The sequence below is a fragment of the Pseudomonas sp. B7(2017) genome (assembly GCF_002112745.1).
GTDB lineage: Bacteria > Pseudomonadota > Gammaproteobacteria > Pseudomonadales > Pseudomonadaceae > Aquipseudomonas > Aquipseudomonas ekonensis.
The window spans coordinates 1-57,015 of sequence record NZ_NEIP01000019.1 but is presented as its reverse complement, the minus strand read 5'-3'; the positions used below and the strand labels follow the sequence as shown (position 1 = coordinate 57,015).

Annotated in this window: 47 protein-coding genes and 1 rRNA gene (1 of these 48 only partly in view); 14 read left to right on the top strand and 34 right to left on the bottom strand. The window is 65.1% G+C overall.

All coding sequences use genetic code 11. The features are described 5' to 3' along the window. Window positions 1-661, top strand: the 3' portion of a protein-coding gene (locus CAG29_RS24830; RefSeq protein ID WP_085584549.1) for a DEAD/DEAH box helicase. It extends 2,030 nt beyond the left edge of the window; only the last 661 of its 2,691 coding nucleotides appear in the window; its start codon lies beyond the left edge, outside the window; the stop codon is at window positions 659-661. 161 nt (window positions 662-822) lie between these two features. Here the strand turns inward: CAG29_RS24830 and CAG29_RS24825 are convergent, their stop codons facing one another. The 3 genes from CAG29_RS24825 to CAG29_RS24815 form a co-directional block, all read right to left on the bottom strand. Beyond that, a complete protein-coding gene (locus CAG29_RS24825; protein WP_085695288.1) occupies window positions 823-1,560 on the bottom strand; it encodes an S-methyl-5'-thioinosine phosphorylase in 738 nt (245 codons plus the stop codon). 12 nt (window positions 1,561-1,572) lie between these two features. Then, window positions 1,573-2,571: a beta-N-acetylhexosaminidase gene (gene nagZ / locus CAG29_RS24820; RefSeq protein ID WP_170930408.1), complete on the bottom strand. Its 999-nt coding sequence runs from the start codon at window positions 2,569-2,571 to the stop codon at window positions 1,573-1,575. A 168-nt stretch (window positions 2,572-2,739) separates the two neighbouring features. Beyond that, window positions 2,740-3,447 (bottom strand): TetR/AcrR family transcriptional regulator, encoded by a 708-nt coding sequence (locus CAG29_RS24815; protein WP_085584555.1) that lies wholly within the window; start codon window positions 3,445-3,447, stop codon window positions 2,740-2,742. Window positions 3,448-3,676: 229 nt separating this feature from the next. Between CAG29_RS24815 and lexA the strand changes: the two genes are divergently transcribed. Both lexA and sulA read left to right on the top strand, forming a co-directional pair. Further along, window positions 3,677-4,285: a transcriptional repressor LexA gene (gene lexA, locus CAG29_RS24810; RefSeq protein WP_085584557.1), complete on the top strand. Its 609-nt coding sequence runs from the start codon at window positions 3,677-3,679 to the stop codon at window positions 4,283-4,285. A gap of 10 nt (window positions 4,286-4,295) precedes the next feature. Beyond that, the gene (gene sulA, locus CAG29_RS24805) at window positions 4,296-4,769 is read left to right on the top strand and encodes an SOS-induced cell division inhibitor SulA (RefSeq protein ID WP_085584559.1); all 474 of its coding nucleotides are present in this window, start codon (window positions 4,296-4,298) and stop codon (window positions 4,767-4,769) included. A gap of 67 nt (window positions 4,770-4,836) precedes the next feature. Here the strand turns inward: sulA and CAG29_RS24800 are convergent, their stop codons facing one another. From CAG29_RS24800 to CAG29_RS24765, 7 genes are all read right to left on the bottom strand, one after another. After that, the gene (locus tag CAG29_RS24800) at window positions 4,837-5,070 is read right to left on the bottom strand and encodes a hypothetical protein (protein ID WP_003226592.1); all 234 of its coding nucleotides are present in this window, start codon (window positions 5,068-5,070) and stop codon (window positions 4,837-4,839) included. Between the two features lie 106 nt (window positions 5,071-5,176). Continuing rightward, window positions 5,177-5,701: a DUF6586 family protein gene (locus CAG29_RS24795; protein WP_085584561.1), complete on the bottom strand. Its 525-nt coding sequence runs from the start codon at window positions 5,699-5,701 to the stop codon at window positions 5,177-5,179. Window positions 5,702-5,861: 160 nt separating this feature from the next. Beyond that, window positions 5,862-8,492, bottom strand: coding sequence for a type I DNA topoisomerase (gene topA, locus CAG29_RS24790; protein WP_085584563.1), 2,631 nt, complete (start codon window positions 8,490-8,492; stop codon window positions 5,862-5,864). A 114-nt stretch (window positions 8,493-8,606) separates the two neighbouring features. Further along, window positions 8,607-8,843: a DUF1653 domain-containing protein gene (locus tag CAG29_RS24785; RefSeq protein ID WP_085584565.1), complete on the bottom strand. Its 237-nt coding sequence runs from the start codon at window positions 8,841-8,843 to the stop codon at window positions 8,607-8,609. Between the two features lie 96 nt (window positions 8,844-8,939). After that, complete coding sequence (gene fadA, locus CAG29_RS24780; protein WP_085584567.1) at window positions 8,940-10,115, bottom strand: acetyl-CoA C-acyltransferase FadA; 1,176 nt, start codon at window positions 10,113-10,115, stop codon at window positions 8,940-8,942. Window positions 10,116-10,145: 30 nt separating this feature from the next. Next, a complete protein-coding gene (gene fadB / locus CAG29_RS24775; protein ID WP_085584569.1) occupies window positions 10,146-12,293 on the bottom strand; it encodes a fatty acid oxidation complex subunit alpha FadB in 2,148 nt (715 codons plus the stop codon). 537 nt (window positions 12,294-12,830) lie between these two features. After that, the gene (locus CAG29_RS24765) at window positions 12,831-13,268 is read right to left on the bottom strand and encodes a hypothetical protein (RefSeq protein ID WP_085630804.1); all 438 of its coding nucleotides are present in this window, start codon (window positions 13,266-13,268) and stop codon (window positions 12,831-12,833) included. Between the two features lie 102 nt (window positions 13,269-13,370). On the opposite strand from CAG29_RS24765, the gene CAG29_RS24760 reads away from it, so the two are divergent. Beyond that, complete coding sequence (locus tag CAG29_RS24760) at window positions 13,371-13,808, top strand: universal stress protein (protein WP_085584573.1); 438 nt, start codon at window positions 13,371-13,373, stop codon at window positions 13,806-13,808. Window positions 13,809-13,888: 80 nt separating this feature from the next. On the opposite strand, the gene CAG29_RS24755 is transcribed toward CAG29_RS24760, so the two are convergent. After that, window positions 13,889-15,811 (bottom strand): ATP-binding cassette domain-containing protein, encoded by a 1,923-nt coding sequence (locus tag CAG29_RS24755; RefSeq protein ID WP_085584644.1) that lies wholly within the window; start codon window positions 15,809-15,811, stop codon window positions 13,889-13,891. Between the two features lie 215 nt (window positions 15,812-16,026). On the opposite strand from CAG29_RS24755, the gene CAG29_RS24750 reads away from it, so the two are divergent. Continuing rightward, window positions 16,027-17,955: a transglycosylase SLT domain-containing protein gene (locus CAG29_RS24750; RefSeq protein ID WP_085584575.1), complete on the top strand. Its 1,929-nt coding sequence runs from the start codon at window positions 16,027-16,029 to the stop codon at window positions 17,953-17,955. 80 nt (window positions 17,956-18,035) lie between these two features. Here the strand turns inward: CAG29_RS24750 and CAG29_RS24745 are convergent, their stop codons facing one another. Then, window positions 18,036-19,829 carry an ABC transporter transmembrane domain-containing protein gene (locus CAG29_RS24745; protein ID WP_170930407.1) on the bottom strand — a complete coding sequence of 598 codons (1,794 nt, stop codon included), beginning with the start codon at window positions 19,827-19,829 and terminating at the stop codon, window positions 18,036-18,038. A gap of 259 nt (window positions 19,830-20,088) precedes the next feature. Here CAG29_RS24745 and CAG29_RS24740 point away from each other — a divergent pair, with 259 nt between their 5' ends. Continuing rightward, the gene (locus tag CAG29_RS24740) at window positions 20,089-20,268 is read left to right on the top strand and encodes a PA1571 family protein (protein ID WP_085584577.1); all 180 of its coding nucleotides are present in this window, start codon (window positions 20,089-20,091) and stop codon (window positions 20,266-20,268) included. Window positions 20,269-20,441: 173 nt separating this feature from the next. Here the strand turns inward: CAG29_RS24740 and pdxB are convergent, their stop codons facing one another. Further along, window positions 20,442-21,584, bottom strand: a complete 1,143-nt coding sequence (gene pdxB / locus CAG29_RS24735; RefSeq protein WP_085695286.1) for a 4-phosphoerythronate dehydrogenase PdxB — start codon at window positions 21,582-21,584, stop codon at window positions 20,442-20,444. A gap of 188 nt (window positions 21,585-21,772) precedes the next feature. Here pdxB and CAG29_RS24730 point away from each other — a divergent pair, with 188 nt between their 5' ends. Continuing rightward, window positions 21,773-23,182 (top strand): MATE family efflux transporter, encoded by a 1,410-nt coding sequence (locus tag CAG29_RS24730; protein WP_085695285.1) that lies wholly within the window; start codon window positions 21,773-21,775, stop codon window positions 23,180-23,182. A 137-nt stretch (window positions 23,183-23,319) separates the two neighbouring features. Here CAG29_RS24730 and tusA read toward each other — a convergent pair whose 3' ends face one another. Together tusA and rlmM are read right to left on the bottom strand one after the other, a co-directional pair. Further along, window positions 23,320-23,571, bottom strand: coding sequence for a sulfurtransferase TusA (gene tusA, locus CAG29_RS24725; RefSeq protein ID WP_085584583.1), 252 nt, complete (start codon window positions 23,569-23,571; stop codon window positions 23,320-23,322). A 106-nt stretch (window positions 23,572-23,677) separates the two neighbouring features. After that, entirely contained in the window at window positions 23,678-24,754 is a 1,077-nt protein-coding gene (rlmM, locus tag CAG29_RS24720) for a 23S rRNA (cytidine(2498)-2'-O)-methyltransferase RlmM (protein ID WP_085584585.1), read from the bottom strand. A gap of 210 nt (window positions 24,755-24,964) precedes the next feature. Between rlmM and acnA the strand changes: the two genes are divergently transcribed. After that, window positions 24,965-27,706 (top strand): aconitate hydratase AcnA, encoded by a 2,742-nt coding sequence (gene acnA / locus CAG29_RS24715; RefSeq protein WP_085695284.1) that lies wholly within the window; start codon window positions 24,965-24,967, stop codon window positions 27,704-27,706. Window positions 27,707-28,030: 324 nt separating this feature from the next. On the opposite strand, the gene CAG29_RS24710 is transcribed toward acnA, so the two are convergent. Together CAG29_RS24710 and CAG29_RS24705 are read right to left on the bottom strand one after the other, a co-directional pair. Further along, complete coding sequence (locus CAG29_RS24710; protein WP_085695295.1) at window positions 28,031-28,846, bottom strand: aminoglycoside phosphotransferase family protein; 816 nt, start codon at window positions 28,844-28,846, stop codon at window positions 28,031-28,033. Then, window positions 28,839-29,327 (bottom strand): SRPBCC family protein, encoded by a 489-nt coding sequence (locus tag CAG29_RS24705; protein ID WP_085584589.1) that lies wholly within the window; start codon window positions 29,325-29,327, stop codon window positions 28,839-28,841. The genes CAG29_RS24710 and CAG29_RS24705 overlap by 8 nt, the downstream gene beginning before the upstream one ends. A gap of 124 nt (window positions 29,328-29,451) precedes the next feature. On the opposite strand from CAG29_RS24705, the gene CAG29_RS24700 reads away from it, so the two are divergent. Next, a complete protein-coding gene (locus tag CAG29_RS24700) occupies window positions 29,452-29,856 on the top strand; it encodes a lysozyme inhibitor LprI family protein (RefSeq protein WP_085695283.1) in 405 nt (134 codons plus the stop codon). A 170-nt stretch (window positions 29,857-30,026) separates the two neighbouring features. On the opposite strand, the gene peaD is transcribed toward CAG29_RS24700, so the two are convergent. From peaD to peaA, 4 genes are all read right to left on the bottom strand, one after another. Next, window positions 30,027-31,145: a quinohemoprotein amine dehydrogenase subunit beta gene (peaD, locus tag CAG29_RS24695; protein WP_085584593.1), complete on the bottom strand. Its 1,119-nt coding sequence runs from the start codon at window positions 31,143-31,145 to the stop codon at window positions 30,027-30,029. Window positions 31,146-31,168: 23 nt separating this feature from the next. Next, window positions 31,169-31,492, bottom strand: coding sequence for a quinohemoprotein amine dehydrogenase subunit gamma (gene qhpC, locus CAG29_RS24690; RefSeq protein ID WP_033061173.1), 324 nt, complete (start codon window positions 31,490-31,492; stop codon window positions 31,169-31,171). Between the two features lies 1 nt (window position 31,493). Beyond that, window positions 31,494-32,924 carry a quinohemoprotein amine dehydrogenase maturation protein gene (gene peaB / locus CAG29_RS24685; protein ID WP_085630817.1) on the bottom strand — a complete coding sequence of 477 codons (1,431 nt, stop codon included), beginning with the start codon at window positions 32,922-32,924 and terminating at the stop codon, window positions 31,494-31,496. Window positions 32,925-33,006: 82 nt separating this feature from the next. Continuing rightward, window positions 33,007-34,587 carry a quinohemoprotein amine dehydrogenase subunit alpha gene (gene peaA / locus CAG29_RS24680; RefSeq protein ID WP_085695282.1) on the bottom strand — a complete coding sequence of 527 codons (1,581 nt, stop codon included), beginning with the start codon at window positions 34,585-34,587 and terminating at the stop codon, window positions 33,007-33,009. A gap of 369 nt (window positions 34,588-34,956) precedes the next feature. On the opposite strand from peaA, the gene CAG29_RS24675 reads away from it, so the two are divergent. Further along, entirely contained in the window at window positions 34,957-36,903 is a 1,947-nt protein-coding gene (locus CAG29_RS24675; protein ID WP_085695281.1) for an amidohydrolase, read from the top strand. 155 nt (window positions 36,904-37,058) lie between these two features. Then, window positions 37,059-37,415: a hypothetical protein gene (locus tag CAG29_RS24670; protein ID WP_085584601.1), complete on the top strand. Its 357-nt coding sequence runs from the start codon at window positions 37,059-37,061 to the stop codon at window positions 37,413-37,415. A gap of 311 nt (window positions 37,416-37,726) precedes the next feature. Here CAG29_RS24670 and CAG29_RS24660 read toward each other — a convergent pair whose 3' ends face one another. Next, window positions 37,727-37,927, bottom strand: a complete 201-nt coding sequence (locus CAG29_RS24660; protein ID WP_085584605.1) for a hypothetical protein — start codon at window positions 37,925-37,927, stop codon at window positions 37,727-37,729. A gap of 394 nt (window positions 37,928-38,321) precedes the next feature. Here CAG29_RS24660 and CAG29_RS24655 point away from each other — a divergent pair, with 394 nt between their 5' ends. After that, entirely contained in the window at window positions 38,322-39,812 is a 1,491-nt protein-coding gene (locus tag CAG29_RS24655) for an aldehyde dehydrogenase (RefSeq protein ID WP_085584607.1), read from the top strand. 205 nt (window positions 39,813-40,017) lie between these two features. Here CAG29_RS24655 and CAG29_RS24650 read toward each other — a convergent pair whose 3' ends face one another. From CAG29_RS24650 to CAG29_RS24620, 7 genes are all read right to left on the bottom strand, one after another. Continuing rightward, window positions 40,018-41,316, bottom strand: a complete 1,299-nt coding sequence (locus CAG29_RS24650) for an NAD(P)/FAD-dependent oxidoreductase (RefSeq protein ID WP_085695280.1) — start codon at window positions 41,314-41,316, stop codon at window positions 40,018-40,020. After that, the gene (locus tag CAG29_RS24645; RefSeq protein WP_085695279.1) at window positions 41,313-41,990 is read right to left on the bottom strand and encodes a S8 family serine peptidase; all 678 of its coding nucleotides are present in this window, start codon (window positions 41,988-41,990) and stop codon (window positions 41,313-41,315) included. Before CAG29_RS24645 ends, CAG29_RS24650 begins: the two co-directional genes overlap by 4 nt. Continuing rightward, window positions 41,987-43,711 carry an ABC transporter ATP-binding protein gene (locus tag CAG29_RS24640; protein ID WP_085695278.1) on the bottom strand — a complete coding sequence of 575 codons (1,725 nt, stop codon included), beginning with the start codon at window positions 43,709-43,711 and terminating at the stop codon, window positions 41,987-41,989. The genes CAG29_RS24645 and CAG29_RS24640 overlap by 4 nt, the downstream gene beginning before the upstream one ends. After that, a complete protein-coding gene (locus tag CAG29_RS24635; RefSeq protein WP_085695277.1) occupies window positions 43,711-45,615 on the bottom strand; it encodes a sigma-54-dependent Fis family transcriptional regulator in 1,905 nt (634 codons plus the stop codon). The genes CAG29_RS24640 and CAG29_RS24635 overlap by 1 nt, the downstream gene beginning before the upstream one ends. Before the next feature lie 186 nt (window positions 45,616-45,801). Next, window positions 45,802-46,827, bottom strand: a complete 1,026-nt coding sequence (locus tag CAG29_RS24630; RefSeq protein WP_085584617.1) for a histone deacetylase family protein — start codon at window positions 46,825-46,827, stop codon at window positions 45,802-45,804. 202 nt (window positions 46,828-47,029) lie between these two features. Beyond that, window positions 47,030-48,259 (bottom strand): Zn-dependent hydrolase, encoded by a 1,230-nt coding sequence (locus tag CAG29_RS24625; RefSeq protein WP_085640657.1) that lies wholly within the window; start codon window positions 48,257-48,259, stop codon window positions 47,030-47,032. Window positions 48,260-48,279: 20 nt separating this feature from the next. After that, on the bottom strand, window positions 48,280-49,590 hold the full coding sequence (locus tag CAG29_RS24620; protein WP_085584620.1) for an MFS transporter: 1,311 nt from the start codon (window positions 49,588-49,590) through the stop codon (window positions 48,280-48,282). A gap of 161 nt (window positions 49,591-49,751) precedes the next feature. Between CAG29_RS24620 and CAG29_RS24615 the strand changes: the two genes are divergently transcribed. Further along, entirely contained in the window at window positions 49,752-50,687 is a 936-nt protein-coding gene (locus CAG29_RS24615) for a LysR family transcriptional regulator (protein ID WP_085584622.1), read from the top strand. Here CAG29_RS24615 and CAG29_RS24610 read toward each other — a convergent pair. From CAG29_RS24610 to CAG29_RS24600, 3 genes are read right to left on the bottom strand one after another with little or no spacing between them, the layout of a single operon-like run. Next, the gene (locus tag CAG29_RS24610) at window positions 50,681-51,610 is read right to left on the bottom strand and encodes a glyoxylate/hydroxypyruvate reductase A (protein WP_085630837.1); all 930 of its coding nucleotides are present in this window, start codon (window positions 51,608-51,610) and stop codon (window positions 50,681-50,683) included. The genes CAG29_RS24615 and CAG29_RS24610 overlap by 7 nt on opposite strands. 8 nt (window positions 51,611-51,618) lie before the next feature. Beyond that, the gene (locus tag CAG29_RS24605; protein ID WP_085695276.1) at window positions 51,619-52,374 is read right to left on the bottom strand and encodes a class II aldolase/adducin family protein; all 756 of its coding nucleotides are present in this window, start codon (window positions 52,372-52,374) and stop codon (window positions 51,619-51,621) included. An 8-nt stretch (window positions 52,375-52,382) separates the two neighbouring features. Then, window positions 52,383-53,684, bottom strand: coding sequence for an MFS transporter (locus CAG29_RS24600; protein ID WP_085657209.1), 1,302 nt, complete (start codon window positions 53,682-53,684; stop codon window positions 52,383-52,385). A gap of 155 nt (window positions 53,685-53,839) precedes the next feature. Between CAG29_RS24600 and CAG29_RS24595 the strand changes: the two genes are divergently transcribed. After that, the gene (locus tag CAG29_RS24595; protein WP_085584630.1) at window positions 53,840-54,799 is read left to right on the top strand and encodes a LysR family transcriptional regulator; all 960 of its coding nucleotides are present in this window, start codon (window positions 53,840-53,842) and stop codon (window positions 54,797-54,799) included. A 12-nt stretch (window positions 54,800-54,811) separates the two neighbouring features. Here the strand turns inward: CAG29_RS24595 and mrdA are convergent, their stop codons facing one another. Further along, window positions 54,812-56,704 (bottom strand): penicillin-binding protein 2, encoded by a 1,893-nt coding sequence (gene mrdA / locus CAG29_RS24590; RefSeq protein WP_085584632.1) that lies wholly within the window; start codon window positions 56,702-56,704, stop codon window positions 54,812-54,814. Between the two features lie 214 nt (window positions 56,705-56,918). After that, a 5S ribosomal RNA gene (gene rrf / locus CAG29_RS24585) occupies window positions 56,919-57,015 on the bottom strand; the annotation flags it as partial.

The following is a 57,015-nucleotide window of genomic DNA, read 5'->3' as shown; positions in this document are numbered from 1 at the left end:
CGACGAGATCACCCGCAAAGGCGTGGCGCGCAGCCAGATCATTATCCTCGAAGCCCTGCTCAAGCTGCGTCAGGTCTGCTGCGACCTGCGCCTGGTCAGCGACGCCGCCCCGCCCGCCCGCGGCAGCACGTCGGGCAAGCTGGACAGCCTGATGGAGATGCTGGAGGAACTGCTCGACGAGGGCCGGCGGATCCTCCTGTTCTCGCAGTTCACCTCGATGCTGTCGCTGATCGAAGACGAACTGAAGAAACGCAAGGTGGATTACGCGCTGCTGACCGGCCAGACCCGGGACCGGCGCACGCCGGTGAAGGAATTCCAGAGCGGCAAGCGTCAGATCTTTCTGATCAGCCTGAAGGCTGGGGGTGTCGGGTTGAACCTGACCGAAGCGGACACGGTGATTCACTACGACCCGTGGTGGAACCCGGCAACGGAAAACCAGGCCACCGACCGCGCCTACCGGATCGGCCAGGAAAAGCCGGTGTTCGTCTACAAGATGATTGCCCGGGGCACCGTCGAAGAGAAGATTCAGCACCTGCAGAAAGAAAAGTCCGACCTGGCGGCCGGCGTGCTGGATGGGCGCAAGGCCGGAGACTGGAAGCTGCAGAACGATGACATCGAAGCGTTGTTTGCGCCGTTGCCGGACAAGTTCGACAAGCGCTAGGGCCTTGAACGCTTGCGGGCAACCCCTGTGGGCGTTTGCCTGCAAGCGATGAGGCCGGCACCGGCGGTGTCCTCACTGACGCCATCGCCAGCAGGCTGGCTCCCACAGGGATTTCGGCTGCCCACGGGATCCATGAACCGCAACGCGGCGCAGGGCCGGATTCAGCCCTTGAGCACCCGCGCCAGTGTCGATTTCACCTTGCCCATGCCGTCGTGCAGCGCCTGCTCGATCTCGGCCATGGTGATGACCGCCGCGGTCTTGCCCGCCGCCGGGTTCACCACCAGCGACAGACAGGCGTAGTCCAGTTCCAGCTCACGGGCCAGCGCGGCTTCCGGCATGCCGGTCATGCCGACGATGTCGCAGCCGTCACGCTCCAGGCGCACGATTTCCGCCACGGTTTCCAGGCGCGGGCCCTGCGTGCAGGCATAGACGCCTTGGTCGCTGTATTCGCAGCCCTCGGCCGCCAGCGCGGCAATCAACTGCTGGCGCAGCGGCTCGCTGTAGGGAAAGCTGAAGTCGATGTGGGTGACATGCTCCAGGTCATCGGCGAAGAAGGTGTGCTCCCGGCCGCTGGTGTAATCCACGATCTGGTGCGGCACGCAGAAATGCCCGGTGCCCATTGCCGGATGGATCCCGCCCACGGCGTTGACCGCGATGATCGCTTCGGCGCCGGCCTGCTTCAGCGCCCACAGGTTGGCGCGGTAGTTGACCTTGTGCGGCGGGAAACGGTGCGGGTGGCCGTGGCGGGCCAGGAACAGCACTTCCTTGCCGGCGTACTCACCGATCTGCACCTCGGCCGAGGGCGCTCCATAGGGCGTGTCCAGCGCCAGCGAGCGGCGGATGCTCAAGCCTTCCAGCTGGGTCAGCCCGGTGCCGCCGATAATCGCGTAAACCGTCATAGCGAAGAATCCTTAATCAATCAGTTGAGCGTTTTTGAGCGCGCCGAGGGCGGTGAGCCAGCGCGGATCCTGACGGTAGTCGGTGCTGGCGAACGCCTGCCCGCGCATCCTGGCAATGCGTGCGGACGGCTTGACCTTCAGGCGCTGCGCCGCGCTCAGGGCGAGCTCGGCGGCGGCGCGGTCGTTGCAGACCAGGCCCATGTCGCAACCCGCGCTGAGCGCCGCCTCGATGCGGCTGGCGGCATCGCCCACCACATGGGCGCCGGCCATCGACAGGTCGTCGCTGAAGATCACGCCGTCGAACTGCAGCTCGCCGCGCAGGATGTCCTGCAGCCAGCGACGGGAGAACCCGGCCGGCTGCGCGTCGACCTGTGGGTAAATGACGTGGGCCGGCATTACGGCGGCCAACTGTTTGCTCAGCCTGGCGAAAGGCACCAGATCCTTGGCGCGGATCTCGTCGAGGCTGCGCTCATCGTTCGGAATCGCCACGTGGGAGTCCGCCTCAGCCCAGCCATGGCCGGGAAAGTGCTTGCCGGTGGCCGCCATCCCGGCGCTGTTCATGCCGCGGATGAAGGCGCCGGCCAGCAGCGCGGCACGCTCGGGATCCCCTTCGAAGGAACGGGTGCCCACCACGGCGCTACGCTGGTGATCCAGGTCGAGCACCGGCGCGAAGCTCAGGTCGAGCCCCACCGCCAGCACTTCGGTGGCCATGATCCAGCCGCACTGTTCGGCCAGGTATTCGGCGTTCGGGTTGTCGGCGATCGCCCGCATGGCCGGCAGCCGCACGAAGCCCTGACGCAGACGCTGCACCCGGCCGCCCTCCTGGTCCACCGCCAGCAACAGGTCGGGACGCACCGCGCGGATCGCCGCGCTCAGCTCCCGCACCTGACGCGGGTGTTCGATGTTGCGGGCGAAAATGATCAGGCCGCCCACTTCGGGCTGACGCAACAGTTGGCGATCTTCGGCCGTCAGCCAGGTACCGGCGACGTCCACCATCAACGAGCCTTGCAGGCCAGCAGTCATAGGAATTCCTTGATAACGAAAAACCCGCTCCACGGACAACCGCCGCCCGGGGCATTGCCCGGCGGGTCGGCGATTTCATCGGGGAACGGGTTCAGAACGAGAGTCGGCATGGGCGGCTAGCTTAGCGGATGTCCGCCGCCGCGCCCACCCGTTTGGTCAGGCCTTGGCGGCCACCGGGGCGGTTTTGCTGCGGGGGCGCAGTTGCGCGGCGGCCATGGCGTCATCGGTGACGCCGCTTTCGGCGCGCATGCCGGCGGCGAGGAACGGCACCATCAGGCGCATCACCTGCTCGATGGACGTGTTGATGCCGAAATCGGTTTCGGCGATGGCGCGCAACGCCTTGATCCCGGACATGCTGAACGCGGCGGCACCGAGCATGAAATGCACGCGCCAGAACAGCTCGATGGGCGGAATGCGCGGAGCGGCCTCGTTGACCAGCAGCATGTAGCGGCGGAACACCTTGCCGTACATGTCTTCGAGGTAACGGCGCAGGTGCCCCTGGCTCTGGCTGAAGGCCAGGCCCAGCAAGCGCATGAAGATCGACAGGTCGTTGCCGCTGCGGGGCTGGACCACCAAGGCCTGCTCGACCAGGATCTCCAGCAGCTCCTCAAGGGATGCCTTGTGCTCCGGCTTGGCCTGGCGGCGCTCCAGCTCCTTGTCGAGGCTGATGCAGAACGGCCCGAGGAACCGAGAGAAGACCGCCTGGATGAGCGCCTTCTTGGAACCGAAATGGTAATTCACCGCCGCCAGGTTGACCCCGGCCTTGCTGGTGATCAAACGCAACGAGGTTTCGGCGAAACCTTTCTCCGCGAACAATTGCTCGGCAGCATCGAGAATGCGTTCAACGGTTTCCGACTGGGCCATGGCTACTCCGCCTGACAAACACTTGTTTGAAACATACGTTTCAGCCCATGCCTTGTCAAGCCTGCCGGTTCGTTTTGAGAACGGTCGGTCAGGTATTTAACCACACAAGGCCGCGCCTTTGACGGGCGCCGTCGCCGACCGTCCGGCGGGCTGCCGAAAAACGAGCATTGCCAAGCCTCTCACACTGTATATAATCCCAGTCACTGTATAAAAAGACAGAGCGATCAATATGCTTAAGCTGACGCCACGCCAAGCCGAGATTCTGGCCTTTATCAAACGCTGCCTCGAAGACAACGGCTACCCGCCGACCCGCGCGGAAATCGCTCAGGAACTGGGCTTCAAGTCCCCCAACGCCGCCGAGGAACACCTCAAGGCCCTGGCCCGCAAGGGCGCGATCGAGATGACGCCCGGCGCTTCCCGCGGCATCCGCATTCCCGATTTCGAAGCCAAGGTCGACGAATCCACACTGCCGATCATCGGCCGCGTGGCTGCCGGCGCCCCCATCCTGGCCCAGCAACATATCGAAGAGTCCTGCAACATCAATCCTGCCTTCTTCCATCCGCGCGCCGACTATCTGCTGCGCGTGCACGGCATGAGCATGAAGGACATCGGCATTTTCGACGGTGACCTGCTGGCGGTTCACACCACCCGGGAGGCCCGCAACGGCCAGATCGTCGTGGCCCGGATCGGTGACGAAGTGACCGTCAAGCGTTTCAAGCGCGACGGCAGCAAGGTCTGGCTGATCGCCGAAAACCCTGAGTTCGCCCCTATCGAAGTCAACCTCCAGGACCAGGAACTGGTCATCGAAGGTTTGAGTGTCGGCGTGATCCGCCGCTAAAGGAGGCTGTATGCAGTTCCCTCACACACCTCAGCAAACCCAACTGCCATTGTTCGAAGCTTTTTTGGCGCAACCGATGGCGCCAGTCCTGAAGGACATCGTCGAGCGTCCCTGGAATGCCGCCCCCGAAGTCTTCAGCGAACTGTCACTGCGAGGCGCTGCCGGGAACTGCCTGAACCTGCTGGCCCCCATTCTTCGTGACCTGAGCGAAGAGCAGGACGCCCGCTGGCTGACCTTGATCGCGCCACCCGCAAGCCTGACCCAGGCCTGGCTGCGGGATGCCGGCCTGAACCGCGAACGGATCCTGCTGCTGCAACCACGCGGCGCCCAAAGCGCTCAGCAACTGGCCTGTGAGGCATTGCGCCTGGGGCGCAGCCACACCGTGGTCACCTGGCTCAACCCTCTCAGCCCTGGCTCACGACAACAGCTTATCGGCGCCGCCCGTGCCGGGGACGCTCAAAGCCTGAACATTCGATTGGGTTGACTGAGCGAGGAACGCTCTGTTTCAAGCTCCGGGCCTCTCCAGGGACAGAGAAGCCCGACCGACGGGATCAATGCAGAACCCGTGGCCCTTCCTCTTTGTCGAACTCGCCTTCGACCATGCGACCTGCCATCTGGACACCGACGCTGAGCATCGCCTTGGCGATTTCCACGTGCTGACCCTGAAGGAACGCCTTGGCATCCTCGGAGAAATCCAGAGTCACCAGGGAGCCTTCATCTTCGGCCCTGCGCAGTTCGATTCGGCCGTCTGGTAACTCGACAATCTCTAGAAAGGACGTTGGCATATGGGTCTGTTCTCCACGAAAGGCAGCGATTATATAGAGATCGTCAAGGCTTCGCTCGGGATCTTGACCAGCAGCATGTTGGCTGCCACCCGTGCCCCGCAGCCCGTCAGCACTCGTTCAGTCCTTCGCGGAAGCGAATCGCCAATTCCTTGAGATTCTGCCGCCAGGCTTCCAACTCTTCCCGGCCCAGCTCTGCAGGCGCCTCTTCCTCATCCAGGTTAACCGCCTGAATCAACGGCTGCGTCACATCCCCCTTGGGCTTGTGCGGCACCCGAGGCGGCTGGAACATGGCCGAATGCGCAGCCAGCAGCTTCGCCAGCCAGGTCTCCGGATTGCCCGCCAGCTCGATCATCTCGGCCAGTTCCGGAATCGCGATCGACTCCAGCACATCGCGGTTCAGCAACGCTTCCGCCCGTGACGCACCTGCCTGCGGCAGCCGGTAGAAACCGGCGATCTCATGGCAGAGCCCCAGCAACGCACCGTACAGGTGAAACAGCGCCGACTCGCGCCCGGCCTGGATCAACGCCAACGCGTTCATGGCCCGCCCTTCTTCGGCCCTGGCCAAGGCCTCCAGCGACAAACCGGCAAAATAGATTTTCTGGTTGGTACGGGTATAGAGCTCATGTGCCATGCCGGCAGTCCCCACATCGAAATGATTGCGTCACACAGGTCGGACAGTGTCATGGATCATCCGATGCGTCCGCAAGCACAAAACAGAAAGGCCGGATGAAACCTTGGGTTCCATCCGGCCTTTGCGTTCAGATCGCCGACAATGCCGGGCTATTGCCCGATCAAGCCTTGGCTTTCGCCGGGCGCTTGTCTTCGACCGTCCACTTGCCGCCGTCGTAGTACGCCTTCCAGCCGGTCGGCTTGCTGTCCACTTCGGACTGCACGTACTGCTCCTTGGTCTTGCGGCTGTAACGGATCACCGTCGGCAGGCCGTCAGGGTCTTTCTGCGGCGCTTCGCACAGGAAGTGGTACTTCGGATCGATCTCGTCCTTGTGCGGCAGGATCTCAAGCACCAGCGGCGCGCGCGTCTCGCGGTTCTTCGGGAACTGGCTGGCGGCCAGGAACAGACCGGAAGCACCGTCGCGCAGGATGTAGGTATCATCGACCTTTTCGCACTTGAGCTCAGGCATCTTCACCGGGTCCATCTTCGGCGGCGCCGCGTCACCGCTCTTGAGCAGCTTGCGGGTGTTCTTGCAGGTCGCATTGGTGCAACCGAAGAACTTGCCGAAACGACCGGTCTTGAGCTGCATCTCGCTGCCGCACTTGTCGCATTCCAGGCTCGGGCCTTCATAACCCTTGATACGATAGCTGCCCTCTTCGATCTCGTAGCCGGCGCAATCCGGGTTGTTGCCGCAGATGTGCAGCTTGCGCTTCTCGTCGAGCAGGTAGGCGTCCATCGCCGTGCTGCAGATCGGGCAGCGATGCTTGCCGCGCAGCACCAGGGACTCCGATTCGCCCTCGTCGTCCGCCGCGATTTCGTCGCCCGGCACCAGGTTGACGGTGGCCTTGCAGCGTTCCTTCGGCGGCAGGCTGTAGCCCGAGCAGCCGAGGAACACACCCGTGGACGCAGTACGGATCTGCATCGGACGGCCGCAGGTCTGGCACGGAATGTCGGTCATCACGGGCTGGTTGGCGCGCATGCCGCTGTCCGGGTTCTCTGCCACCTCAAGCTTCTTCTTGAAGTCGCCGTAGAACTCGTCCAGCACGTTCTTCCAGTCGCGCTCACCTTCGGCCACGTCGTCGAGGTTCTCTTCCATGCCGGCGGTGAAACCGTAGTCCATGAGGTTCGAGAAGCTCTCCGAGAGACGTTCGGTGACGATGTCGCCCATCTTTTCCGAATAGAAACGACGGTTATGCAGGGTCACGTAACCGCGATCCTGAATGGTCGAAATGATCGCCGCATAAGTCGACGGACGGCCGATGCCGCGCTTTTCCATTTCCTTGACCAGGCTGGCTTCCGAATAGCGGGCCGGCGGCTTGGTGAAGTGCTGGGACGGATCGAGCTTGATCAGCTTCATCGCGTCGCCTTGTGCCATGTCCGGCAGCACGTCGTCATCGCCGGGCTTGGCGATCTGCGGCAGGACCCGGGTGTAGCCGTCGAACTTGAGGATGCGGCCCTTGGCGCGCAGCTCGAAGTCGCCGGCCGCCACGCTGACGGTGGTCGACAGGTACTGCGCCGGAAGCATCTGGCAGGCCAGGAACTGGCGCCAGATCAGCTCGTAGAGGCGCTCGGCGTCGCGCTCCATGCCCGACAGCTTGCTCGGTACGGTGTTGGCATCGGACGGACGGATCGCTTCGTGAGCCTCCTGGGCGCCTTCCTTGCTGCTGTAGACGTTCGGCGACTCCGGCAGGTACTTCTTGCCGAACTCGCTTTCGATGTAGGTGCGCGCCATCGCCACGGCATCGGCCGACAGGTTGGTGGAGTCGGTACGCATGTAGGTGATGTAGCCGGCCTCATACAAGCGCTGAGCCATCATCATGGTCTTCTTCACGCCGAAGCCCAGGCGGTTGCTCGCGGCCTGCTGCAGGGTGGAGGTGATGAACGGCGCCGACGGCTTGCTGCTGGTCGGCTTGTCTTCGCGCTTGACGATGCTGTAGCTGGACGCCTTGAGCTTCTCCAGCGCGGCCAGGGTCTGGGCCTCGTTCAGCGGCTTGAAGGCTTCACCCTTTTCGCGGGCCACTTCGAAGCGCACGGTGGAGCCCTTGGCGGTGCCGAGGTCAGCGTGCACCTCCCAGTACTCTTCCGGGTTGAAGGCACGGATCTCACGCTCGCGCTCGACCACCAGCTTCACCGCCACCGACTGCACGCGGCCGGCGGACAGGCCACGGGCGATCTTGGCCCACAGCAGCGGCGAAACCATGTAGCCGACGACGCGGTCGAGGAAACGGCGGGCCTGCTGGGCATTGACGCGGTCGATGTCGAGCTCGCCCGGCTCCGAGAAGGCGTCCTGGATCGCCTTCTTGGTGATTTCGTTGAACACCACGCGCTTGTAGCGGCTGTCGTCACCGCCGATGGCTTCGCGCAGGTGCCAGGCAATGGCTTCCCCTTCGCGGTCCAAGTCCGTCGCCAGATAGATGGTGTCGGCGTCCTTGGCGAGGCGGCGCAACTCTTCGATGACCTTTTCCTTGCCCGGAAGGATCTCGTACTTGGCTTTCCAGCCGTGGTCGGGATCCACACCCATGCGCGAAACCAGCTGCTTGCGCGCCTTTTCCTTCGGCGACAGCGCGGGGGCCTCGCCGGCGGCGGCCTTGCCGCGCTTGGCGGCAGGCTCCTTGGTGGCGCTAGCCGAACCGCTGGTGGGCAGGTCTCGGATATGGCCGATACTCGACTTCACCACGTATTGGTTGCCCAGATACTTGTTGATGGTCTTGGCCTTAGCCGGGGATTCCACAATGACCAGCGATTTGCCCATGGATCGGAAAATTCCTGAATTCTAGAAGTGAAAGGCGGTTGGCGCCTGACGCGGCACCGCTATATATAGTGGCTACAAGGTGAGGTCAAGCGCAGGGTTCTGCGCGCACTCGCCTCACGGCCCGGTAAAAATGCTCGGTTCGGCCTGCACCAAAGCAAAGCGTGGCACCTGCTCGCCGTCAACCTCGACGGACTCCAGAAACATGCTCAAGGGACGTACCCAGAAGCCGTAATCGCCATACAGGGCTTGGTAAAAGACCACTTCCTCTTCGGTCTCGGAATGCCGCGCGACACTGAATACGCGGTACTGCGGACCTTTGTAATGCTGGTACAGCCCAGGTTGTATCGGCATGCTTCGGCCCTCACTCAAATCTTTTCAAAATAAAAACAAAAAAACCGCAAAAACAAAAACCGGGGCACTGGGCCCCGGCTTCCGTCGACGAGTCGCTTAAACGCGTTCGAAGACGGTGGAGATGCCTTGGCCAAGACCAATGCACATGGTGGCCACCCCGAAGGTGCCGCCATTCTGCTTCATCACGTTGAGCAAGGTGCCGGAAATCCGTGCACCGGAGCAACCGAACGGGTGACCCAGGGCGATCGCGCCGCCGTGCAGGTTAACCTTCTCGTTCATCTTGTCGAGCACTTTCAGGTCTTTGAGCACTGGCAGGGCCTGTGCCGCGAACGCTTCGTTGAGCTCGAAGAAGTCGATGTCATTGATGCCCAGGCCCGCACGCTTCAGGGCTTTCTGCGTGGCCGGCACCGGGCCGTAGCCCATGATCGCCGGGTCCACGCCCGCCACCGCCATCGAACGGATCACCGCCATCGGCTGGATGCCCAGGTCCTGTGCGCGCTGCGCCGACATCACGATCATGCACGAGGCACCGTCGGTGATCTGCGACGAAGTGCCCGCCGTCACGGTGCCGCCCTTCGGGTTGAAGGCCGGCTTCAGGGTCGCCAGGCTTTCCAGGGTGGTTTCCGGACGAATGGTTTCGTCGTAGTCGAAGGTTTTCAGGAAACCGTTCTCGTCGTAGCCCTGCATCGGGATGATCTCATCCTTGAACTTGCCCTCAACGGTCGCCTTGTGGGCGAGCTGGTGGGAGCGCAGGCCGAAGGCGTCCTGCTGCTCACGGGTGATGCCGTGCATCTTGCCGAGCATTTCGGCCGTCAGGCCCATCATGCCCGACGCCTTGGCCGCGTACAGCGACATGTGCGGGTTCGGATCGACGCCGTGCATCATGCTCACGTGACCCATATGCTCGACGCCGCCCACCACGAACACGTCACCGTTGCCGGTCATGATCGCTTGCGCTGCGGTGTGCAGGGCGCTCATCGACGAACCGCACAGGCGGCTGACGGTCTGGCCGGCCGAGGTGTGCGGGATCTGGGTCATCAGCGACGCCATGCGCGCGATGTTCCAGCCTTGCTCCAGGGTCTGGTTCACGCAGCCCCAGATCACGTCCTCGACTTCCGCCGGGTCGACCTTGGTGTTGCGTTCCAGCAGTTTGCTGATCAGGTGCGCCGACATGTCTTCGGCGCGGGTGTTGCGGTGCATGCCGCCCTTGGAGCGGCCCATCGGAGTACGACCGAAGTCGACGATCACGACGTCTCTAGGATTCAAGCTCATACGTTCACTCTCACTCTAGTTTGGGGGCGCTTAACCGAAGAAGCTCTGGCCGTTCTTGGCCATTTCGCGCAGCTTCGCGGTCGGGTGGTACAGCGCGCCCAAGTCAGCGTACTGGTCGGCCAGGGCAACGAACTCGGCAACACCGATCGAATCGATGTAGCGCAGCGCACCGCCACGGAATGGAGGGAAACCGATGCCGTAGACCAGGCCCATATCGGCTTCGGCGGCGGTTTCGACGATGCCGTCTTCCAGGCAACGAACGGTTTCCAGGCACAGCGGGATCATCATCCAGTTGATGATGTCTTCGTCGGTGACTTCGCGCTGCTCGTAGACGATCGGCTTGAGCACTTCGAGCACCGACGGGTCGGCGACCTTCTTCTGCTTGCCTTTCTTGTCGGCCTCGTAGGCGTAGAAGCCCTTGCCGTTCTTCTGGCCCAGGCGCTTGGCTTCGTACAGCACGTCCACGGCCGAACGACGGTCGTCCTTCATGCGGTCAGGGAAGCCGTCAGCCATCACGTCACGGCCGTGGTGGCCGGTGTCGATGCCGACCACGTCCATCAGGTAGGCCGGGCCCATCGGCCAGCCGAACTTTTCCATGACCTTGTCGATGCGCACGAAGTCCACACCGGCGCTGACCAGCTTGGCGAAACCGCCGAAGTACGGGAACAGCACGCGGTTGACCAGGAAGCCCGGGCAGTCGTTGACGACGATCGGGTTCTTGCCCATTTTCTTGGCGTAGGCAACGGTGGTGGCGACGGCCAGCTCGCTGGACTTCTCGCCACGGATCACTTCCACCAGCGGCATCATGTGCACCGGGTTGAAGAAGTGCATGCCGACGAAGTTTTCCGGACGCTTGAGGGCCTTGGCCAGCAGGCTGATGGAAATGGTCGAGGTGTTGGACGCCAGGATGGTGTCCTCCTTGACCTGGTCTTCCACTTCGGCCAGCACGGCTTGCTTGACTTTCGGGTTCTCGACGACCGCTTCGACCACCAGATCGACGTGGCCGAAATCGCCGTAGGACAGCGTAGGACGGATGCCGTTGAGCACTTCAGCCATCTTCGCTGCGGTCATGCGACCCTTGTCGACGCGGCTCACCAGCAGCTTGGCCGCTTCGGCCAGGCCTTGCTCGATGCCGTGCTCGTTGATGTCCTTCATCAGGATCGGCGTGCCTTTGGAGGCCGACTGATAGGCGATGCCGCCACCCATGATGCCGGCGCCCAATACGGCGGCCTGCTTCACGTCCTGGGCGATCTCATCGTAGGCCTTGGCCTTTTTCTTCAGTTCCTGATCGTTCAGGAACAGGCCGATCAGGCTCTGCGCAGCGGAGGTCTTGGCCAGTTTGACGAAGCCGGCGGCTTCGACTTCCAGGGCCTTGTCGCGACCGAAGTTCGCGGCTTTCTGGATGGTCTTGATCGCTTCGACCGGGGCCGGGTAGTTCGGACCGGCCTGACCGGCCACGAAACCCTTGGCGGTTTCGAAAGCCATCATCTGCTCGATGGCGTTGAGCTTGAGCTTGTCCAGCTTCGGCTGACGCTTGGCCTTGAAGTCGAACTCGCCGGAGATGGCGCGCTTGATCAGTTGCACAGCGGCGTCGTGCAGCTTCTCGGGAGCGACCACCGCGTCGACGGCGCCGACCTTCAGCGCGTCTTCAGGACGGTTTTCCTTGCCGGCGGCGATCCACTCGATGGCGTTGTCGGCACCGATCAGGCGCGGCAGGCGCACGGTGCCGCCGAAGCCCGGGTAGATGCCCAGCTTGACTTCCGGCAGACCGATCTTGGCCTTGGTGGACATGACGCGGTAATCGGCCGCCAGGCACATTTCCAGACCGCCGCCCAAGGCGATGCCGTTGATCGCGGCCACGGTCGGCACGTTGAGGTCTTCGAAATCGCTGAAGATCTTGTTGGCTTCGAGATTGCCAGCAACCAGCTCGGCATCCGGCAGCTTGAAGTTGTCGACAAATTCGGTGATGTCGGCGCCGACGATGAAGACGTCCTTGCCACTGCTGACGATCACGCCCTTGATCGAAGCATCTGCCTTGATGGTGTCCACGGCCTGACGCAGTTCGTTCAGGGTAAGACGGTTGAACTTGTTGACGGACTCACCCTTGAGGTCGAAATTCAATTCGACGATGCCACTTTCAAGAGCTTTAACCGTGATGGCTTTACCTTCGTAAATCATCAACTGATCTCCACGATATGGAAGCTGAACAGTACACGTCGGACGCAGGCAACCGGCTCGCAGGACGTTTTTTTCGTCGATGCTGACGCCAATCCACCCGGCACACCCGCCAACGCGATAGTCGGGAATCTGTAGGAGCAGTCTGCAATACAAACGCTCAATTCATACGCCCGTTTGATTTGGGTACGCCACATTCACGGAATTTCCGACAATTGTCAATCGCCCGAAATACCGGTTCAAACGCGACCTTACGGTCATTTCCGTAGGACACAGGCCACCGCTCACGGTTGCATGTGAGTACATTCATAAGATCAATCATTAGAAAAGTCGCCCTAATTCCCGGCGAGCCCCGCACAACGGGCTACGCTCTCGGGAGGACGCAGGAAAACAGCCGCATCCAGGCGAACGAACAGGATCGCGCTACGCCCCAGAAGATTTTCCGGCCTGCCTGGCCACCCCGCCCGATGAATCATGTCGGGCTTTTTATTGCGCGTCTGCCGGACGTTTCGCACCGTTGCGGCACGAAACGTCCCTGGATCACGCCAGCGCTTTCAGCGTGGCGTCTATGTCCTGCAAGACGCTGGCCTCGCCTTTCTCGCCCCAATACAGGGCGATCATCTGCTTATCTGCCTCGACCTTGAAGACATTGGCCGGCAACTTCAGGAAATGATCGAGCAGCGCCGGGTCTTCGCAGGCCTCCTGCCACTGATTGACCCAGACCCCGGCAGACTTCTGCCAGTAGGCCCAGCACGCAGGCCGGCTGCCGCGCCGCGGCCGGTGGTACTGCGCGCACGGGCTCGGCGGCTCCTGCGACAGCCAGTGCGGCCATTCCTGGGGCGCCAATTGCATGGCCAGGCCCAGGCGCCGCGCCTCCATGCGCAGGGCCATGCGGCCGCTCTGCACACGTGACGGGCGCAACCATGCCAGCGGACTCAACACCACCAGCAGGATTGACACCACCAGCCAGACCGTCATATCTCTACTCCCGTTTTTGGATGAGCCCATTGCTTCAGTTCGGAACCAATGCGCTTGAAACCAGCCATACTTAACACTATCGAATCCTCTGGAGGCGCCACCATGCCCTACCACCACATCCTGGTCGCCGTCGACCTGACCGAAGAATGCGACCCCGTGATCCACCGCGCCCGCGAGCTGTCGGTGAGCAACGGCGCCAAGCTGTCGCTGGTGCATATCGTCGAGCCGATGGCTATGGCCTTCGGCGGTGACGTGCCGATGGATCTGTCACAACTGCAACAGCAGCAGTTCGACCAGGCCAAGGAGCGCCTGGAGCGCCTCAAGCACAAGTACAGCGAGCTGGAAAGCGCCAACTGCCACCTGACCTACGGCCAGCCGCGCCAGGAAATCCACCATTTCGCCAAAGAGCAGGAATGCGACCTGATCGTGGTCGGCAGCCATGGCCGGCACGGCCTGGCGCTGCTGTTGGGTTCGACCGCCAACGATGTGCTGCACGGCGCGCCGTGCGATGTGCTGGCGGTGCACCTGATCAAGCGCTGAGTTTCTCTCCAGCGTCCAACCCGGATGCGAAAAGCCCGGCGCCCATCACTGGACGCCGGGCTTTTCCGTCTGCGGGGCGGTCAGGCCTCCAGTTCGGCCCAACGCTCCACCAGGGCGTCCAGCTCCGCCTGCAGGCGCTCCAGCGACGCCAGCACTTCAGCTGTCTCCGCCGGCGGACGCTGGTAGAAGCCGGCTTCGGCCATTTCGGCCTCCACGGCGGCGATCTGCTGCTCCTTGGCGTCGATGTCGCCCGGCAGCGCTTCCAGCTCGCGCTGCAGCTTGTAGCTCAGTTTCTTCTTCGCGGCCGGTGCCTCGGCCACCGGGGCCGCCACCGGCGCAGGCTCGGCCTTGACCACCGCCGAGTTCAGGTCGGCCTTGCCCGACTTGCTCTCGGTCACGCCCAGCAGGCGCGGCGAGCCGCCCTGGCGAATCCAGTCCTGGTAACCGCCGACGTACTCGCGCACCTTGCCCTCACCTTCGAACACCAGGGTGCTGGTGACGACGTTGTCGAGGAACGCCCGGTCGTGGCTGACCATCAGCACGGTGCCGCTGAAGGTCAGCAGCACCTCTTCGAGCAGTTCGAGGGTTTCCACGTCGAGGTCGTTGGTCGGTTCGTCGAGCACCAGCAGGTTGGCCGGCTTGCTGAACAGCTTGGCCAGCAGCAGGCGCGCCCGTTCGCCGCCGGACAAGGCCTTGACCGGCGTGCGCGCACGCTGAGGGCTGAACAGGAAGTCGCCGAGGTAGCTCAGCACATGGCGGCTCTGGCCGTCGATCTCGATGAAGTCGCGGCCTTCGGCGACGTTGTCGATCACGGTCTTTTCCAGATCCAGCTGATGGCGCAACTGGTCGAAATAGGCCACATCGATCTTGGTGCCTTCCTCGACCGTGCCGCTGCTCGGTTGCAGGCCGCCGAGCATCAGTTTGAGCAAGGTGGTCTTGCCGGTGCCGTTGGCGCCCAGCAGGCCGATGCGGTCGCCGCGCTGCAGCACCATCGAGAAGTCGCGGACCAGGAACGGGCCGCCCGGGTGGGCGAAGCTGACGTTCTCCAGCACCATCACCTGCTTGCCGGACTTCTCGGCGGTCTCCAGCTGGATGTTGGCCTTGCCGGTGCGTTCGCGGCGCTCGCTGCGCTCCACCCGCAAGGCCTTCAGGGCACGTACGCGGCCTTCGTTGCGGGTGCGGCGGGCCTTGATGCCTTGGCGGATCCAGACCTCTTCCTGGGCCAGGCGCTTGTCGAACAAGGCGTTGGCGGTCTCTTCCGCCGCCAGCACGGCTTCCTTGTGGACGAGGAAGCTGGCGTAGTCGCCGTTCCAGTCGATCAGCCCGCCGCGGTCCAGCTCAAGGATGCGGGTGGCGAGGTTCTGCAGGAAGGAACGGTCGTGGGTGATGAACAGCACCGCGCCCTGGAAGTCCTTCAGCGCCTCTTCGAGCCAGGCGATCGCGCCGATGTCCAGGTGGTTGGTCGGTTCGTCGAGCAGCAGCAGGTCCGGCTCGGACACCAGCGCCTGCGCCAGCAGCACACGGCGACGCCAGCCGCCGGACAGCTCGGCGAGGGTCTTGTCGGCCGGCAATTGCAGGCGGCTCAGGGTGCTGTCGACCAGGGTCTGCAGGCGCCAGCCGTCACGGGCTTCGAGGTCGTGCTGGACGTGCATAAGCTTTTCCAGATCGGCGTCGGTGACGATGTTCTGGCTCAGGTGGTGGTACTCGGCCAGCAGCGCGCCGACGCCGTCGAGGCCTTCGGCCACCACGTCGAACACTGTCCGTTCGTCGGCCACCGGCAATTCCTGCGGCAATTCGCCGATCTTCAGACCGGGTGCACGCCATACCGCGCCGTCGTCAGGCTTCTGGTCGCCCTTGACCAGTTTCATCATGCTGGACTTGCCGGTGCCGTTGCGGCCGATGATGCAGACCCGCTCACCACGGGCGATCTGCCAGGACACCTTGTCCAACAACGGCATGGCGCCGAACGCAAGGGACACATCGCTGAATTTGAGCAGGGTCATGAGCTTCTCCAAAAACCGGGCGCGCATTCTACCTGAATCGGGGCTCCAGCAGGCCGGCAATTTCACCGTCGAAGCACTCTGCATAACATTTGTTGCGATCTTGCGGCTCAAGCCCGGCAAAGCTTTCGCCGCCTGCTGGCAAAAGGCTAAGCTACAGACAATTCAGCGCCGGTCCTTGCCGGCGCTTGTCCTGTTTTCATGTGCCCGGATGTCTCATGCGCAGTCGCCTTTTCAGTGTCTTGTCCTGCTTGCTGCTTTCCGCCGCTGCCGCCCAGTCCGCCCAGGCGGTGGACCTGTCCACCCAACGCCAGTACTACGATGAGGCCAAGCGCGCCTTGGCCAAGGGCGATACCGGCCCGTACTTCCGCTACAGCCAGGCCCTGGCCGATTACCCGCTGGAACCCTACCTGGCCTACGACGAACTCACCGCCCGGCTGAAGACCGCGAGCAACGCCGAGATCGAGAAATTCCTCGCCGAGCACGGCGACCTGCCCCAGGCCAACTGGATGAAGCTGCGTTGGTTGCGCTGGCTGGCTGAACGCGATGACTGGGCGACCTTCGTCAAGTACTACGACCCGAAACTCAATTTCACCGAACTGGACTGCCTGAACGCGCAGTACCAGATCAGCCACAACAAGAAGGCCGAGGGCTATGCCAACGCCGAGAAACTGTGGCTGACCGGCAAGTCCCAGCCCGCCGCCTGCGACGCGCTGTTCGGCATGTGGGCCGCCGAAGGCCAGTTGACCGAGCAGAAGCGCTGGGAACGGGCGAAACTCGCCGCCCAGCACCGCAATTACCCGCTGGCCAACAGCCTGGTCAACGGCCTGACCACCCTCGCCCCGCGCGGCCGCCTGCTGGTGGACGTGGCGCAGAAGCCCGAATTGCTCAACCAGCCTTCGCGCTTCATTCCTGCCGATGAGCCGATGTCCGACGTGGTCAGCCTCGGCCTGCGCCGCCTCGCCCGCCAGGATCCGGACAAGGCCATGGCCCTGCTCGACGGCTACGCCAGCAGCATGCATTTCTCCCGCGACGAAAAGGTCGCGATCGCCCGGGAAATCGGCCTGACCCTCGCCCGCCGCTTCGACAGCCGCGCCCTGGACGTGATGACCCAGTACGATCCGGAACTGCGCGACAACACCGTGTCGGAGTGGCGCCTGCGCCTGCTGCTGCGCCTGGCCCGCTGGAACGACGCCTACCAGCTGACCCGCCGCCTGCCGCAGGACCTGGCCACCACCAACCGCTGGCGCTACTGGCAGGCCCGTAGCCTGGAACTGGCGCAACCGCAGAACCCGGAAGCCCAGACCCTGTACAAGAACCTGGCCCGCGAGCGGGACTTCTACGGTTTCCTCGCCGCCGACCGTTCCCAGTCGCCCTACTCGCTGGTCAACAAGCCGCTGGTGCTGAGCCAGGCGACCATCAACAAAGTGCGCAATACCCCGGGCGTGCGCCGGGCACTGGAATTCCACGCCCGCGGGCAGATCGTCGACGGACGGCGCGAGTGGTATCACGTCAGCCGCCATTTCAGCCGCGACGAAATGGTCGCCCAGGCCAAGCTGGCCTACGACCTGAAATGGTACTTCCCGGCGATCCGCACCATCAGCCAGGCCCAATACTGGGACGACCTGGACATCCGTTTCCCGATGGCCCACCGCAACACGCTGGTGCGCGAAGCCAAGGTGCGCGGCCTGCATTCGAGCTGGGTGTTCGCCATCACCCGCCAGGAAAGCGCCTTCATGGACGACGCCCGCTCGAGCGTCGGCGCCAGCGGCCTGATGCAACTGATGCCCGGCACCGCCAAGGAAACCGCACGCAAGTTCAGCATCCCGCTGGCCTCGCCGCAGCAGGTGCTCGACCCGGACAAGAACATCCAGCTCGGCGCCGCCTACCTCAGCCAGGTGCACAGCCAGTTCAACGGCAACCGCGTGCTCGCCTCCGCCGCCTACAACGCCGGCCCCGGCCGCGTACGCCAATGGCTGCGCGGTGCCGACCACCTGAGCTTCGATGTCTGGGTCGAAAGCATCCCGTTCGACGAAACCCGTCAGTATGTGCAGAACGTGCTGTCTTATTCGGTGATCTACGGCCAGAAGCTCAATTCGCCGCAACCGCTGGTGGATTGGCACGAGCGCTACTTCGACGATCTGTGAGCCGAAGCTGCAATCCCGTGAAATGAAAATGCCCGCATCCGATGCGGGCATTTTTCATGGCGTCCTACCGAGCCGTTGGGTCAGTCGGTTACCGGGGCAGTCGAATCAAGAACACCATCGCTGAACTGCAGCGCCGCCAACCGCGCATACAGCGGATTGCCGGCGATCAGTTCCTGGTGCGTGCCGATCGCGACCAATTTGCCCTGATCCAGCACGGCGATCCGGTCGGCGTTTTTCACTGTGGCCAGCCGGTGGGCGATCACCAGTGTGGTGCGGTTGCGCATCAGGCTCGGCAGCGCCTGCTGGATCAGGTGTTCGCTCTGGGCGTCGAGGGCGCTGGTAGCTTCATCCAGCAGCAGGATCGGCGCATCCACCAGCAATGCACGGGCGATGGCCAGCCGTTGGCGCTGGCCACCGGACAGGCCCAGCCCGCCGTCGCCCAGGTGCATGCGGTAGCCGTCGGGCATCCGCTCGATGAAGTCGTGGGCGTGGGCGATCCGGGCGGCCTCCCTGACTTGCTCCGGTGTCGCGTCGGGACAGCCGTAGCGGATGTTGTCCTCGACGCTGCCGAAGAACAGCGCCGGGCTCTGCGACACCAGCGCGAAGCAGCGGCGCAGGTCCAAGGGATCCAGACTTGTGAGCGGCACGCCATCGATCAGGATCCGGCCGGCATCGGGGTCGTAGAAACGCAGCAGCAGGTCATACACCGTGGACTTGCCGGCGCCTGACGGCCCCACTAGCGCCAAGGTCTCCCCCGCCCTGACCGTCAGGCTCAAGCCGTCGACGGCGAAGCTGTCGGGACGCGAGGGGTAGGAAAACCGCACATCCTGCAAGTCCAGTTCACCCTTGACCCGTTCCGGCAACGTCACCAGGCCGTGGGCCGGCGGCTGGATGATGTTCTCCGAGCGCAGCAGCTCGGCGATGCGCTCGGCGGCACCGGCCGCCCGCTGCAACTCACCGATCACCTCGCTCAATGTGCCGAAGGCGCTGCCGACGATCAGGCTGTAGAACACGAACGCCGCCAGCTCGCCGGCGGAGATGCGCCCGGCGATCACATCCATGCCGCCCACCCACAGCATCACCGCCACGGCCCCCAGCACCAGCACGATCACCAGGGTGATCAGCCACGCCCGCTGGAAGATCCGCTTGCGCGCCGTGTCGAACGCCTGCTCGACGGTGGCGGCGAAGCGCTGTTCGTCCTGCACCTGATGGTTGTAGGCCTGCACGGTCTTGATCTGGCCCAGGGTTTCGGACACGTAGCTGCCGATGTCGGCGATCCGGTCCTGGCTCAGGCGCGACAGGTTGCGCACCCGTCGGCCGAAGATCAGGATCGGCGCAATCACCAGCGGCAAGGCGATCACCACGATGCTGGTGAGCTTGGGGTTGGTGATGAACAACAGCACGATCCCGCCCAGCACCATCAGCAGATTGCGCAGGAACAGCGACAGCGACGAGCCGATCACCGATTGCAGCAGCGTGGTGTCGGCGGTCAGCCGGGACTGGATCTCCGAGCTGCGGTTGTTTTCGTAGAAGCCCGGGTGCAGGTAGACCAGATGGTTGAACACCTGCCGGCGGATGTCGGCCACGCAGCGCTCGCCGATCCACGACACCAGGTAGAACCGGGCGAACGTGCCCACGGCCAGCCCGAGCACCAGCAGCATGAACAGGCCGATGGACTGGTTGAGCAGGTGCGGCGACTGGGTCATGAACCCTTGGTCGACCAGCAGGCGGATGCCCTGCCCCATCGACAGGGTGATGCCGGCGGTGACGATCAGCGCCAGCAAGGCGCCGAACGCCTGCCAGCGGTACGGCGCCAGGAACCGGTTGGCCAGGCGCAGGGCCCGGCGGTGTCGCGGGGAAAGCATCGGGATCATTCGGGTTCACGTCTTGTGCAGGTGAATGGGATCAGCCTACACGCTGAAATGGGGTGGAACTGTGCGAATCACAACGAGTCAGGTTAATTATGACCGTCACGACTAGAGGCTAGACGCTATTGGTCTAATCTCACGGTTGAGACACACCGCCATTTCTGTTTGAGTGGAGATGCCGTCCCGGACAGACCGCAGGGAGTTGTCACAGCCTGGTCACCTGACGGTTTTACCCTAGGCACACAACCTGATGAGGAGACAGGCCATGTCCTTGCAAAACAGCAGCGACGACAAGATTCAAGTGATCCGCACCAAGCCCGGTCAAGCTCTGGGTTGCTCGATCATCGATGAGGACGGCCGCGAAGTGCCGATCACCGAAGAGATGATCCAGAAGGCCTGCCGCGAACTGGATCAGCGATTGGTCAAGCCTGCCGAACAAAAGTGATGTCGCCACCGTCTTCCTGACCCGGCCCTGATGGCCGGGTTTTTTATGCCTGCCGGCCAAGGGCCGCGACGCACTCACTGACGCCATCGCCAGCGGCCTGGCTCCCACATCGGTTGCGGCGCAGACCGACACGGTGGGAGCCAGCCTGCTGGCGATGAAGCCGCCCCGGTTCATCAGACCGCCACAGCCCCCAACGCCGCCACGATCTGCCGCAGGGCCGGGGACTCCCCCTCGATCCTGACCTTGAGCCCTTCGATCTCGCGCCGCACCGGATACCCCTTGCGCAACGCATCGAACGCCGCCCGCTGCGCGCCGACATCGTCCACCAGGCTGCGCCGGAAGTCCGCATCGTCCCGGCGCGGGTCGTACACGCCGCGGCACAGCGCCGCCAAGGCCCAGGCCGGGTCGGTGTCGGCATGCAGGGTCATCTGGGTCAGCCACGGCGCCGGCAACAAGTCTTCGAGACGGATGCTGGCCGGATGACCGATGACGTCGCAGTAGGCCTGGTAGATCTGCGCGGTGCCGCGCTGCTTGCCGTCGAGGCTGTAGCCGGCGATGTGCGGCGTCGCCAGCACGCAGAGGTCGGCCAGCGCCAAGTCCACCTCGGGCTCGGCCTCCCAGACGTCGAGCACCGCTTGAAGGTCTTCGCGGGCCAGCAGCACCTCGCGCAGTGCGGCGTTGTCGATCACCGGGCCGCGGGCCGCGTTGATCAGCCAGGCGCCGGGCTTGAGCCGCTGCAGACGCCCGCGGTCGAACAGGTGCCAGGTCGCGCCGTCGCCGGTGCGGGTCAACGGGGTGTGCAGGCTGATCACGTCGCACTGCTCGATGATCTCGTCGAGGCTTGCATAGTCGCCGCCCTCGGCAGCCTGGCGCGGCGGGTCGCAGACCTTCACGCTCCAGCCCAGGCCTTTGAGCACCTTGACCAAACGCCCGCCGACTTGGCCGGCGCCCACCACGCCATAGGTGCGCCGGCTCAGGTCCGCGCCTTCGATGTCGGCGAGGGTCAGCAGGCTGCCGAGCACGTAGTCGACCACGCCCCGGGCGTTGCAGCCGGGGGCGCTGGACCAGGCGATGCCGGCTTCGGCGAAGTAGTCGAGATCCAGATGATCGGTGCCGATGGTGCACGTGCCGACAAAGCGCACGTGGCTGCCTTCGAGCAGGGCCCGGTCGACGTTCGTCACCGAACGCACCAGCAGGACATCGGCCTGTTCGACCGTGGCGCGGTCGATGGCCCGGCCCGGCACCCGGCGGATCTCGCCGAAACCGGCAAAGAACGCATCGAGCAGCGGGATGTTTTCGTCGGCGACAATCAGCATGGCAGGGGCTCCTTGGGCGGATCGGCAGTGTAGGCGCTGACACTGCGATGAGCCAGCGGACATTGCGCGCCCTGAGCCCTCCCGCCCCATGCCGCGATTACAAATCCCCAACACGGGATTTTTCCTGACCGATGCGTCAGCGGCGTAGAATGCGCCGCCCTGCGCATCAACCCTTGGACGCTTTGCCTGTGAACTCCGTGACCCAACGCCCCGCCGCCGTTTCCCCCGACCGCCCCGCCCGGATCCGTCTGGAGCTCAAGAGCCTGCTCGGCCTGGCCCTGCCGATCATCATCGCGCAACTGGCGACTACCGCCATGGGCTTCGTCGATGCGGTGATGGCGGGCCGCGTCGGGCCCCGGGACCTGGCGGCCATGGCCCTGGGCAACTCGATCTGGGTGCCGGTGTTCCTGCTGATGACCGGCACCTTGCTGGCGACCACCCCAAAAGTCGCCCAGCGCTTCGGCGCCGGCACCCACGGCGAAATCGGTCCGCTGGTGCGCCAGGCGCTGTGGCTGGCGCTGGCGGTGGGGCTGATGGCGACCGCGATGCTGGTCTGCGCCGAGCCGATCCTGCACCTGATGAAGGTCGATCCGGAGCTGATCGGCCCCTGCATGCAATACCTGCACGGCATCGCCAGCGGCCTGCCGGCGGTGGCGCTCTACCATGTGCTGCGCTGCTTCAGCGACGGCCTGGGCCGCACCCGCCCGGCGATGGTGCTGGGCCTGTGCGGCCTGGCGCTGAACATTCCGCTGAACTACGTGTTCATCTACGGCCATTTCGGCGTGCCGGCCATGGGCGGCGTCGGCTGCGGTTGGGCCACGGCGATCGTGATGTGGGTGATGGCGCTGGGCCTGGCCGGTTACGAGCGCTGGGCGCCCGCCTACAAATCCAGCGAACTGTTCAGCCGTTTCGACTGGCCGCAATGGGCCGTGATCAAGCGTCTGCTGGCCATCGGCCTGCCGATCGGCATCGCCGTGTTCGCCGAGTCGAGCATCTTCGCCGTGATCGCCCTGCTGATCGGCAGCCTGGGTGCCACGGTGGTGGCCGGGCACCAGATCGCGCTCAACGTCAGCTCGCTGGTGTTCATGATCCCGTATTCGCTGGGGATGGCCGTGACCGTGCGGGTCGGTCAGGCCCTGGGGCGCGGGGAGCCACGTGAGGCGCGCTTCGCCGCCGGGGTCGGCATGGGCAGCGCGCTGGCCTACGCGTGCCTCTCGGCGAGCATGATGCTGTTGCTGCGCGAGCCGATCGCGGCGATCTACACCGCCGACCCGACGGTGATCCACATCGCGGCGATGCTGATCGTGTATTCGGCGCTGTTCCAGTTCTCCGACGCGATCCAGGTCACCGCCGCCGGGGCGCTGCGCGGCTACCAGGACACCCGGGTGACGATGATCCTGACCCTGTTCGCCTACTGGGGCATCGGCCTGCCGGTGGGTTACGCCCTGGGCCTGACCGACTGGCTCGGCGAGCCCCGTGGCCCGAGCGGCCTGTGGCAGGGCCTGATCGTCGGCCTGAGCTGCGCGGCGCTGATGCTGTCGGTGCGGCTGATCCGCAGCGCCCGCAAGCGCATTCGCACCGGCCATCCGGCGGGCTGAGGCCCGTTCAGCCGAAACAAAAAACTGTGGGAGCCCGCCTGCCGGCGATGGCGGCAAGTCAGTCAACTTGATGTTGAACCGACTGCCTCATCGCCAGCAGGCTGGCTCCCACAGTGGGTTTTGAGCCCCTACCGGGTTCAGCCTTGCTTCTTGCGGATCCAGTACAGGTAGGTGCCGGCCTCTTCGTGCTGGGCCACCAGTTCGTGGTCGAGGAACGTGCAGAACTTGGGGATGTCGCGGCGGGTCGAGGGATCCGTGGCGATCACCTTGAGCAGGCCGCCGGGCACCAGGTCGCGGATGTGCTGGTGCAGCATCATCACCGGTTCCGGGCAATTGAGGCCGGTGGCGTCGAGGGTGCCGTCCACCGGGGTATCGATCATTTCACTCATGGTTCACTCCTGAAGCAGGCCGGCATTGTCGCGCATTGCCGGGCGCGTGGCGAGCGAGCGGCCCCCCGCCGGGCGGCAAAGGCCCTCGCCACCGTGTTCATTTCCGTCATCCGCGGGATTTGGACTTTTTCGTGTCGTGCCGGCGCAAGTGGCAGGTGACTTCCTCGCGGTCGTGGTACAGCTGCTTGCAGCCGATGTCGACCTTGACGCCCCGGGCCTTGAAACCGTCGGCGATGCGTTCGAGCAGGCGTTTGACTTCGGCGTAGCGCTGCTTCATCGGCAGCTTGAGGTTGACCACCGCTTCCCGGCAGTGGCCCTCGCCGACCCATTCCTCGAGCATCGCTGCGTTGCGGGCCGGTTTTTCGACGATGTCGCAGACCATCCAGTCCACCGGCTGCTTGGGCTTGAAGGTGAAGCCGTCGGCCATCAGGTGCTGCACCAGGCCGGTGTCCATCAGGCTTTGCGCCATCGGGCCGTTGTCGATGGCCGTCACCAGCATGCCCCGGTTCACCAGTTGCCAGGTCCAGCCGCCCGGCGCGGCACCCAGGTCGACGCCGGTCATGTCGCTGTGCAGGCGCTCTTCCCATTGGTCACGCGGGATGAAGTGGTGCCAGGCCTCCTCCAGCTTCAGGGTCGAGCGGCTCGGCGCCTCCCGGGGAAACTTCAGGCGCGGAATGCCCATCGGCCACATCGCCGAGTTGCCGGCGTCGGCCAGGCCGAGGAACACTTCGCGGCCGCTCTTGAAGGTCAGCAGCAGGCGCGGCTTGCCGGCGTCGTCCACCAGCTTGCCGGCGCCGGTCAGCGCCTTGCGCAGAGGGGCCTCGAATTTCTTGCAGAAGTTCGACAGCTCCTTGCCGTCGTTGGTGTCGAGCACTTCCAGCCACAGGCTGCCGCACACCGGAAACTCGGCCATATGGGCGAGGATCACGCTGATGCGGTCGGTTTCCGGCAGATCGATGAAGACACCGCGGGCCCATTGGCGCGGGAAGATCAATTCGGCGAAGCGCTGGCCACGCATCAGCCGCTCGGCGCCGTCGGCTTCGCTGCACACGAACTCGGCGCAGGCGCTGGACGGCTTGGCCTTGGCGTAGCCGGCCACGTTCAGCCGGGCGGCGAGGTCGGAAATCTCGGAGCAGACTTCGCCTTCGAAGCCTGGCCGGCAGTGCATGAATAGGGTGTTCATTGAATCTCCTGGGCAACTGGCAATGGGTCGATGCGCAAACTTGCCCTGTAGCAAAGCCTGTCACGAAAACCGGCGCATGATAGCCGAGTTCGGAACCTTGGTTCTGTCTATAGAGTCGAGTGATTAGCCAGCTACCGGAAACGGGGCTAGGTTTAAAGCTCAGTTCGTCCCCTCAATCCGTAGCCGTGCGGATTCAAAGGAGTGATCGCAATGCCGTCCCTCGATAGCCTGAACACCCTCAAGACCCTGCCGGTCGACAGCAAGACCTATCACTATTTCAGCCTGCCGGAGGCCGCCAAAAGCCTGGGCGACATCGACAGGCTGCCGATGTCGCTCAAGGTGCTGCTGGAAAACCTGCTGCGCTGGGAGGACGGCAAGACCGTCACCGGCGCCGACCTCAAGGCGATCGCCGCCTGGCTCAAGGGGCGCCGCTCCGACCGTGAGATCCAGTACCGCCCTGCCCGTGTGCTGATGCAGGACTTCACCGGCGTACCCGCCGTGGTCGACCTGGCGGCGATGCGCGCCGCCGTGGCCAAGGCCGGCGGCGACCCGCAGCGGATCAATCCGCTGTCGCCGGTGGACCTGGTGATCGACCACTCGGTGATGGTGGACAAGTTCGCCACCGCCAGCGCCTTCGAACAGAACGTCGACATCGAAATGCAGCGCAACGGCGAACGCTATGCGTTCCTGCGCTGGGGCCAGAGCGCCTTCGACAACTTCAGCGTGGTGCCGCCGGGCACCGGGATCTGCCACCAGGTCAATCTCGAATACCTGGGACGCACGGTGTGGACCCGGGACGAGGACGGCCGCACGTATGCCTTCCCGGACACGCTGGTCGGCACCGACTCCCACACCACCATGATCAACGGTCTGGGCGTGCTCGGCTGGGGCGTCGGCGGGATCGAGGCGGAAGCGGCGATGCTCGGCCAGCCGGTGTCGATGCTGATCCCGGAGGTCATCGGCTTCAAGCTCACCGGCAAGCTCAAGGAAGGCATCACCGCCACCGACCTGGTGCTGACCGTGACCCAGATGCTGCGCAAGAAAGGCGTGGTCGGCAAATTCGTCGAGTTCTACGGCGACGGCCTCGCCGACCTGCCGCTGGCCGACCGTGCGACCATCGCCAACATGGCCCCGGAATACGGCGCCACATGCGGATTCTTCCCGGTCGATGACGTCACGCTGGACTACCTGCGCCTGTCCGGCCGCCCCGCCGAGGTGGTCAAACTGGTCGAGACCTACACCAAGGCCCAGGGCCTGTGGCGCCTGCCCGGCCAGGAGCCGCTGTTCACCGACAGCCTGGCGTTGGACATGGGCAACGTCGAAGCCAGCCTCGCAGGTCCCAAACGGCCGCAGGACCGGGTGGCGCTGCCCGATGTCGGCCAGGCGTTCAGCGACTTCCTCGATCTGCAGTTCAAGCCCGCCAGCAAAGACGAAGGCCGCCTCGAAAGCGAGGGCGGCGGCGGTGTGGCGGTGGGCAACGCCGACATGGCCGGCGAAACCGACTACGAGTACGAGGGCACGACCTATCGCCTGAAAAACGGTGCGGTGGTGATCGCCGCGATCACCTCCTGCACCAACACCTCCAACCCGAGCGTGATGATGGCCGCCGGCCTGCTGGCGAAAAAAGCCGTGGAAAAGGGCCTTACCCGCAAGCCGTGGGTCAAGAGTTCGCTGGCGCCGGGTTCCAAGGTGGTCACCGACTATTACCGGGCGGCGGGACTGACGAAGTACCTCGACCAGCTCGGCTTCTCGTTGGTCGGCTATGGCTGCACCACGTGCATCGGCAACTCGGGACCGCTGCCGGAGCCGATCGAAAAAGCCATCCAGCAGGCCGACCTGACCGTGGCGTCGGTGCTGTCCGGCAACCGCAACTTCGAGGGCCGTGTGCATCCGCTGGTGAAGACCAACTGGCTGGCCTCGCCGCCGCTGGTGGTCGCCTATGCCCTGGCCGGCAGCGTGCGCACCGACATCAGCCGCGAGCCGCTGGGCGAAGACGCGCAAGGCCGGCCGGTGTACCTGCGCGACATCTGGCCCAGCAGCCAGGAGATCGCCGACGCGGTGAACCAGGTCAACACCGCGATGTTCCATAAGGAGTACGCCGAGGTGTTCGCCGGCGACGAGCAGTGGCAAGCCATCCAGGTCCCGCAGGCCGCGACCTACGTCTGGCAGGCGGACTCGACCTACATCCAGCACCCGCCGTTCTTCGACGACGTCGCAGGACCCCTGCCGGCGATCGGCGATGTCCGGGGCGCGCGGATCCTGGCGCTGCTGGGCGATTCGGTGACCACCGACCACATCTCCCCTGCCGGCAACATCAAGGCCGACAGCCCGGCCGGGCGTTACCTGCGCGAGCTGGGCGTGGAGCCGCGGGACTTCAACTCCTACGGCTCTCGCCGGGGCAACCACGAAGTGATGATGCGCGGCACCTTCGCCAACATCCGGATCCGCAATGAAATGCTCGGCGGCGAGGAAGGCGGCAACACGCTGTACATCCCCACCGGCGAAAAACTGGCGATCTACGACGCGGCGATGCGCTATCAGGCGTCGGGCACGCCGCTGGTGGTGATCGCCGGCCAAGAGTACGGCACAGGCTCCAGCCGTGACTGGGCAGCCAAGGGCACCAATCTGTTGGGCGTGAAGGCCGTGATCGCCGAGAGCTTCGAACGCATCCACCGCTCCAACCTGGTGGGCATGGGCGTATTGCCGTTGCAGTTCAAGCTGGATCAGAACCGCAAGAGCCTGAACCTCACCGGTCGGGAAACCCTGGACATCCAGGGCCTGAGCGGCGCGGAACTGACGCCGCGGATGAACCTGACGCTGGTGATCACCCGGGAGGACGGGCGTCAGGAGAAGGTCGAGGTGCTGTGCCGCATCGACACCCTGAACGAGGTGGAGTACTTCAAGTCCGGCGGGATCCTGCATTACGTGCTGCGGCAGTTGATCGCGTCCTGAGGGGCGCATGCCCGTCGGACTGCGCAGCGGGCCTGCTTTATTGGCCCGCTGCGCGCGCCAACCGGACCAAGATCCCTTGCCACAAGGGCACTTTCCTGCAGACGAAAAAAAACCCGCCGAAGCGGGTTTTTCCCAAGACCATTATCGACTCCCTGTCGGCAGCGATCCTTGCTCATGGTCGATCATCCATGATCCTGAAACACTCCCTGTGCTTCAGTTGATGTGGCTAGATTACGCATCGGATCCAATCTGGAAAAGTCGAAAAAGCTACCAGTGCGTGTAAGACATTCGCTATAGCACCCCTTCCGAAATCCCCTACGCCTGTCAGGCTTCAAGCGCCGAAGCCGCCAACTGTGCGACTTGCAACTGCCCGGCAGCGGCTTGGCGGTCGTCATCCTCCAGGAACCACGCGGCCGACAGGCCGGCGAACGCCAACACCCATTGCAGCAGCCGCCGGCGTTCCAGCCCCGCCGCTTCGGCGATCACCTCGACCTGCCGGCGGAAGCGTCCGGGATCGCCCGCCGTCGGCAGTTCGGGGTTGCAGATCAGGTTGGCGTAGTCGTATCCACGCTCGCCGCGCACCCGCTTGGGATCGATGGCCAGCCAGCCCCGCGGCCCGAAATCGAGCACGTTGTCGTGGTGCATGTCGCCGTGCAGCACCACCACGTCCTGCGGCTCGGCAAGCAGGGCTTCGGCGGTGCGCAGGCTCTTCACGTAAGGCCCGCCGTGGCGCTCGGCCGCCAGGCGCAGGGAGGCGAACCACGGCGCCAGCTCCACCAGCGGCGGAGGCGGCGACGGACGCGGGGCATGCAGGCGCGCCAACGCCGAACAGAGGATCCGGCTGGCCTTGTCGTCCTCGCCGTTGAGCGCCATGCGCATCAGCGAACGGCGGCCCATGGCCCGTTCCAGCAGCAGGCCGTCGCCGTGATGGGCGATCACCCGCGCTGCGCCCTCGCCGTCCCACCAGGTCATCAGCAGGTTGCCGAATTTCTCTTCGGCGTCCACGGCGACCTTGAGCATCGCCGGAGCATCGCCCTGACGCACCGGCAGCAGGCGGCTGCCGAGGGTGATGACCGGCTCGCCGTCCGGCACCAGCGCCCAGCGCTGCAGCCACGGCCCGAACACGTCGCGCTCAGCCACCTTCACGCTCGCGGGCCCGTTCGCTCTCGGTCAGGAAATGCTCCAACCGGCTCAACTGCTCTTCCCAGCCACGGCTGTCCATGTAGTAGGCCTCCTTCTGGCGCACGTCGGGGATGTGCGCAAAGCCCGACTCGGACACCTTCAGCAGCGTGCCGTTCTCGTAGTCCTGCAGTTCGAACTTGACCAGCGTGGTTGGCTCTTGGGAGTAGTCGATCTTCGGGTTCACCGCATAGGGGTGCCAGCGGAACGAAAACAGCTGCTGCGGCTCGACCCGCTCCACCAGCACGTTCCACAGCACGTGCTCATAGCCTGGGTACGTGACCTGCCCTTGCGTCCATTCGCCGGCGATGAACCGCCGGCCTTCCAGCGCCACGCCGAACCACTGGCCGAACGCTTCAGCATCGACCAGCGCGCGCCAGACATGGGGGCGCGGCGACTTGAGCGTGATCTTGCGTTCAAAGCTATTGGGTACTGGTTTCATACGTCACCTCCTGTTTTGAACACTAGGCCTGTTCGACCACATGTCCAATGCGAAGTTGTATCAAACGTCGCACCCGATGCGACTAAACTTCACAGTCCCCTTAACGCAGACAACGAGAAAATCCATGTCACCACGCCTGCTCCTGGCCCTTGCGCCGCTGCTTTTCACCCCGCTCGCCCACGCGGCCGCCGATTGCGCCAACGCCAGCGACCAGTCGACCATGAACCAGTGCGCAGCGCAGGAAAACAAAGCGGCGGACAAGGAACTGAACGCGGTCTACCAGCAGATCACCGCGCGCCTGAAGGACAACCCCGACGGCAAGAAGCTGCTGGTGGGCGCCCAACGGGCGTGGATCGGCTTCCGCGATGCCGAATGCAAGTTCTCGGCGTCCGGGGTGACGGGCGGGAGCGTCTATCCGTTGATCTACAACAACTGCATCACCTCGGTGACCAAGGCGCGGACCGAGGCGCTCAAGCAGTACCTGAAATGCGAGGAAGGGGACCTGGGCTGCCCGGTGCCGGGCGCTTGATGCTCGTCTGGCCCTGATGGCCTCATCGTCGGATCGCCGCCCGGGGCAAGCCCGCTCGCACAAGGTCGGCGGCGCGAATGAAACAGCGGCCCCCACAGAGAATGCGTGAACACCTCGATTCCCTGTGGGAGCCCGCCTGCTGGCGATGGCGTCAGCGAAGACGCCGCCCCTTACCGGACAAACACCTGCGCCGTGGTGATCGCCATGTCCCCGCCCGGCAGCTTGATGCTGCCGGTCTGCTTCAGGGTCTCGGCATCGAAGATCGCCACGTCGTTGAAGGTGCCGGCCAGGTAGATCTTGCTGCCGTCCTTGTTGAACGAAATGCAGTAGTAGGAGTGATCCAGGTTCGCCGCCTGGATCAGCTTCTTCTGCTTGATGTCGTACTTGGCCAGGCGATTGAGCACGCCGAACATCAGGTTCGGATCCTTGGGCGAGCGCATGCCGCTGAAGTAGATCTCGGTCAACGGGCCGAAGTCCGTGGTTTCGGTCTTGCCGGTCTTCAGGTCGACGCTGAACAGGCCGTACAGGTAGTCGGCCGTGGCCGGATCCTGCTTCTTGTCCTTGAACTTCGCCGCCGTGTAGAGCAGCGAGAAATCATGCCGGTAGGTCTGCTGGTTCCACACATAGAGCACGTCCGGCGCACTGTAGTTGGGGCGTTTCCAATGGCGGCTGGGGATCAGCACGTCGAACTTGCCGGTCTTCACGTCGACCTTGTATACATCGGCCCCCGCCACATACAGCGTGCCGTCGTCGCCGCTCTGCATGATCGTCAGCTGCCGCGGCGCCGGGAAGCTGCGCACCGGCTTGGCGTTCATCCCGGCGTCGGTCGCGTACACGTCCAGGCGCGGCTGCTTGACCTCGTAGCGGTCGTTGAGCATCTGCGTCGGGTTGGCGATGGCGTACAGTTCCTTGCCGTCGTGGCTGACGGTGAAGGCGAACATCGAACGCGCCTTTTCCCCCGGCTGCTGGGTGATGCTGGCATGGAACACCTGTTTGCAGGTGTCCAGCGCCACGCCGTAGACATCGGCGTAATGGTTGTTCAGCACGTACGCGGTCTTGCGGTCCGGCGACAGCTGCACGGTGCCGGGGCCGAAGGCGTCGGGCATCTTGCAGGTCTTGAACAGGCTGTCGGTGGCCAGGTCGATGACGTGCAGGTTGTTGGGGTAGTTGGTGGTCAACATGTATTCGTGACCGTCTTGCAACGCCGTGTTCTCATCGGCCAGGGCGCTGAGCGAACAGGCGCTCAGGACGGCGAACGCGGCCAGGCCGCAGGCTTTGATGCTGTGCATGCTGGAATCCTTTGTCTGACCGATCATTTGTCTTTGGGGAAGACGGTGCCGAGGTTGCGCCAATTGTCGTTGGACGCCTGGGCATCCTTGTTCCAGTCCGGGTAGGTGCTCATCATGTCCGGCACCTGGGCCGGCCACCAGCACGGGTCGGAGCAGCCGTACAGGTCCGCCTCCATCGGCTGGCACAGCGACGACACCCCGCCGAACGCATCGATTTCCCAGCCCGGGTCCGTGGTCGAGGCGCAGCCGGCGACGGAACTCATCGCCACCACCTCTTCGATGCGGTTCTCGGCCGCGGCTTGATCGAGCTTCTGCGCTTTGTTGTTGATTGCCTTGAGATGTTTCATGTCAGTGAGCCTTGCGCGGAGTGATGTAGCGGCTGATGAACGCAGGGTTGACGGCCATGATCCGGGTGTAGACCTCGATGCCGAAGTCCACCCAGTCACGCATCAGTTCGCAGTAGTGATAGGTGGGGTGGGCCGGATCGCCGTAGCGGGCGTAGCTCTCGTGGTAGCAGCCGCCGGAGCAGAGGTTGCGGATCCGACAGTCGTGGCAACCGGTGCCGGTGCGGTCCAGGCGCTGGGACAGGAAGTCGTTCAGTTCCACCTGTTTCACGCCGCCGTGAACGTTGCCGAACGTCGGCAGCGACGAGCCGGTGAAGCGGTGGCACAGGTTCAACTCGCCCTTGTGGTCGACCGCCAGCATCTTCAGCCCGGCGCCGCACGGCAGCGCTTTCTTGTGGCCCTCATGGATGTCGGTGATCAACTGGTGCAGGTTGGAGAAGCCGATGTTGCGGTGCTCCAGCGCCGCCTCCAGGTAACGCCGGCCCAGCTTCTTCATGTTGGCGAACACCTCGACCAGCTCGGCGCCGGTGAGGTTGAAGCTGCTGATGTCGCCCGAGGTCACCGGCGCGAAACCGACCTCGGCAAAGCCCAGCTCGTTGAACAGGTGATCCCAGATGGTCTCGACGTCGGTGACACCGGTGGTCAGCGTCACCCGGGCGCCGACCGGGCGGCTGTCGTAGCGCGACAGCAGCATCTGCGCCTTGCGCCGCACCACGTCGTAGGTGCCCTGCCCGCCCACGGTGATGCGGTTGCGGTCGTGTACGGTCTTGGGCCCGTCGATGCTCACCGACAAGCCGAAGCGGTGGGCGTTGAGGTAGTCCACGGTCTCTTCGGTGAGCAGCGTGGCGTTGGTGGTCATGACGAATTCCACCGACTTGCCGGCCTCGCCGAAACGCCTTTCGCAGTAATCGACCATGTACTCGATGAGTTTGCGGTTGCTCAGCGGTTCGCCGCCGAAGAACACCACGGTGTACCGCTCTTCGTCCGGCGACTCGCGCAGCAGCATTTCCACCGAGGCGACGGCGGTCTCCACGTCCATCTTCTTGCCGGCGGACGGCTTGTCGAGGTCTTCCTTGTAGCAGTAGGTGCAGCTCAGGTTGCAGCCGGTATTGACGTTGAGCACCACGGTGTTGATGGCCGTGCGCTCGACCCGTTTGGCGGCGATGTCCGGGGTCAGCGGCGAGCCGTCGCTGACCAGCTCCAGCGAGATCAGCTCGCGCAGGGTCTCGTGGATCGCCTCGCCGTCGAACTGCGCGCCGAGGCGCCGGACCAGGTCTTCCGGGGAGCAGCCGGAACCGCGCAACGCATCGATGATGGTGCCGGTCAGTTCATCGCTGGCGAACAGCGAACTGCTGGGGATATGGAACAGCATGCGGTCGGCGTCGACGTGCACTTCGTGCAGGTTGCGTTCGACCAGATTCAAGATGGCGCCCATTGCAAACCTCCTGTGCAGGCCCCGCTTGGCGGGGCCGGCGGTCATTCCTAAAAGTGTCTGAAGCTCGTGCGTTCAGGCCGTCTCACGGAATGGGTGGATTGTTCCAGCGCTGCACGGTGACGATCAGGTGACCTTCGCCGGTCAGGGACTTGCCCGCATCGTCGACGGCGGCGATCACCTTGAGGTTGCCGGCATTGTTGGTGGACATCTTGCGCGCCGGGTTCGGCCCGGCATCGCCCGGTGTGAACACGCCCGCGTCGCCCTGCATGGTGCCGGCGAACTTGACGTCTTCGTCCTCCTTGGCGCGCTCGTCGAAGGCTTCGACTTTCCATTGCGCCGGGAACACACCGATGCGGTACGGCTTGCCGTCGGCGCCCTTGCCCCAGGCTTCCGCGTCGAAACGGCCTTGGACTTTCGGCGTCGAACCGCCGCCCTCGCCGATCCGCGCCACCGAAAACGCCGGCACCACCTTGACCGAGTCGACCGTGCCGTACACCGCCAGGCTCGGGCCTTTCAGGCCGCCGACGCTGACCGCCCGCAGGCCTGGCCGGGCATCGGCCGCCGCCTTGACCTTGACCTTGATCCGGTCGGCGCCCTGCTCAAGCACTGCAAGCACCTGCACACCCTTGCCGAAGTCCGGCTTGCCGTTCAGGCCGCTGCCGATCAGGGTCACTTCGGCCTCGCCGCCGGCCTTCACATACCCCGGCTGCACCGCCAGCAGACGCTGGGAGCCCTGTTTGGCGGCAACGAAATCCAGGCCCCGCTCATCGTGCTCGGCCTCGAACATCCGGCCTTGCATGGCCGAGCCCTGGGCGGCGAACACCTGGCGCAGGGTCACGCCGTCGACGGTGACATTGCCGCGCCATTCGTAGCCGCTGTAGAGGATGGCGCTGCCGTCGCCGTTGAACGGGCTGCCGTCGGCGTACTGACCTTTGACGCTGACCTTGAAGGTATCGCTGCCGTCGGCGGTGACGCTCATCACCCCGGCCAGTTCGCCCTTGCCCGGCAGGTGGCCGCTGAAGCTCCAGTCCCCCGCCAGCGCCGCAGCCTTGGGTGCGGTCTTGAGCCAGGCCTGCCACGCCGGATTGTCCAGCGCATAACGCTTGGCCAGCAGCGGCACCATCTCTTTGCGGGCGATGTCGAACCAGTCGCGGTCACGCGCCAGCGCCTGGTACTCCAGCGACGGCCATTGGCCCAGGTGGAAGTTCACCAGCCGCTCCCATTCCTGGGCCGGGCGCCGTTGCAGGGCCACGCGCGCGCCGGAGTGGCAGCGGCCGCACATCTGCGCGGTCTTTTCGTCGAACTGCTCGACGGTGTTGAGCCGCCGCTCCAGCGCATAGCGCACGCCGTCGGTTTCGCTGGGCGCCAGGCCCTGGGTGTCGGCCAGGTACTTGACCAGCGTGCGCCGGTCCTCGTCGCTGATCTGCAGGCCGTGCATGGTCTGCATGCGGGCGATGCTCATCAGCCAGCCTTCCGGGGTCTTGCGCTGGTGGCTGATGCGGCTCAGTTTGTCGCCGGTTTCGGGGGTGTGGCAGCCCTGGCAGGTTTCCCTGAGGATGGTCTGGGCGTCGCGGGCTGCCAGGCTGTGCGGCGAATGCAGGGCCACGCAAGCGGCCACGGCCAGCAGGCTGGCGCCCATGCCTGATCGGAGTCTTCTCTTCATCAACGTCGAACCTCGCACGGTGCTTTCTTATTGTTGTGGCTTGTCGTTCTTATGGTTTCGCCGTCGGCGGCGCTGCGCGGACGGAGGCAAGCGAAACGTCTGAGCTGAGCAATACACAGAGCGTGCCAGCTTGCGGACAGGCTTTGCGATCAAGCAGTTACGTGCACACCGCAGCGTCCGTACCCTGCCGGCGACGGGCCCGCGCGTCCCATTTCGCGACAGCTGTTGCAGTGTGAGACAAGCACAACGGCCACGTCTGCGGCGCCGCGACCGACGACTGACACCCCGATATCAAAGTGCCTGCTACGCTTGCTGTTCGCACAGCCAGTGCGTCACGCCTCACACCACCGAAAACCTGAGGAATGGATCATGGGATCACATGGAAAGGGTCACGGCTGCACCCATTGCGGCTGCGAAAACCCGGTATGGAACGCACTCAAGCACACCGTCGACCTCAAGGCCTTCGCCGGCAAGGCCGCCGGGCTGCTGCCGGAGCCCGGCAGCGAATCGCTGGTCTTCACCGGCGGCACCATCTACCCCTTGATTGACGGCAACATGACCCAACGGGTCGAAGCGCTGGGCATCCACGGCGGCGACGTGGTCGCCTCGGGCAGCCTGGCCGAGGTGGAGGCCCGCATGAAAGCCCGGGGCATCCGTTACCAGACCCGCTCGCTGGGCGGCAAGACCCTGCTGCCGGGCCTCATCGAACCGCACGCGCACATCGTGCAGTCCTGCGTCATGGAAGGCTGGGAGGATCTGGGGCCGATCGAGGAGAAAACCCAGAAGCTCAAAGATCCCTATGACTGGGCCTGGCTCAAGGCAAGGATCCAGGACAGGCTCGGCACAGCGGATTTCGCCGATCGATCGCGCTGGTTCCTGGGGCGCATGGTCGACCCCGCGCTGATGCCGTTCACCGAATCCGGGCAGCCGGGCGTGCTGAACACGCTCACCGCGTTCTACTGCAAGGCCGATTTCGCCAAGGACGCCGACACCACCGGCAACCTGGACAGCATCGTGTCCGACCGGCCGCTGCTGCTGATCAGCGCCTCCATGCACACCGTCTACCTCAACACCGCCGCCTGCGACGTGGTGTATCACCATCAGGACAAGGCCAGCCAGGCGCTGCGCGACACCTACAAGACCTTTGAGAATTTCCTGTCGGTGACCAAGGGCAACCTGCAGGAAGAGGCCGGCATCACGCCCGCCCTCCTGTCGATCCCGCTGGTGCAGGCGCTGGACGTGGTGAACATCTTCAAGTACATGAAGGACTACTTCCACACGGCGTCCAGCCGCGGCATCACGCTGCTGTATGACGCGATGGTGGACCCGACCTCCAAACTGATCCTGGAAGCCTACGGCCTGACCCACCCGCGCAACCTGCGCATCGGCTATGCGGCCTCCTGCAACGGCGTGGACTTCAGCCACATCCCACCGTACAAGCCGGTGACCAAGGAAGCCGCCCGGCACTTCTACCAAGGCTCGGTGAAACTGGTGTCGGATGGCTCCAACCAAGGGCTGACCGGTTATCAGGCCACACCGTACTGCTGCAAAACCGACCGGCCGGTGGGCAACTTCAACTTCTGCGACCCGGGCCCGGACAACACGACCCCGCAAGCTCTCCCCGACGCCTACCAGACCACCCTCAACAACGCCGTAGCCACCGGCTGGCCGCTGATGATCCACGCCAACGGCGACCGGGCCATCGAGTTCACGCTGCAGGCCTACAAGACCGCGCTGAAGGGCAAGAGCGGCCTGGACAAGCGTCACCGCATCGAACACTGCTCGCTGCTCACCCCGCGCACCCTGGATCAGTTGCAGAGCGTGGGCATTTCCCCAAGCTTCCTGATCGGCCACGTCGGCTACTGGGGCTACGCGTTCGAGAACGCCATTTTCGAAGACAAGGCCACGCGCATGCTCGACCTGTGCCAGGACGCCCTGGACCGGGGCCTGCGCATCTCGCTGCACAGCGACTGCACCGTCACGCCGCTGGGCCCGCTGCGCTCCATGGAACAGGCCGTCACCCGCAAAATGGAAGGCAAGCGTGAGAACGGCAAGTTCGTCACAGACGCCGCCCGCCAGCCGGTGCTCAACGAAGGCCAGTGCCTGACCCGGCAGCAGGCACTGAAAGCCATCACCTACGACGCGGCCTGGCAGTGCCATGCCGACCAGTGGGCCGGCTCGCTGAAGGACGGGCATTTCGCCGATTTCGTGATCTTGGACGACGATCCGCTCGACGAAAAAGTCCCGGCCAGCAAGATCCGTGAAATCACCGTGAGGGAAACCTGGAAGGGCGGACACAAAGTCTTCGCCCAATAACCGCCGCTGACGGCGCGGACGTCCGGCTGGCAGGCCGTACGTGCGCGCCCGATCAGCGGCAACCGGTCACAGGGCAGTTCATCGCCCGGCGATTGACGTACCCCCCGTCCCGGCGCGAAATGGTTGTTCACCCAGTGCTGACAGGGAGATGCGTCATGGCAAACATCACGGTCCTGGCGGGGGATTTTCTGCAAGGTGACGGCGTGTACCGGGACGGAAGCCTTACGCTCAGGACAACGTTGCACCCATGGCCGGGCCTTACCCTGCCGCTCTCATCGATCAAGACCCTCGAAGTCGCCAACGAGGAGTCGATCAGCAACTTCAAGGACGCCATCGGCTACGGCGTGGCCGGGGCCATGCTGCTGGGCCCCATCGGCGCCATCGCCGGGTTCATGCTCGCCGGCCACGAGACCGAAGTGACGTTCCTGGCGACCCTCAAGGACCGGCGCCGCCTGCTGATCGCCGCCGACAGCGACACCTACCAAGAGATCTCCCGCCAAGTCGCCTGCTGAATATTCCGCCAAGAGCCCTCTGGCACCTGATTGTCCTTCGTTGTGCCTGCCCGGAATCGGCCTTCACCCGTTCCGGGCGCGTTCGATCCTTACCAGGCGCTAGCGAACAGGCTTGTCTGGATGCACCTCGTACCGTGCGCCCGGCTCGCGACAGGCGAGCCCTTGCTCTGCCGGAACCGCCCCGCTTGCCTGCTTCCTGTCTCTTTGGCGCTGCCTCCGGTTGGCCGGTGGGGACATACGCAGATCCCTGTAGACCGCAAAGGCGATCAGCAAAAGAATGCCAAGCGACCACAAGGACAAGATCAGAACCGTCATAAATCCTCCTCAAGTACCGCGACCACATAGGACGCAACGATCACAAAGAAGCTGACGACAGCCATCGAGGCCCCCGTACGAACCTCTTCAGCCTCGACCACGTCGCCGATCAACAAAGCCGCGGCCCCCGTCACCATGAATCCCGTACCGATGCACAACAGCAGGTTGGTCATCCATCGAATGGTTTTGTTGTTCATCGACATCCTTGCCAGACATTCTCCCGCCAACTCCGTGGCAGGGTTCACCGCATGACGGCAATCGGGAATCCGCCCCCCATGCCGCCTGCGAAACGTTCATGGAGACGAAAGGTAGCGTCGGCCCCTTGAATCCACCAGCCGGATTCAACACTCGGACACACAATCGCGCCCTCGACCGATCATGCCCAGCGGGTTCCGGCCCAGCCTGAACGGCGGCGCCCCGTATCCGGCATCTCACCGACTGTCGCGTTTTGCGACAAATCCCCTCCTTCTAGCCCGTCCTGCTCCGCGCCAGCGCACAGCCACGCCCGCTTTCAGCCCTTGGCACGGCCATTGCGACGGCTATTGCGAAAGCCCCCCTCCCGATCCCATCGAACAACAAGAGGTTCTCGCCATGCCCCTGCCGTATCTGCTTCCCGCCACCTCGGCCTTCATCCAGCGTCCGCCGCGCATGCTGATTGGCGGCGACTGGACCGAAGCCGCCGACGGCCAGACCATGCCCCTGCACAACCCGGCCACCGGCGAGGTGCTGTGCGTGGTGCCCCGGGCCACGCCGGAAGACGTCGACCGTGCCGTGCTGGCCGCCCGGCAGGCCTTTGACGATTCGGCCTGGAGCCGCACCCGCCCCCGGGAGCGGCAGAACCTTTTGTGGAAACTCGCCGACCTGATGCAGCGCGACGCCGAACTGCTGGCCCAGCTGGAATGCCTGAACAACGGCAAGAGCGCGGCGGTCGCGCAGGTGATGGATGTGCAGTTGGCCATCGACTTCCTGCGCTACATGGCCGGTTGGGCGACCAAGATCGAAGGCACCAGCGTCGACGTGTCGCTGCCGTTGATGCCCGGCGACCAGTTCCACAGCTTCATCCGCCGCGAAGCGGTGGGCGTGGTCGGCGCCATCGTCGCCTGGAACTTCCCGCTGCTGCTGGCCTGCTGGAAACTCGGCCCGGCCCTGGCCACCGGCTGCACCGTGGTGCTCAAACCCGCCGACGAAACCCCGCTGACCGCCCTGAAACTGGCGGAGCTGGTGATGGAGGCCGGATACCCGGAAGGCGTGTTCAACGTGGTCACCGGCACCGGCATCACCGCAGGCGCAGCCCTGACCCACAACCCACTGGTGGACAAGCTGACCTTCACCGGCTCCACCGCCGTGGGCAAGCAGATCGGCAAGATCGCCATGGACTCGATGACCCGCGTCACCCTGGAGCTGGGCGGCAAGTCGCCGACCATCGTCATGGCCGACGCCGACCTCAAGACCGCAGCCGCCGGCGCAGCCAGCGCGATCTTCTTCAACCAGGGCCAGGTCTGCTGCGCAGGGTCGCGCCTGTATGTGCAGCGCAAGCATTTCGACAACGTGGTGGCCGACATCAGCGACATCGCCAACGCCATGAAACTGGGCAACGGCCTCGACCCGAGCGTGGAGATGGGCCCGCTGATTTCCGCCCGCCAGCAGGAGCGGGTCTACCGCTACATCGAAACCGGCCGGGACAGCGGCGCGACCATCGCCTGCGGCGGCGAGCAGTTCGGGCCGGGGTTCTTCGTCAAGCCGACGGTGATCGTCGACGTCGATCAGAAGCACCCGCTGGTGCAGGAGGAAATCTTCGGCCCGGTGCTGGTGGCGATACCGTTCGATGACGAAGCCGACGCACTGCGCATGGCCAACGACAGCCCCTACGGCCTGGGCGCCAGCATCTGGTCGAACGACTTGGCGGCGGTGCACCGGATGATTCCGCGGATCAAGTCAGGTTCGGTGTGGGTCAACTGCCACAGCGCGCTGGATCCGGCGCTGCCGTTCGGCGGCTACAAGATGTCCGGGGTCGGGCGGGAAATGGGCTACGCGGCGATCGAGCATTACACCGAGCTGAAGTCGGTGTTGATCAAGCTGTAAGGCTTTCGGTGCCTTCAAGGGCCTCTTCGTCGGTGCGCAGCTGCCAGCGATGGCGGCCTGTCCGGCACATCGGAGCTGGATGCGCCGCCTTCGCGGGCAAGCCCGCTCCCACAGGTTTCAGCTGTGATCTCGGACTCTGCATTCACCTGAAATCCCTGTGGGAGCGGGCTTGCCCGCGAAGAGGCCCGGCCTGCCGACACACGGCTCAAGGCTTGAACCCTTGGGCCAGCAGCCAGCCGCGCACCGCCCGCCCCTGCTCCGCCGTCAAGTCGGCCAGCACCTGCTGCGCCGGCTCGGTGCGCAGCCGTCGCATCAGCGGCGCCACTTCGACGCCGTGCACATGCCAGATCCCCAACGGCTGATCCGGCGTGACCACCACCTCGGCCTCATCGACAAACCCGTCGCGCAACACCGGCATCCGCTCGATCCGCAGCGCGGTGAAGTCCGCCGCCGCGTGAGCCTCCTCAGCATCCGGCCACTGCTGCCGCGCCTGCCAGAACGGCCGGTCCGCCCAGCGTCGCTCATCGGCATAGAAATCCCGGCCGATGCGCGCGAAGCGCAGGAACAACTGCTCCACCCGCTGCCGGTGAAAGCGCTGCGCCAGCGCCGCCCGTTCCGGCTTGCGCAGCAGCGTGTTGATCACCGCCGGTGCCTGCAAGGCCGACGACAGCGACTGGAAAATCCCGTTGCCGGACAACGGATCCACCGCCATCGCCGCATCGCCGACGCGGATCCAACGCTCGCCGCACACCTGCGGCGCCAGGATCGCCGTGCTGCTGCGGGCATGCAGCTGCAGGTCGGTCTCGGCGTCGTCAGCGAAGAACATCCGCGCCAGCGGCGATGACCTGCGCCGCTCCCGGCAGTGCTCCAGCAATTGCGCCTTGGCCGGCAATTGCGCGCTGTTCACGTCCACCGTCCACTGCCAATAACACTGGCCGTCGGCCCGGCGCGCCATCCAGGCCCAACCGTCCTCCAGGCTTTCCACGGCGCTGGCGGTCACGCCCGGCGCCCCTTGCCAGCGATTGAGCAGGCTGACCGTCTCCGGCCCGCGCACGCCCTTGCCGGACGCCGGCGCCTGGCGTCCGCGGGCCTCCACCAGAAAATCCGCCGCCAGCGCCTGACCGCCGTCCAGTTCGACCCGCTGGCCATCCGCCGAAGACTGCACGCTCAGCACCCGACCTTCGACCACCTCGACACCGGCCAGGCGCAAGTCTTCGCGCAACCCCCGGTCGAAGGCCGGGCGATCCAACAGCCATTCGATGTTCTGTGCATGCCGCTGACCGTTCCAGATCACCTGTCGTTGCGACGGCAACGTCGCCTCCGCCAGCGCCCGATTCAGGCCCGCGCCGCGCAAGGCCTCCAGCACCCGCTGCGACACGCCTTCCAGCGCCGCGAAGCGCCGCCATTCGCTGACCAGCGTCACCGCGAGGCCCAAGCGCCGCAGCCCCAGCGCCACCGCCGCACCGGCCGGCCCCGCACCGAGAATCACGATCCGTGCGGTCATGGGCCGAGCCGCCGCTCAGGGCCGCGATAGCAGGCGTTGGCCCGCAGCCAATCAAGCACCTGGCCGTTGCTCGCCTCGGGATGGGCCGACAGGAAGGCGCCGATGTGCCCGCTCAACGCCGCACACCCGAGGCTGGCGCCGGACTGCCCCGGATGCGTGCCGTGCACGCACGCGGCGAAATCCGCCTGCGCGCTGTCGAGCCACGACCATTGTCCGTCCGTGCAGCGGGCGTCGCCGGTCACCCGCAGCACCTGCGGATAGCTGGCCGGGAATACCGCCGCGCCCTGGGCCGGACTCGACGCGCACACCAGCACCCCACGCGCCACCGCCGCCGCACAGGCTTCACGCAACAGGCTGCGGTCCTGGCGCAGGCCGAGGCTCAGGTTGATCAGACGCACGTCCTGCGCCACCAGCCAGTCGATCGCTGCGACAATCTGCAAGGCGCTGGTGACGCCACGCCGGTCGAACACTTGCGCCACGCACATCCGCGCTTCCGGAGCGCGGCGGCTGATGGCGTCGAACACGGCGGTGCCGTGGCCCAGGGGATCACCCTGCAGCGCCGATTGCGTCAGCCCCTCGTCCGCCAGCACAAAACGCTGCCCGACCAGCACCCGGTCCTGCTGCGGCGCCGAATGCCCGCTGTCCACCACACCGATCCGCAACTCAGGCATCATGCCGCACCGTTCTCAAGGCAGGTCTTGCACACCAGGACGCCGTCGGTCAGCTCGAAGCGCAGGTCGGCATCCGCCAGCGTCGAAGGCCGATGGCTGATCAGGATCCGCGTACGGCCGGCAAACAGGCGGTCGATGGCCTCGATCACCTCGCGCTCGGTGGCTTCATCCACCGCCGAGGTGGCCTCGTCGAGCACCAGGATCTGTGGATCCTGCAACAGTGCCCGGGCGATGGCGATCCGTTGTTTCTGGCCGCCGGACAATTGCTGGCCGCGCTCGCCCAACGGGCTGTCGAGGCCTTCGGGCAACGTGTCCACCAGGCTGTCGAGCTGCGCCAGCCGCGCCACCTCGGCCACCGCCTCGCGGCCGGCATCCGGCACTGCGTAGGCCAGGTTGTCCGCCAGGCTGCCGCGAAACAGCACAATGTCCTGACTGACCACGGCGATGCGCCGACGCAACGCGAACAGGTCCAGTTCACGCAGATCCACCCCACCGAGCAGCACCCGCCCGGACTGCGGATCGTGGTGGCGCTGCAACAGATCGATCAGCGTGGATTTGCCGACACCGGACGCGCCGCTCAAGGCCACCTTCACCCCGGCAGGAATCGTCGCCTCGATCCCGCGCAAAGTGCCCGTCCGCCCAGGGTGGCTGAAGTGCACCTGCTCGAAGCGCAGTTCGCCCGAGGCCGGCAGCGGTTGCGGCGCGTCCGGCGAACGCACGGTCGGCGCTTCGCCGCGCAGCTCCATGACCCGGCCGAGGCTGACGGTCATGCGCTGAATCGCCACGTACAGCCCCAGCAGGCTCTGCACCGGCCCGACGGCCATGCCCAGATAGGTGGAAAACGCGATCAGCGCGCCCAATTGCCAGGTGCCCTGCACCACCCAATAGCCGCCGATCAGGAACGCGCAGGCCCGGGACAGCGAGGTCAGCGTCCCCGGCACCGCTTGGGTGAAGAACTCCGTGACCTGCAGGCGCAGCAGCTGATCCATGTAGCCCTGCCCCAGGGTTTCCAGGCGCCGCGCCTCGCGTTGCTGCTGGCCGGCGGACTGGATGAACTTCATCACCGGCAAGGTCTCGACCATGAACGACGACATGTCCGCCGAACGCTCGCGCAAATGCCGCACATCGCGCTCGACCTTGCGCCGCATCCAGCGCAGCCACACGACGTCGAGCGGAATCAGCACCAGCGCCAGCAGCGAGAGCTTCCACGACAGCGTCAGCAGCATGGCAATGGCCGCCACCAGCCCGATCACGCTCGACACCGCCGAGAACAGCGAGTCCACGGCAAAGCGCTGGATCTCCGCGACGTCGCCGTCCAGCCGCGACATCAGGTCGCCGATGCGCCGCTGGCCGTAGAAGCCCGGCGACAGGGTCTGCAAATGCCGGTAGAGGTCGTCGCGCAGGGCGAACAGGATCCGCCCGGACAACCGCGTGTGCAGGTAGCGGTTGATCCCCGACAGCGCCGTGCCGAGCAGCCCGGCGACGATCATCAGCACCGCGATCAGCACCAGCACCGGGAAGTCGCGCGCCAGCAGGCCGTCGTCGATCAGCAGCTTGACCAGCCACGGCTGCACCAGCACCAGCAGCGACGCGCACACCGACAGGGCCAGCAGGCCGGCAATCGCCCAGCGCTGCGGCCGCACGAAACCGTACAGCCAGCGCAGCGCCGCCTGCAGTGCGGCAGGGTTCCGGCTGTCGATCAGGCGCACGATCAGGCGCTGCATCACGGGCGCAACTGCTTGAGTTTGCGGTACAGGGTCGCGCGGCTGATGCCCAGGGCGTCGGCGGCGGCCGAGACATTGCCCTGATGGGTGTCGAGGGATTGGCGGATCAGGTCCAGCTCATTCTCGCGCAGGCTGCCGGCCTGGGGCTTGTCGATGTCCGTCAGTTCGTCCAGCAGGCTGTCGGGCAGATGATCGAGGGTCAGCACGGTCTCGCCCGGTTCGCGCATGGCCAAAGCGGTGCGCAACACCATTTCCAGTTGGCGGATGTTGCCGGGCCAGTGATAGGCGGCGAACAGCCGGGCCAGCTTATCGTGCAGCACCGCGTGCGGCGCATCGAGCTTGCCCAGCAGGCGGGCGACCAGCGCGCTGAAATCATCGCGCTCGCGCAGGGCCGGCAGCTTCACGCTGATGCCGTTGACCCGGTAGAACAGGTCTTCGCGAAACTGCTTGTCCTCGACCTGGCGCTTGAGGTCACGGTGGGTGGCGCAGATCAGCGCCACGTCGATGTCCTGTTCTTCTCCGGCGCCGAGCGGCGCCACCTTGCGGTCCTGCAGCACCCTCAGCAGCCGCGCCTGCAAGGCCAGCGGCATGTCGCCGATCTCGTCGAGGAACAGCGTGCCGCCGTGGGCCTGCTGCAGGCGCCCGACCATGCCGCCCCGGCGCGAACCGGTGAACGCGCCTTCGCGGTAGCCGAACAGTTCCGATTCGATCAGCCCCTCGGGGATGGCCGCGCAATTGACCGCGACGAACGGCTTGTCGCAACGGCTGCCGGCCATGTGCAGGGCACGGGCGACCACTTCTTTGCCGGTGCCGGTTTCGCCCAGCAACAGCACCGGCAATTCATTGGCCAGGCCTTGGCGGGCCATGCGCAGGGCGCGGGCGTAGCGGGCGTTGCCGCCGGACAGGGCGTCCAGGTCCGGTTGCGGCTTGGCGGCTTTCGCCACGCTGCGCGGCGGGCCGCCGAGGTTGACCGAACGGGCCGGGGCACGCAGGGTTCTGTAGAAGAATTCGCCCTTGGCGGTCTGCACGCTGCCGACCCCGCCCTGTTGCAGGCGGCTCAGCAGTTGCACGCCATCGACGCCGAGAAACTCTTCGCAGCGCCGCCCCACCAGCGCCCCGCGCTCGGCCCCCAGCAATTGGCAGGCCTGGGCGCTGACCGCCAGGATCTGCCCGCCGAGACTGACCGCCAGCAACCCTTGCCACGGCGATTCGAGGTACTGCCGACGGCTGTGGAACGCCAGCACGATCTGATCGGGAAAGCTGTTGCGGAACACCCGGCTCTCGATCTGGCTGACCGCCAGGCTCAGCAGCGCGGTGCTGTCGTGCACGCGGCCGAGCGGGCCTTCGCGGGTCAGGTCGAGGACGCCGAGGATGTCGCCTTGAGGACAGCGGATCGGCACCGAGGTGCAGGAGAAATCGGTGAGGCGGTCCAGGTAATGCTCGCCGCAGTCGATCAGGGTCGGCCGGGCCTCCACCAGCGCCGTGCCCAGAGCATTGGTGCCGCGCGCCGCTTCGCTCCAGCAGGCGCCGAGGGTGATGTCCTGCAGGCCGCTGCCCTTGAGCCGGTCGGCGCGCCCTTCGACCGCCAGGATGGTGGCGTCGGCGTTGGCGAGGATGATCAGGCCTTCCTTGCCTTGGCGCTCGGCCAGGTAGTCGATGGCCGGCGTCGCGGCGTCGATCAGCAAACGGTTGCCCGCCAGCAGCACCTCCAGGCTCGCGCCGGAGGCCAGCGCCAGCTCATGCTTGGCGTTGAAGTGCACGCCGTGGCTCAGGCTGCGCCGCCACGAGGCGTCGATCTCGGCACGCAGCACGCCGTCGGGGACTTGCCCCTCCAAGTGCAGGCGTTCCCGGGCCAGGCGGGCTTCGGGGTGGGGCTTGGGGCCGGTGTTTTTTATTAGAGTCATCAAGCGCTCCGGAGCGGTCCGCTTTGCGCTTTTTCAAGCGTCCTGACGCCAATGTTTACGTTAACGTCAGGACGATGGCAATAGCCTTATGGCGCCTGGGTTGCGGCATTGAATGAACACTCCGGGTTTAACCCAAGTCCGCAGAGAGAGCAGGTGGTTTGTCCTGTGGCGTCCTCACCGACAAACTCAGCGCTGCCACACCTGGGCATTCACAAAGAACGCCCGCGCATTGTCCTCCAGGCTCTCCAGGTGATACCCGCCCTCCTGCACGATCAGGCACGGCAAGCCCAGGCTGCGGATGCGCTCACCCAGCGCGGCGAACCCTTCACGGGTCACCGCCACCTTGCTCTGGGGGTCGAGCTCATAGATGTCGAACCCCAGCGACAGCACCAGCACCTGCGCCCCGAACCCGCGCACCGCCGCCAGCGCAATATCCAGTTGAGCGAGGAAGTCCGCCTCGCTCGCCCCGTGGGCCATCGGCAGGTTGAGGTTGAAGCCCTCCCCCGCACCGGTGCCGCGCTCGTCGGCGAACCCGGCCACGCCCGGGTAGAAGTTGGTCGGGTCGCCGTGCACCGAGACGTAAAGCACGTCATCGCGGTCGTAGAAGATTTCCTGGATGCCCTGGCCGTGGTGCATGTCGGTGTCGAGCACCGCGACCTTGCCGAAGGCGCCGCGCAGCACCTGCGCCGCCACCGCCGCGTTGTTCACGTAGCAGAAGCCCCCCGCCGCTTCGGCACGGGCATGGTGCCCCGGCGGACGGCACAGGGCGTAGGCCGCCGGTTCGCCATCGATCAGCGCCTGGGCACCGGCCACCGCGCACTGCGCCGACCAGTAGGCCGAGCGCCACGTCTGTTCGCCGACCGGGCAACTGCCGTCGGCCAGGTAGCGCGCGGCTTGGGCGAGGACGCCGCGCAAGGCGTTGGGCTCACGCACGAAGATGTTCGACATCACTTCGTCGCCCCAGTCTTCGGGGATCTCTTTCCAGCGCGCATGGGCTTCCTGCAGGAAGGCCAGATAGGGCGCGCCGTGCACCGCCAGCAACGGCGCGAGGCCGGCATCGGCCGGTGGCTCGACGGCAAAGCCCAGACCGTGGGCGGCCTGGACCAGCCGCTGCGCGCGCTCGGGGACTTCCTGGGGCGTGCGCATCTGCCCGCGTGAGTAGTAGCTGCGAGGATGGTGGAGCAACTGTTCGGGATGGAAAAAACTGCGCATGGGGTGAAATTCCTGTCTGTCCGCTTAAGGCATGCAGTCGGCTGCGATCCCTTGTGGGGGCCAGCCTGCTGGCGATAGCGGTGTGTCATCGAAATGAGGGGTGTCTGATCGGGCCCTATCGCCAGCAGGCTGGCTCCCACAGTTTTGTACGCGGTTCCTGTGGGAGCGGGCTTGCCCGCGAAGGCGTCGGTCAGGGCGCTACTCAGTCAGCCCGCCCGGCACGGGCCAGCACGGCGTTGAGTAACACATCGGTGCCCTGGCGCACGTCGTCGGGCAGCACGTCTTCGGCCTCGTTGTGGCTCAGGCCGCCGACGCACGGGATGAACACCATCGCCGTCGGGCAATGCCGGGCCAGGTGGATCGCGTCATGACCGGCGCCGCTGACGATCGGTTGCTGAGCGTAGCCCAGCGCATCGACGGCCTCCTGCACCGCCGCCACGCACCCCGCGTCGAACGGCGTGGCCGGGCTGATCCAGTGCGGCGTGACGGTGAGGGTCAGGCCCCGTCCGTCGGCGATCGCCTGCAAGCGTGCGCGCACCTGAGCTTCCATCGCCGCGATGGCATCGTCGCGGTGATGACGCAGATCGACGGTGAAGTTCACCAGGCCCGGAATGGTGTTGCGCGACGACTTGCTGATTGACAGTTCGCCCACCGTGGTCAGGCCCTCGGGCGCGAAATCCGCCGCCAGCCCTTCGATGGCCTGGATCATCCGCGCCACGCCGTACAAGGCATCCTTGCGCAGCGCCATCGGCGTGGTGCCGGCATGGGCGGCCATGCCTTCGACCCGCACGTCGAGCCAACGGATCGCCTGGCCGCCCGTCACCACGCCGATGCTCTTGGCGTTGTCCTCAAGGATCGGGCCCTGCTCGATGTGCGCCTCGAAATAGGCGTCGACCTTGCCGCCCAACGGACGGTTCCCGGCATAACCGGTGCGCTGCAGGGCCTGGGCGACGCTGATGCCGTCGGCGTCGCGCACGGCCAGCGCGGCGTCCAGATCCATGAGGCCGGTGAACACCGCCGAACCGAACATCGCCGGGGTGAACCGGGCGCCCTCCTCGTTGGTCCACACCGCCACCTCCAGCGGCTTGCGGGTGCTGATGTTCAGGTCATTGAGGCGGCGCACCACTTCCAGCCCGGCGAGCACCCCATAGACGCCGTCGAAGCGTCCGCCTTCGGGCTGGGTGTCGAGGTGGCTGCCCATCATCACAGGCGCGGCGTCCGGGTCGGTGCCGGGGCGGCGGGCGAACAGGTTGCCGATGGCATCGACGCTCACGGTCATGCCGGCCTCGCGGCACCAATGGGCGAACAGTTCGCGACCGGCCTTGTCTTCGTCGCTCAGCGCCAACCGGCAACTGCCGCCCCGGGCCGTCGCACCGATTTCGGCCATGGCCATCAGGCTCGCCCACAGGCGTTCACCGTTGATCTTCAGCATGAAACTCTCCAGAACAGTCATCAGGCGCGGACCGTTTCCGCGCGGTGGGCAAGGGCGTGACGGCGCGCCAGCGACAGCACGCAGACCAGCGAAACGGCGGCGATCAGGCTGTAGAACACCGCCATCGGCCACCACTGGCCGGTGAACCGGTGCGCCAGCATCGTGCCGATCAGCGGCGTCAGGCCGCCGGCCAGCGCGCCGCAGACCTGATAGGCCAGCGAGATCGCGGTGTAGCGCACGCGGGTCTCGAACATGCCGCTGACGTAACCGGCGATCACCGCATAGAACGAGGCCATGCACACCACCGCCAGGGCGATGCCGAGGATGATCAAAGGCGCCTGGGCCGAGCTGACCAACACGAACATCGGGTACGGCGACGCCATCGCCAGCAGCGACACCAGGCACAGGAACCGCGTCGCGCCGATTTTCTCGGCCATCCACGCCGCCAGCGGCTGGATGCAGAACTGGATGATCGCGACGAAGAACAGGCACTCCAGGATCAGCGAGCGCGGCAGCGCCAATTGCTGGGTGGTGTAGGCGATCATGAAGGTGTTGGTGAAATACACCCCGGCGATGCCCAGGGTGTTGGCGCCGATGCACAGCAGCAGCGGCCGCCACGCGGTGCGCAGCACTTCCATCACGGGTGCCTGTTCCTTGCGGGCCTGCTGCCGGGCCTGCTCGCGGCCGGCGAGGAACTCCGGCGATTCGTTCACCCCCAGGCGAATGGCCAGACCGACCACCAGCAACAATGCGCTGGCCAGGAACGGCACCCGCCAGCCCCAGCTCATCAAATCTTCCTCCGGCAGACGGGTCACGGCGCCGAACGCCAGCAGCGACAGAATCAGACCTGCCGGACTGCCCAACTGCGCAAACGACGCGAAGAAATTGCGCCGGCCTTTCGGCGCATGCTCGCCGGCCATCAGCACCGCCCCGCCCCACTCGCCGCCGACGGCGATGCCCTGGACGACCCGCAGCAGGATCAGCAGCACCGGCGCGGTCGCGCCGATCTGCGCATAGGTCGGCAGCAGGCCGATGCACACGGTGACCACGCCCATCATCAGCAGCGTGATGACCAGCGATTTCTTGCGCCCGATGCGGTCGCCGATGTGGCCGAAAACGATCCCGCCCAAGGGCCGGGCGAAGAAGCCCACCGCGAAGGTGCCGAAGGCGGCCATGGTGCTGAACAGCGGATCGCCGGAGGGGAAGAACAAGGCGCCGAACACCAGCGCGGCGGCCGTGGCGTAAATGTAAAAGTCGTACCACTCGATCATCGTGCCGATGAAGGCGGCGGCCGCCGCACGGCGCGGCTGGTTCGAAGCGTGGGGCTTCATGGGTCGGGCTCCTTTGGTTATTTTTCTGGCAGGAGTTGAACGGCAAATCGCGGCGCTCTGCTGGCGCCTGTCGTGGAGGGATTTATCGTTCCGGGGCTATGATCAGTCAATTTTCTATTTATTATTCCGATTATTACGCCACCTTATAATCGAGGGCCGCCATGGCCGAACGCGACCTGCAACGCCTGCTCAACGACCGCCTCGACTGGAACCTGCTGCGCACCTTCCGCGTGATCGGCCAGGAACTGAGCATCAGCCGCGCCGCCGCGCGCCTGCACCTGACCCAACCGGCGGTGAGCCAGGCCCTCAAGCGCCTGGAAGAACAACTGGGCCGCCAACTGATCGCCCGGCGCGGCCCGCGCTTCGCCCTCACCGAGGTCGGCGAACAGCTCTTGGCGCTGGCCGGCGAAATCTACGGACAGGTGTCCCAGGTCAGCAGCCTGCTGGGCGAGCCGGCGGACGAAGTGATCGGCAAGGTGCGGCTGTTGATCATCAGCCGGATCTTTTCCGAGCGTTTCGACGATTTTCTCGCCGACTTCCACCGCCAATTCCCCCGCGTGGACCTGGAGGTGGAGGTGATGCGCAGCTCGGACATCGTCAGCGCCCTGCAAGAGAAGACCGCGACCCTGGGCCTGAGCCTCAACCGGCGTGCGCAGCCGCGCCTGGAACAGCGCCTGTTCCTGCGCCAGCGCTACGCGTTTTTCTGCGGCAAGCACCACCCGTTGTTCCGACGGCAGGACGTCAGCCAGAGCGATCTGCAGCGCGAGAACTTCGTCAGTTTCACCAGCGACCAGATCGGCGGGATGCTCTCGCCGCTGACCATTTTCCGCGATCAACAGGGCTTCAGCGGGCGCATCGTCGCGTCCTCGCCGAGCCTGGAGGAAGTCCGGCGACTGGTGATCGCCGGATTCGGCATCGGCTGCCTGCCCGAACACGTGGTGGCGGCGGACGTCGAGGCCGGATTGCTCTGGCGCCTGCCGCCCCACGAAGGGATCGCCGATGTCGACATCCACATGCTGTGGAACCGCGAGCAACGCATGAGCCGCGCCGAAACGCTGTTCATCGAACGCTTGCAGGCGTGCCTGGCCGATCAGTAACCCAGCAGGCGGTCCGCACTGTTCAGCAGCGGCTCGCCGGCGTTCAGGCGCCGGACGTTCTCGGCGATCTGCTCGGCGATGCAATCGTGGGACGCCGCCGACGCCATGTGCGGCGTGACGGTGACGCCGGGGGTCGTCCACAGCAGGTGGTCGGCGGGCAGCGGTTCCCGTTCGAACACGTCGAGCAGCGCGCCGCGCAGTTTTCCGTCGGCCAACGCCTGTTGCAGGTCGTCGGCATTCAGGTGCGCGCCGCGCCCGACGTTGACCAGCGCGGCGCCGTCGGCCAAGCGTCCGAACGTGCGGCGGTTGAGGATGCCCCGGGTCTCTGCCGTCAGCGGCAGCAGGTTGACCAGCAGTTCCACCCCGTCGAGGAACGGGTCGAAGGCCGCGGCACCGGCGAACGTCTGCACGCCGGGCAACGCTTTGGCGCTGCGGGCCCAGCCGCGCACGTCGTAACCGGCGCCGGCCAGATCCTGCGCAATCGCGCTGCCCAGCGAGCCGAGCCCCATCACCCCGACCCTGAAGCGGCTCGCCGGGCGTTGCGGCGGCCGCTCCCAATGTCGGTTCGCCTGATGGCCGAGCACCCGGTCGAACCCTCGGTGATAGTGGATCACCGCCCAACGCACGTATTCGGTCATGCCTTGGCGGTGGCCGGGATCGACCACCCGGCACACCGGCAAGTCCGGGCAGGACGGGTCGTGCGCCAGGTGATCGATGCCGGCGGCCACCGAATGGATCACCTGCAGGTTCGGCAACGCGCCCAGGCTGCCCGGCAACGGAAACCAGCACGCCGCCACCTGAGCCCGGATCGCCTGTGGATCTTCGGCCAGCACCGCCGCCAAGTGCGGCGCACGCCGGGCGAAGGCGTCCTGCAATTGCGCGAGCAGCAGCGTGTCGCGGGACAACAGCGCGACGGTGTTCATGTCGGCGCTCACGATGTGTAGGACTCGCGCTGGGACTCGATCAGGGTCAACGCGGCCTGCCAGGCCAGGTCGATGATGTTGTCCTGCTCGTCACGGTCGAACTGCTCGGCGGTGTGGGCACAGACCTCCGGCGACGGGAAGTGCAGCTCGGAACCACCGGCCAGTGCCTGCACCTGAGCCTGGCAGGCGCGCTCCAGGAAGTGGATTTCCTGAAACGCCTGGGCCACGCCGGAACCGCCCACCAGCAACCCGTGGTTGCGCAGGATCATCGCCCGGTGCGGGCCGAGATCGGCGATCAGTCGCTCGCGCTCGTCCAGCGACAGCGCGATGCCTTCGTAGGTGTGGTAAGCCAGTTTTCCGTAGAACTTCAGCGCGTGCTGGCTGATCGGCAACAACCCGTGCTTCTGCGCCGCCACCGCCATGCCGGCGGCGGTGTGGGTGTGGATCACGCAGTTCAGGTCCGGGCGCGCCATGTGGATCGCCGAATGGATGACGAAACCGGCGGCGTTGACCCGGTGCCCGGCGTACGCGGGGTCGACGATGCGGCCGTCCTGGTCGATGCGCACCAGGTCAGAGGCGCGCATGCGGTCGAAGATCACCCCGTAGCGGTTGATCAGGAAATGATGCTCCGGCCCCGGAATGCGCAGGGTGATGTGGGTGTCGATCAGGTCGGTCATGCGAAAGTGCGCGATCAGGCGATACAGCGCGGCCAGTTCGCAGCGCGCCTGCCATTCGACCGGGTCGGTTTGGGACGTTCTACTCATAAAAGCACTCACGAATACACCTCTTGGTTGGAAGGAAGGACGGCGGGATTGGCGCGCAGCCGGGCGAGGCCGCAAACGCCGATCAGGGACAGGGCCGACAGCAGCGTGAAGAACACCGCCAGCGGCAGCCACTGCCCGGAGAACTTGCTGGCCAGCAGCGTGCCGATCAGCGGCGTGGTGCCGCCGGCGACGGCGCAGCTCAACTGATAGGCGATGGAAATCCCCGAATAGCGCAGATGCACCGGGAACGCCTGGGTCATGTACCCGGCGACCACCGCGTACAGCGCCGACAGGATCACTACCGCCACGGCGATGCCGAGCGTCATCAACACGATGTCCTGGGTGCCGACCAGCAGGAACATCGGGTACGGCGTGACCATGCACAGCAACGCGACCAGCGTCAGGAAGCGGCCCTCGCCGATGCGCTCGGCCAACAGCGCGGACAGCGGCTGCGACAGCAACTGAATGACCGTCACCAGAAACAGGCAATCGAGGATCGTCGCCCTCGGGATGCCCTGATACTGGGTGACGTACGTGATCATGAAGGTGTTGGTGAAGAAGAACCCGGCCGAACCGATGGTGACGGCGGCGGCCGCGAACAGGATCTGCCGCCAGCACTGACGGATCACATCCTTCACCGGGTGCCGGGCGGTCTGGTGGCTGGCCTTGGCTTTGGCGAACTCCGGCGACTCGTGCACGCCGGAGCGGATCATCAGCCCGACCGTCATCAGCACGCCGCTGGCCAGGAACGGCAGACGCCAGCCCCAGGCCAGAAAGTCCTCAGGCTCCAGCGACGTCACCAGGCGGAATGCGATCAACGCCAGCAGCAACCCGGCGGGGCTGCCCAGTTGCGCGAACGAGGCATAGAACGTCTTGCGCCCGGCCGGCGCATGCTCGCTGGCCATCAGCACCGCCCCGCCCCACTCGCCGCCGACGGAAATGCCCTGGATGAGGCGAAGCACGATCAGGCCCGCGGGCGCCCAGATGCCGACGCTGGCATAGCTGGGCAACAGGCCGATGCCGGTGGTCGCCAACCCCATCAGGGCCATGGTCACCAGCAGCATTTTCTTGCGTCCGAGGCGGTCGCCCAGATGGCCGAACACCATGCCGGCCATGGGGCGGGCGATGAAGCCGACGGCGAAGCTGCCGAACGCGGCGAGCGTGCTGGTCACCGGATCGCCGCTGGGGAAAAACACCTGTCCGAGCACCAGGGCGGCGGCCGTGGCGTAGATGTAGAAATCGTAGAACTCGATGGTCGTGCCGATGAAGGCAGCGGCGGCGGCACGGCGCGGCTGAGCGGTGGTGTGCATGCAAGAACCCTGTGTATTTATAGTTTTGGGCAGGTGTCGAAGCGGCTGGCGGTGGCGCTCTGTGGCGCTTGTGGGCTTTATCGCTTCCGTGAAAGGATTAGTCAATTTTCAAAAACTTATCCTTACTATTAGCCTTGCTACTACATGGAGCGTGCATGACCTCGACTTCCACCCCTTGGGCGGGCCGCCGCTTTCTCAACGACCGCCTCGACTGGAACCTGTTGCGCACCTATCTGGTGATCGGCCAGGAAGGCAGCATGAGCCGCGCTGCCGCCCGGCTGCACATCACCCAGTCGGCGGTCAGCCAGGCGCTTAAACGGCTCGAAGAGCAATTGGATTGCGTGTTGATCGCCCGCAGCGGTCGGCGGTTCGACCTGACGGAAACCGGGGAAGAAGTCCTGCGCATCGCCGCCGACATCTACGGCGACATTTCACGGTTGGGGACGGTGGTGGAGAATCGCCACGACGACGTGGTCGGCAAGATCCGCATCCTCACCGTCAGTGGTGTGCAGGCGCGGCATTACGATGACTTCCTCGCCGATTTCCATGAAACCCACCCGAAAATCGAGCTGGAAGTCGAAGTGATGGGCAGCTCGGACATCATCAGTTCCCTGCTGCAGAAAACCGCCACGGTGGGCGTCGGCCTGTGTCGCTTGCCGCAACCGCGGCTTGAGCAGCGGGTGCTGTTCCGCGAGCGTTACGCGTACTTTTGCGGGCAACGGCATCGACTTTTCGGACAGGAGAATCTGACCCTTCAGCAGCTTGCGGCGGAAAACTTCGTCAGCTTCACCAGCGACCAGCTCGGCGGCAACCTTTCACCCCTGACACTGTTCCGTGACCAGCAGGGCTTCACCGGCAAGATCGTTGCCTCATCCACCAGTTTCGAAGAGATTTACCGCTTGATCTGCGCAGGGTTCGGCATTGGTTGCCTGCCGGTTCACCTGGTGCGGCGGGACGTCGAGCAAGGTCTGCTCTGGCGTTTGCCGCCGGAAGAGGGGGTGGTGGATTTCGATATACAGCTACTATGGAACCGCGAGCAGAAGATGACCCAGGCCGAGACCGTGTTCCTCGACAGCTTCCAGCACATGCTCAGCCTGCGTGAGCCTGTGCTGTAAGCCTTTGCCGGCTCAGACGTGAGGATCGCCCTGGGGCTTGGTCGGCGCGGCGTACTGCGGCTTGAGGTGGCCGTCCTGATCGAGCAGCCAGGCATCCATGATCTGCCGCACCACGGGACCTGCGACCCGACCGCCCGCCTCGCCGTTCTCGATCATCACTGAGATCACGATCTGCGGATGCTCCGCCGGGGCGAAGCCGACGAACAAGGCGTTGTCGCGGTGACGTTCCAAAGTCTTCTCGCGGTTGTAGCGCTCGCCCTGCTTGATCGCCACCACCTGCGCCGTGCCGCTCTTGCCGGCGATGCGGTACTGCGCGCCGGCCGCCGCCGCACGGGCGATGCCGCGGGCATCGTGCATCACCATCTGCATGCCGTGGTTCACCTGTTCCCAGTCACGCGGATCCTTGAGCCGGATGTTCGGCATCGGGTGTTCGTCCACCGGCGCGACACCGTCGACCGTCTTGGCCAGACGCGGGCGGTTCCACACGCCTTTGTTGGCGATCAGCGCCGTGGCCTGGGCCAGTTGCAACGGCGTGACCTGCATGTAGCCCTGGCCGATGCCGAGAATCACCGTCTCCCCCGGGAACCAGGCCTGACGGCGGGTGGCGCGCTTCCAGGCCTGGGAAGGCATCAGGCCCGGCGACTCCTCGAACATGTCCAGCGAGACCTTCTCGCCAAGGCCGAACATCGCCATGTAATCGTGCAGGCGGTCGATGCCGAGCTTGTGCGCCAGGTCATAGAAGTAAGTGTCGTTGGAGCGCATGATCGCGGCATCCATGTCCACCCAGCCGTCGCCGCTGTGGTTCCAGTTGCGGTACTTGTGATCGTAGTCAGGCAGTTGGTAGTAACCGGGATCGAAGACCCGGGTCTGCGGCGTCACGATGCCAGCATCGAGCCCGGCGATGGCCACTTCCGGCTTGATGGTCGAGCCCGGCGCATAGAGGCCCCGCAGCACGCGGTTGAACAGCGGCCGGTCGATGGAGTCGCGCAGCGCCGAGTACTCTTTGGAGCTGATGCCCGTCACGAACAGGTTCGGGTCGAAGCTGGGGTTGCTGACCATGGCCAGCACCTCACCGGTGGCCGGATCCAGCGCCACCACCGAACCGCGCCGATCCCCCAAAGCCGCTTCGGCCGCTTCCTGGAGCTTGACGTCCAGACTCAGGACGATGTTCTTGCCCGGCACCGGATCGGTATGCTTGAGCACACGCAGGACACGGCCTTGGGCGTTGGTCTCGACTTCCTCATAACCGACGTGGCCATGCAGCTGCGCCTCGTAGAAGCGCTCGATGCCGGTCTTACCGATGGACTGGGTGCCGCGGTATTCCACGGAATCGAGGGTCTTGGATTCTTTTTCGTTGATTCGACCGACATAGCCGATGGAATGGGCAAAGTGCGCACCCAGCGGGTAGTGACGGACGAACTGCGGTTCGACATCCAGGCCCGGCAAGCGGAACTCGTTCACCGCCAGTACGGCGATCTGTTCCTCTGTCAGCTCGTAGAACAACGTCACCGGCGTGAACGGGTGGCGTGACTGCTTCATGGCCTTGTCGAACACCGTGCGGTCTTCGGCGGGGAGGTGCAGGAGCTCGATGACCTCGTCCAGTTCCTGGCTGACGTTGGTGGCGCGTTCCCGGGTGATGGTCAAGTTGTAGCTGGGGCGGTTGTCGGCCAGCAGTACGCCGTTGCGGTCATAGATCAGGCCGCGGGTCGGCGGGATCGGCAAGACGTGTACGCGGTTGTTTTCCGAGATGGTCGAGTGGTAGTCGAACTCCACCACCTGCAGGATGTACAGGCGCACCACCAGTGCGCAACTGATCGCAAAGACAAACAACGCGCAGGCGATCAGCCGTTTGTTGACCAGGCGCGTCTCTTTCTCGTGATCCTTGATCGGAATGGGTTCGGGCATTTCTGCAGCCACTCTTTGACAAAATGAGCGCCGATCCATGGGCGTGACATCAGTCCGTTAAAAAACGAGCTGCACCATACCAAAAACTGCCGGGTCACTTCAGAAGGAATTCCTTCAACGGTGGTGCCGGTGCGACGGCTGGATGCGTCCAGAAACTTTCCTGCGGGCAAAACAAAACCCCAACCGCTTTCGCAGTTGGGGTTCCGGAATTTAATCTTGACGATGACCTACTCTCACATGGGGAAACCCCACACTACCATCGGCGATGCATCGTTTCACTTCTGAGTTCGGGATGGGATCAGGTGGTTCCA

Bases quoted from the DNA above. Each gene is read 5' to 3' on its own strand.
- CAG29_RS24825 (WP_085695288.1), bottom strand. From the start codon at position 1,560: ATGACGGTTTACGCGATTATCGGCGGCACCGGGCTGACCCAGCTGGAA.
- CAG29_RS24815 (WP_085584555.1), bottom strand. From the start codon at position 3,447: ATGGCCCAGTCGGAAACCGTTGAACGCATTCTCGATGCTGCCGAGCAA.
- lexA (WP_085584557.1), top strand. From the start codon at position 3,677: ATGCTTAAGCTGACGCCACGCCAAGCCGAGATTCTGGCCTTTATCAAA.
- sulA (WP_085584559.1), top strand. From the start codon at position 4,296: ATGCAGTTCCCTCACACACCTCAGCAAACCCAACTGCCATTGTTCGAA.
- CAG29_RS24800 (WP_003226592.1), bottom strand. From the start codon at position 5,070: ATGCCAACGTCCTTTCTAGAGATTGTCGAGTTACCAGACGGCCGAATC.
- CAG29_RS24795 (WP_085584561.1), bottom strand. From the start codon at position 5,701: ATGGCACATGAGCTCTATACCCGTACCAACCAGAAAATCTATTTTGCC.
- topA (WP_085584563.1), bottom strand. From the start codon at position 8,492: ATGGGCAAATCGCTGGTCATTGTGGAATCCCCGGCTAAGGCCAAGACC.
- CAG29_RS24785 (WP_085584565.1), bottom strand. From the start codon at position 8,843: ATGCCGATACAACCTGGGCTGTACCAGCATTACAAAGGTCCGCAGTAC.
- fadA (WP_085584567.1), bottom strand. From the start codon at position 10,115: ATGAGCTTGAATCCTAGAGACGTCGTGATCGTCGACTTCGGTCGTACT.
- fadB (WP_085584569.1), bottom strand. From the start codon at position 12,293: ATGATTTACGAAGGTAAAGCCATCACGGTTAAAGCTCTTGAAAGTGGC.
- CAG29_RS24765 (WP_085630804.1), bottom strand. From the start codon at position 13,268: ATGACGGTCTGGCTGGTGGTGTCAATCCTGCTGGTGGTGTTGAGTCCG.
- CAG29_RS24760 (WP_085584573.1), top strand. From the start codon at position 13,371: ATGCCCTACCACCACATCCTGGTCGCCGTCGACCTGACCGAAGAATGC.
- CAG29_RS24755 (WP_085584644.1), bottom strand. From the start codon at position 15,811: ATGACCCTGCTCAAATTCAGCGATGTGTCCCTTGCGTTCGGCGCCATG.
- CAG29_RS24750 (WP_085584575.1), top strand. From the start codon at position 16,027: ATGCGCAGTCGCCTTTTCAGTGTCTTGTCCTGCTTGCTGCTTTCCGCC.
- CAG29_RS24745 (WP_170930407.1), bottom strand. From the start codon at position 19,829: ATGATCCCGATGCTTTCCCCGCGACACCGCCGGGCCCTGCGCCTGGCC.
- CAG29_RS24740 (WP_085584577.1), top strand. From the start codon at position 20,089: ATGTCCTTGCAAAACAGCAGCGACGACAAGATTCAAGTGATCCGCACC.
- pdxB (WP_085695286.1), bottom strand. From the start codon at position 21,584: ATGCTGATTGTCGCCGACGAAAACATCCCGCTGCTCGATGCGTTCTTT.
- tusA (WP_085584583.1), bottom strand. From the start codon at position 23,571: ATGAGTGAAATGATCGATACCCCGGTGGACGGCACCCTCGACGCCACC.
- rlmM (WP_085584585.1), bottom strand. From the start codon at position 24,754: ATGAACACCCTATTCATGCACTGCCGGCCAGGCTTCGAAGGCGAAGTC.
- acnA (WP_085695284.1), top strand. From the start codon at position 24,965: ATGCCGTCCCTCGATAGCCTGAACACCCTCAAGACCCTGCCGGTCGAC.
- CAG29_RS24705 (WP_085584589.1), bottom strand. From the start codon at position 29,327: ATGAAACCAGTACCCAATAGCTTTGAACGCAAGATCACGCTCAAGTCG.
- CAG29_RS24700 (WP_085695283.1), top strand. From the start codon at position 29,452: ATGTCACCACGCCTGCTCCTGGCCCTTGCGCCGCTGCTTTTCACCCCG.
- peaD (WP_085584593.1), bottom strand. From the start codon at position 31,145: ATGCACAGCATCAAAGCCTGCGGCCTGGCCGCGTTCGCCGTCCTGAGC.
- qhpC (WP_033061173.1), bottom strand. From the start codon at position 31,492: ATGAAACATCTCAAGGCAATCAACAACAAAGCGCAGAAGCTCGATCAA.
- peaB (WP_085630817.1), bottom strand. From the start codon at position 32,924: ATGGGCGCCATCTTGAATCTGGTCGAACGCAACCTGCACGAAGTGCAC.
- peaA (WP_085695282.1), bottom strand. From the start codon at position 34,587: ATGAAGAGAAGACTCCGATCAGGCATGGGCGCCAGCCTGCTGGCCGTG.
- CAG29_RS24675 (WP_085695281.1), top strand. From the start codon at position 34,957: ATGGGATCACATGGAAAGGGTCACGGCTGCACCCATTGCGGCTGCGAA.
- CAG29_RS24670 (WP_085584601.1), top strand. From the start codon at position 37,059: ATGGCAAACATCACGGTCCTGGCGGGGGATTTTCTGCAAGGTGACGGC.
- CAG29_RS24660 (WP_085584605.1), bottom strand. From the start codon at position 37,927: ATGAACAACAAAACCATTCGATGGATGACCAACCTGCTGTTGTGCATC.
- CAG29_RS24655 (WP_085584607.1), top strand. From the start codon at position 38,322: ATGCCCCTGCCGTATCTGCTTCCCGCCACCTCGGCCTTCATCCAGCGT.
- CAG29_RS24650 (WP_085695280.1), bottom strand. From the start codon at position 41,316: ATGACCGCACGGATCGTGATTCTCGGTGCGGGGCCGGCCGGTGCGGCG.
- CAG29_RS24645 (WP_085695279.1), bottom strand. From the start codon at position 41,990: ATGATGCCTGAGTTGCGGATCGGTGTGGTGGACAGCGGGCATTCGGCG.
- CAG29_RS24640 (WP_085695278.1), bottom strand. From the start codon at position 43,711: ATGCAGCGCCTGATCGTGCGCCTGATCGACAGCCGGAACCCTGCCGCA.
- CAG29_RS24635 (WP_085695277.1), bottom strand. From the start codon at position 45,615: ATGACTCTAATAAAAAACACCGGCCCCAAGCCCCACCCCGAAGCCCGC.
- CAG29_RS24630 (WP_085584617.1), bottom strand. From the start codon at position 46,827: ATGCGCAGTTTTTTCCATCCCGAACAGTTGCTCCACCATCCTCGCAGC.
- CAG29_RS24625 (WP_085640657.1), bottom strand. From the start codon at position 48,259: ATGCTGAAGATCAACGGTGAACGCCTGTGGGCGAGCCTGATGGCCATG.
- CAG29_RS24620 (WP_085584620.1), bottom strand. From the start codon at position 49,590: ATGAAGCCCCACGCTTCGAACCAGCCGCGCCGTGCGGCGGCCGCCGCC.
- CAG29_RS24615 (WP_085584622.1), top strand. From the start codon at position 49,752: ATGGCCGAACGCGACCTGCAACGCCTGCTCAACGACCGCCTCGACTGG.
- CAG29_RS24610 (WP_085630837.1), bottom strand. From the start codon at position 51,610: ATGAACACCGTCGCGCTGTTGTCCCGCGACACGCTGCTGCTCGCGCAA.
- CAG29_RS24605 (WP_085695276.1), bottom strand. From the start codon at position 52,374: ATGAGTAGAACGTCCCAAACCGACCCGGTCGAATGGCAGGCGCGCTGC.
- CAG29_RS24600 (WP_085657209.1), bottom strand. From the start codon at position 53,684: ATGCACACCACCGCTCAGCCGCGCCGTGCCGCCGCCGCTGCCTTCATC.
- CAG29_RS24595 (WP_085584630.1), top strand. From the start codon at position 53,840: ATGACCTCGACTTCCACCCCTTGGGCGGGCCGCCGCTTTCTCAACGAC.
- mrdA (WP_085584632.1), bottom strand. From the start codon at position 56,704: ATGCCCGAACCCATTCCGATCAAGGATCACGAGAAAGAGACGCGCCTG.